This window comes from Pseudoalteromonas sp. A41-2 (assembly GCF_015767615.1).
Classification (GTDB): domain Bacteria; phylum Pseudomonadota; class Gammaproteobacteria; order Enterobacterales; family Alteromonadaceae; genus Pseudoalteromonas; species Pseudoalteromonas lipolytica.
This window is the reverse complement of record NZ_CP065231.1, coordinates 1,548,317-1,605,987: the sequence shown is the minus strand read 5'-3', so window position 1 is coordinate 1,605,987 and position 57,671 is coordinate 1,548,317. Positions and strand designations below refer to the sequence as shown.

The 57,671-nt window shown below is 41.2% G+C and carries 56 protein-coding genes and 2 tRNA genes (2 of these 58 running past the window's edge); 19 read left to right on the top strand and 39 right to left on the bottom strand.

The window, feature by feature from the left end; translation table 11 throughout:
• From IT970_RS07395 to IT970_RS07330, 14 genes are all read right to left on the bottom strand, one after another.
• On the bottom strand, window positions 1-1,294 hold the 5' portion of the coding sequence (locus tag IT970_RS07395; RefSeq protein ID WP_196857716.1) for an efflux RND transporter permease subunit. 1,031 nt of this gene lie to the left of the window's left edge; only the first 1,294 of its 2,325 coding nucleotides appear in the window; the start codon lies at window positions 1,292-1,294; its stop codon lies beyond the left edge, outside the window.
• Window positions 1,294-2,298, bottom strand: coding sequence for a YCF48-related protein (locus IT970_RS07390; RefSeq protein WP_065979871.1), 1,005 nt, complete (start codon window positions 2,296-2,298; stop codon window positions 1,294-1,296). The genes IT970_RS07395 and IT970_RS07390 overlap by 1 nt, the downstream gene beginning before the upstream one ends.
• 123 nt (window positions 2,299-2,421) lie before the next feature.
• The gene (locus IT970_RS07385; protein WP_196857784.1) at window positions 2,422-3,786 is read right to left on the bottom strand and encodes a DUF1329 domain-containing protein; all 1,365 of its coding nucleotides are present in this window, start codon (window positions 3,784-3,786) and stop codon (window positions 2,422-2,424) included.
• A gap of 12 nt (window positions 3,787-3,798) precedes the next feature.
• Window positions 3,799-5,883, bottom strand: coding sequence for a DUF1302 domain-containing protein (locus IT970_RS07380; protein WP_118844222.1), 2,085 nt, complete (start codon window positions 5,881-5,883; stop codon window positions 3,799-3,801).
• A 311-nt stretch (window positions 5,884-6,194) separates the two neighbouring features.
• On the bottom strand, window positions 6,195-6,416 hold the full coding sequence (locus tag IT970_RS07375) for a DUF2835 family protein (RefSeq protein WP_118844221.1): 222 nt from the start codon (window positions 6,414-6,416) through the stop codon (window positions 6,195-6,197).
• Window positions 6,416-9,010: an aminopeptidase N gene (pepN, locus tag IT970_RS07370; RefSeq protein ID WP_196857783.1), complete on the bottom strand. Its 2,595-nt coding sequence runs from the start codon at window positions 9,008-9,010 to the stop codon at window positions 6,416-6,418. Before pepN ends, IT970_RS07375 begins: the two co-directional genes overlap by 1 nt.
• 42 nt (window positions 9,011-9,052) lie before the next feature.
• Window positions 9,053-10,531: a Na+/H+ antiporter NhaC gene (gene nhaC / locus IT970_RS07365; RefSeq protein WP_065979868.1), complete on the bottom strand. Its 1,479-nt coding sequence runs from the start codon at window positions 10,529-10,531 to the stop codon at window positions 9,053-9,055.
• A gap of 196 nt (window positions 10,532-10,727) precedes the next feature.
• Window positions 10,728-12,752 (bottom strand): carboxy terminal-processing peptidase, encoded by a 2,025-nt coding sequence (gene prc, locus IT970_RS07360; protein WP_036968705.1) that lies wholly within the window; start codon window positions 12,750-12,752, stop codon window positions 10,728-10,730.
• Window positions 12,753-12,779: 27 nt separating this feature from the next.
• The gene (proQ, locus tag IT970_RS07355; protein WP_036968708.1) at window positions 12,780-13,433 is read right to left on the bottom strand and encodes an RNA chaperone ProQ; all 654 of its coding nucleotides are present in this window, start codon (window positions 13,431-13,433) and stop codon (window positions 12,780-12,782) included.
• A gap of 14 nt (window positions 13,434-13,447) precedes the next feature.
• Complete coding sequence (locus tag IT970_RS07350) at window positions 13,448-13,726, bottom strand: hypothetical protein (RefSeq protein ID WP_135924820.1); 279 nt, start codon at window positions 13,724-13,726, stop codon at window positions 13,448-13,450.
• A complete protein-coding gene (locus IT970_RS07345; RefSeq protein WP_036968713.1) occupies window positions 13,723-14,184 on the bottom strand; it encodes a GAF domain-containing protein in 462 nt (153 codons plus the stop codon). The genes IT970_RS07350 and IT970_RS07345 overlap by 4 nt, the downstream gene beginning before the upstream one ends.
• A 125-nt stretch (window positions 14,185-14,309) precedes the next feature.
• Window positions 14,310-14,705 (bottom strand): hypothetical protein, encoded by a 396-nt coding sequence (locus tag IT970_RS07340; RefSeq protein ID WP_036968716.1) that lies wholly within the window; start codon window positions 14,703-14,705, stop codon window positions 14,310-14,312.
• Between the two features lie 141 nt (window positions 14,706-14,846).
• Window positions 14,847-14,937: transfer RNA gene (locus IT970_RS07335), tRNA-Ser, on the bottom strand.
• 42 nt (window positions 14,938-14,979) lie between these two features.
• Window positions 14,980-15,070, bottom strand: a tRNA-Ser gene (locus IT970_RS07330).
• Window positions 15,071-15,327: 257 nt separating this feature from the next.
• Here IT970_RS07330 and IT970_RS07325 point away from each other — a divergent pair.
• From IT970_RS07325 to IT970_RS07270, 12 genes are all read left to right on the top strand, one after another.
• Window positions 15,328-15,993 carry a Bax inhibitor-1/YccA family protein gene (locus IT970_RS07325; protein WP_036968718.1) on the top strand — a complete coding sequence of 222 codons (666 nt, stop codon included), beginning with the start codon at window positions 15,328-15,330 and terminating at the stop codon, window positions 15,991-15,993.
• 55 nt (window positions 15,994-16,048) lie between these two features.
• Entirely contained in the window at window positions 16,049-16,402 is a 354-nt protein-coding gene (gene tusD, locus IT970_RS07320) for a sulfurtransferase complex subunit TusD (protein WP_196857715.1), read from the top strand.
• Window positions 16,399-16,755: a sulfurtransferase complex subunit TusC gene (gene tusC, locus IT970_RS07315; RefSeq protein WP_196857714.1), complete on the top strand. Its 357-nt coding sequence runs from the start codon at window positions 16,399-16,401 to the stop codon at window positions 16,753-16,755. Before tusD ends, tusC begins: the two co-directional genes overlap by 4 nt.
• Complete coding sequence (tusB, locus tag IT970_RS07310; RefSeq protein WP_036968727.1) at window positions 16,752-17,018, top strand: sulfurtransferase complex subunit TusB; 267 nt, start codon at window positions 16,752-16,754, stop codon at window positions 17,016-17,018. Before tusC ends, tusB begins: the two co-directional genes overlap by 4 nt.
• A 3-nt stretch (window positions 17,019-17,021) precedes the next feature.
• A complete protein-coding gene (gene tusE, locus IT970_RS07305) occupies window positions 17,022-17,351 on the top strand; it encodes a sulfurtransferase TusE (protein ID WP_036968729.1) in 330 nt (109 codons plus the stop codon).
• Window positions 17,351-17,998: an rRNA large subunit pseudouridine synthase E gene (locus IT970_RS07300; RefSeq protein ID WP_036968732.1), complete on the top strand. Its 648-nt coding sequence runs from the start codon at window positions 17,351-17,353 to the stop codon at window positions 17,996-17,998. Before tusE ends, IT970_RS07300 begins: the two co-directional genes overlap by 1 nt.
• Window positions 17,991-18,425 (top strand): NUDIX hydrolase, encoded by a 435-nt coding sequence (locus IT970_RS07295; RefSeq protein ID WP_075593626.1) that lies wholly within the window; start codon window positions 17,991-17,993, stop codon window positions 18,423-18,425. Before IT970_RS07300 ends, IT970_RS07295 begins: the two co-directional genes overlap by 8 nt.
• 209 nt (window positions 18,426-18,634) lie before the next feature.
• Complete coding sequence (gene mnmA / locus IT970_RS07290) at window positions 18,635-19,735, top strand: tRNA 2-thiouridine(34) synthase MnmA (RefSeq protein WP_065979989.1); 1,101 nt, start codon at window positions 18,635-18,637, stop codon at window positions 19,733-19,735.
• Entirely contained in the window at window positions 19,735-20,337 is a 603-nt protein-coding gene (gene hflD, locus IT970_RS07285; protein WP_036968737.1) for a high frequency lysogenization protein HflD, read from the top strand. The genes mnmA and hflD overlap by 1 nt, the downstream gene beginning before the upstream one ends.
• A 33-nt stretch (window positions 20,338-20,370) precedes the next feature.
• On the top strand, window positions 20,371-21,741 hold the full coding sequence (gene purB / locus IT970_RS07280) for an adenylosuccinate lyase (protein WP_036968740.1): 1,371 nt from the start codon (window positions 20,371-20,373) through the stop codon (window positions 21,739-21,741).
• A gap of 270 nt (window positions 21,742-22,011) precedes the next feature.
• On the top strand, window positions 22,012-23,157 hold the full coding sequence (locus IT970_RS07275; RefSeq protein WP_196857713.1) for a cupin domain-containing protein: 1,146 nt from the start codon (window positions 22,012-22,014) through the stop codon (window positions 23,155-23,157).
• 12 nt (window positions 23,158-23,169) lie between these two features.
• Complete coding sequence (locus IT970_RS07270) at window positions 23,170-23,628, top strand: GNAT family N-acetyltransferase (protein WP_036968745.1); 459 nt, start codon at window positions 23,170-23,172, stop codon at window positions 23,626-23,628.
• 68 nt (window positions 23,629-23,696) lie between these two features.
• Here IT970_RS07270 and IT970_RS07265 read toward each other — a convergent pair whose 3' ends face one another.
• The 6 genes from IT970_RS07265 to IT970_RS07240 all read right to left on the bottom strand — a co-directional run bounded on the left by IT970_RS07265 (window position 23,697) and on the right by IT970_RS07240 (window position 28,908).
• Window positions 23,697-24,143 carry a DUF4826 family protein gene (locus IT970_RS07265; RefSeq protein ID WP_065979860.1) on the bottom strand — a complete coding sequence of 149 codons (447 nt, stop codon included), beginning with the start codon at window positions 24,141-24,143 and terminating at the stop codon, window positions 23,697-23,699.
• 103 nt (window positions 24,144-24,246) lie between these two features.
• A complete protein-coding gene (locus tag IT970_RS07260; protein WP_074988267.1) occupies window positions 24,247-24,777 on the bottom strand; it encodes a DUF924 family protein in 531 nt (176 codons plus the stop codon).
• Between the two features lie 17 nt (window positions 24,778-24,794).
• The gene (locus IT970_RS07255; RefSeq protein WP_074988268.1) at window positions 24,795-26,039 is read right to left on the bottom strand and encodes a lipoprotein-releasing ABC transporter permease subunit; all 1,245 of its coding nucleotides are present in this window, start codon (window positions 26,037-26,039) and stop codon (window positions 24,795-24,797) included.
• The gene (gene lolD / locus IT970_RS07250) at window positions 26,029-26,727 is read right to left on the bottom strand and encodes a lipoprotein-releasing ABC transporter ATP-binding protein LolD (RefSeq protein WP_036968755.1); all 699 of its coding nucleotides are present in this window, start codon (window positions 26,725-26,727) and stop codon (window positions 26,029-26,031) included. The genes IT970_RS07255 and lolD overlap by 11 nt, the downstream gene beginning before the upstream one ends.
• Window positions 26,720-27,937 carry a lipoprotein-releasing ABC transporter permease subunit gene (locus IT970_RS07245; RefSeq protein WP_036968758.1) on the bottom strand — a complete coding sequence of 406 codons (1,218 nt, stop codon included), beginning with the start codon at window positions 27,935-27,937 and terminating at the stop codon, window positions 26,720-26,722. The genes lolD and IT970_RS07245 overlap by 8 nt, the downstream gene beginning before the upstream one ends.
• An 89-nt stretch (window positions 27,938-28,026) precedes the next feature.
• Window positions 28,027-28,908 (bottom strand): LysR family transcriptional regulator, encoded by an 882-nt coding sequence (locus tag IT970_RS07240; protein WP_036968761.1) that lies wholly within the window; start codon window positions 28,906-28,908, stop codon window positions 28,027-28,029.
• Window positions 28,909-29,016: 108 nt separating this feature from the next.
• Here IT970_RS07240 and IT970_RS07235 point away from each other — a divergent pair, with 108 nt between their 5' ends.
• The 3 genes from IT970_RS07235 to IT970_RS07225 all read left to right on the top strand — a co-directional run bounded on the left by IT970_RS07235 (window position 29,017) and on the right by IT970_RS07225 (window position 32,239).
• Window positions 29,017-30,138: an S-(hydroxymethyl)glutathione dehydrogenase/class III alcohol dehydrogenase gene (locus tag IT970_RS07235; RefSeq protein WP_036968764.1), complete on the top strand. Its 1,122-nt coding sequence runs from the start codon at window positions 29,017-29,019 to the stop codon at window positions 30,136-30,138.
• 53 nt (window positions 30,139-30,191) lie between these two features.
• The gene (fghA, locus tag IT970_RS07230) at window positions 30,192-31,028 is read left to right on the top strand and encodes an S-formylglutathione hydrolase (protein WP_074988271.1); all 837 of its coding nucleotides are present in this window, start codon (window positions 30,192-30,194) and stop codon (window positions 31,026-31,028) included.
• Between the two features lie 659 nt (window positions 31,029-31,687).
• Window positions 31,688-32,239, top strand: coding sequence for a sigma-70 family RNA polymerase sigma factor (locus IT970_RS07225; protein ID WP_075593630.1), 552 nt, complete (start codon window positions 31,688-31,690; stop codon window positions 32,237-32,239).
• Window positions 32,240-32,413: 174 nt separating this feature from the next.
• On the opposite strand, the gene IT970_RS07220 is transcribed toward IT970_RS07225, so the two are convergent.
• Window positions 32,414-33,907, bottom strand: coding sequence for a BCCT family transporter (locus IT970_RS07220; protein ID WP_231387323.1), 1,494 nt, complete (start codon window positions 33,905-33,907; stop codon window positions 32,414-32,416).
• 318 nt (window positions 33,908-34,225) lie between these two features.
• Window positions 34,226-36,124: a beta-ketoacyl synthase gene (locus IT970_RS07215; protein ID WP_036968770.1), complete on the bottom strand. Its 1,899-nt coding sequence runs from the start codon at window positions 36,122-36,124 to the stop codon at window positions 34,226-34,228.
• Window positions 36,125-36,249: 125 nt separating this feature from the next.
• Here IT970_RS07215 and IT970_RS07210 point away from each other — a divergent pair, with 125 nt between their 5' ends.
• Window positions 36,250-37,260, top strand: coding sequence for a GlxA family transcriptional regulator (locus tag IT970_RS07210; protein ID WP_036968773.1), 1,011 nt, complete (start codon window positions 36,250-36,252; stop codon window positions 37,258-37,260).
• Window positions 37,261-37,556: 296 nt separating this feature from the next.
• Here the strand turns inward: IT970_RS07210 and IT970_RS07205 are convergent, their stop codons facing one another.
• The 9 genes from IT970_RS07205 to IT970_RS07165 all read right to left on the bottom strand — a co-directional run bounded on the left by IT970_RS07205 (window position 37,557) and on the right by IT970_RS07165 (window position 46,460).
• Entirely contained in the window at window positions 37,557-38,006 is a 450-nt protein-coding gene (locus IT970_RS07205) for a GNAT family N-acetyltransferase (protein ID WP_075593632.1), read from the bottom strand.
• A gap of 109 nt (window positions 38,007-38,115) precedes the next feature.
• Window positions 38,116-38,610 (bottom strand): MgtC/SapB family protein, encoded by a 495-nt coding sequence (locus IT970_RS07200; RefSeq protein WP_036968779.1) that lies wholly within the window; start codon window positions 38,608-38,610, stop codon window positions 38,116-38,118.
• Window positions 38,611-38,637: 27 nt separating this feature from the next.
• Entirely contained in the window at window positions 38,638-39,741 is a 1,104-nt protein-coding gene (locus tag IT970_RS07195; protein WP_196857712.1) for a GNAT family N-acetyltransferase/peptidase C39 family protein, read from the bottom strand.
• On the bottom strand, window positions 39,742-41,136 hold the full coding sequence (locus tag IT970_RS07190) for a RimK family protein (protein WP_075593634.1): 1,395 nt from the start codon (window positions 41,134-41,136) through the stop codon (window positions 39,742-39,744).
• A gap of 251 nt (window positions 41,137-41,387) precedes the next feature.
• The gene (locus tag IT970_RS07185; RefSeq protein ID WP_036969237.1) at window positions 41,388-41,864 is read right to left on the bottom strand and encodes a GreA/GreB family elongation factor; all 477 of its coding nucleotides are present in this window, start codon (window positions 41,862-41,864) and stop codon (window positions 41,388-41,390) included.
• 181 nt (window positions 41,865-42,045) lie between these two features.
• Window positions 42,046-42,966, bottom strand: coding sequence for a protein translocase subunit SecF (gene secF, locus IT970_RS07180; protein ID WP_075593635.1), 921 nt, complete (start codon window positions 42,964-42,966; stop codon window positions 42,046-42,048).
• Window positions 42,963-44,774, bottom strand: coding sequence for a protein translocase subunit SecD (gene secD / locus IT970_RS07175; RefSeq protein ID WP_065979847.1), 1,812 nt, complete (start codon window positions 44,772-44,774; stop codon window positions 42,963-42,965). The genes secF and secD overlap by 4 nt, the downstream gene beginning before the upstream one ends.
• A 73-nt stretch (window positions 44,775-44,847) precedes the next feature.
• The gene (locus IT970_RS07170; protein ID WP_036968795.1) at window positions 44,848-45,285 is read right to left on the bottom strand and encodes a hypothetical protein; all 438 of its coding nucleotides are present in this window, start codon (window positions 45,283-45,285) and stop codon (window positions 44,848-44,850) included.
• Between the two features lie 128 nt (window positions 45,286-45,413).
• Window positions 45,414-46,460 carry an NAD(P)-dependent alcohol dehydrogenase gene (locus IT970_RS07165; RefSeq protein WP_036968798.1) on the bottom strand — a complete coding sequence of 349 codons (1,047 nt, stop codon included), beginning with the start codon at window positions 46,458-46,460 and terminating at the stop codon, window positions 45,414-45,416.
• 207 nt (window positions 46,461-46,667) lie between these two features.
• Between IT970_RS07165 and IT970_RS07160 the strand changes: the two genes are divergently transcribed.
• The 3 genes from IT970_RS07160 (at window position 46,668) to IT970_RS07150 (ending at window position 50,516) form a co-directional block, all read left to right on the top strand.
• Complete coding sequence (locus tag IT970_RS07160; RefSeq protein ID WP_075593684.1) at window positions 46,668-48,410, top strand: ABCB family ABC transporter ATP-binding protein/permease; 1,743 nt, start codon at window positions 46,668-46,670, stop codon at window positions 48,408-48,410.
• Between the two features lie 74 nt (window positions 48,411-48,484).
• Entirely contained in the window at window positions 48,485-49,198 is a 714-nt protein-coding gene (locus IT970_RS07155; RefSeq protein WP_036968801.1) for a YebC/PmpR family DNA-binding transcriptional regulator, read from the top strand.
• Window positions 49,199-49,229: 31 nt separating this feature from the next.
• Window positions 49,230-50,516 carry a leucine-rich repeat-containing protein kinase family protein gene (locus IT970_RS07150; protein ID WP_231387322.1) on the top strand — a complete coding sequence of 429 codons (1,287 nt, stop codon included), beginning with the start codon at window positions 49,230-49,232 and terminating at the stop codon, window positions 50,514-50,516.
• Window positions 50,517-50,537: 21 nt separating this feature from the next.
• Here IT970_RS07150 and IT970_RS07145 read toward each other — a convergent pair whose 3' ends face one another.
• The 8 genes from IT970_RS07145 to IT970_RS07110 form a co-directional block, all read right to left on the bottom strand.
• Complete coding sequence (locus IT970_RS07145) at window positions 50,538-51,662, bottom strand: sterol desaturase family protein (RefSeq protein WP_075593636.1); 1,125 nt, start codon at window positions 51,660-51,662, stop codon at window positions 50,538-50,540.
• Window positions 51,663-51,744: 82 nt separating this feature from the next.
• A complete protein-coding gene (locus IT970_RS07140; RefSeq protein ID WP_075593637.1) occupies window positions 51,745-52,113 on the bottom strand; it encodes a hypothetical protein in 369 nt (122 codons plus the stop codon).
• A 38-nt stretch (window positions 52,114-52,151) separates the two neighbouring features.
• Window positions 52,152-52,595: a hypothetical protein gene (locus IT970_RS07135; RefSeq protein ID WP_118844217.1), complete on the bottom strand. Its 444-nt coding sequence runs from the start codon at window positions 52,593-52,595 to the stop codon at window positions 52,152-52,154.
• Window positions 52,596-52,614: 19 nt separating this feature from the next.
• Window positions 52,615-52,959, bottom strand: a complete 345-nt coding sequence (locus tag IT970_RS07130; protein WP_075593638.1) for a hypothetical protein — start codon at window positions 52,957-52,959, stop codon at window positions 52,615-52,617.
• A 124-nt stretch (window positions 52,960-53,083) separates the two neighbouring features.
• A complete protein-coding gene (gap, locus tag IT970_RS07125) occupies window positions 53,084-54,088 on the bottom strand; it encodes a type I glyceraldehyde-3-phosphate dehydrogenase (protein ID WP_196857711.1) in 1,005 nt (334 codons plus the stop codon).
• 18 nt (window positions 54,089-54,106) lie between these two features.
• Window positions 54,107-54,727, bottom strand: coding sequence for a bifunctional 4-hydroxy-2-oxoglutarate aldolase/2-dehydro-3-deoxy-phosphogluconate aldolase (locus IT970_RS07120; protein WP_036968816.1), 621 nt, complete (start codon window positions 54,725-54,727; stop codon window positions 54,107-54,109).
• 34 nt (window positions 54,728-54,761) lie between these two features.
• Window positions 54,762-56,612, bottom strand: a complete 1,851-nt coding sequence (gene edd / locus IT970_RS07115; protein ID WP_065979841.1) for a phosphogluconate dehydratase — start codon at window positions 56,610-56,612, stop codon at window positions 54,762-54,764.
• Window positions 56,613-57,042: 430 nt separating this feature from the next.
• A protein-coding gene (locus tag IT970_RS07110) for a LacI family DNA-binding transcriptional regulator (protein WP_036968823.1) crosses the window boundary here: on the bottom strand, window positions 57,043-57,671 show its 3' portion. It continues 385 nt past the right edge of the window; 629 of the gene's 1,014 nt are visible here — the last part of the coding sequence; its start codon lies off the right edge, out of view — the gene reads right to left on this strand; it ends in the stop codon at window positions 57,043-57,045.

The following is a 57,671-nucleotide window of genomic DNA, read 5'->3' as shown; positions in this document are numbered from 1 at the left end:
GCCAGTAACCGACTGCAAAGAGGAGTGCCGTTAAAACAATGATGACTGCTGCGGTCTTACGTTCAGTTGTCTTAACCAAAATTTCACGCAAGGTATCCAGCATGTTTGGTTTGTCTGTGTGGTTACCAGATTGGATACGCACCGAGCCTTCAAAGTTCATGTAAGACGCCCAAACAGGCAGAAGGATCAAGTTAGTGAATATAATCACCGCCACACCCAAACTCGCTGTAATCGCTAACTCTCGGATAATACCGATATCAATGGTTAATAATGTTAGGAAACCAATCGTATCAGATAACAGCGCTATACCACCGGGGATTAACAAGGCTCTAAAACTTGCCTGACAACACACGCGTGTATTGCTGCCGGTGCACACTTTTTTACCAATGTCGTTGATCATTTGCACGCCATGGCTTACACCAATAGCAAACACCAAAAATGGCACTAAGATTGACATTGGATCAAGTCCAAAGCCAAGACTTGACAGTAAACCAAGCTGCCAGATGACCGCTATAATTGAACAAGCAATCGGCAAAATTGTTAGTTTTAAACTGTGGCAGAATAACCACACCATGATAAATGTAAATGCGATAGCAATAGCGAAAAACAGCACCACGCCTTTCGCACCTTCTGCAACATCACCCGCCATTTTCGCAAAGCCAATAATATGAATACTGACTTTGTCTGTACTGAGCGGTTCGCGTACTCGTGTTTCTAATTTTTCAGCAAATGCGAGGGTATCGAGTTTTTCTTGCGTTTGGGGATCAAATTCAAGTAGCTGTGCTGTCACCATCGCACATGAATAATCACTCGCAATCATGCGTCCCACAACTTTTGCTTTTTCAATATTCTCTTTTACAACTGCTAAACCTTGTTTATCAGCAGTAAAATTGGCTGGAATAATTGGGCCACCGGCAAAGCCGTCTTCAACCACTTCTACAAAACGTGCACTGGGAGCAAAAATTGAGTTTACTAGCGGACGATTTACCCCTGGAATAAAGTAAAGTTGGTCATGAACAGCTTTTAACTGCGTAAAAAACTCCTCATTAAATATATCGCCCTCAGCATCACACACTGAAATTAAAATGCTGTTTGCACCACCAAACTGCTTTTCATGTTTGGTATACACTTTCATGTATTCGTGGTTTAGTGGAATATTCTTATTAAACGACGCATCGAGTTGAATTTGTGTTGCTTTAAACAATAAAAAACAAGTGATTACTGCAAACGAAATAATCGCAAATAGACGATGACGAAACACCGCCTTTTCTAAAAAATCTAAAAAGCCACGCATTACTGATTCAACTCCTTCACTTTAATGCCATCTTCAGAAGCCATAACCAGTTTATTCTGAAATACAACGCCATCGAGTAATGATTTACCATCAGCCATCTGCTCTTCTGTTAGCTCACCATCTTTGATATGAAAAATAACCCCACTGTTTGCGAATAATAGCCATTCATTTTTGTAATTAATTGCGCTATTAACGGTAGCGTGATTATCAGAGTCAACTTGTAGCCACTCTTGAGATTGCGCTTGGCGTGTAAAAATATTTCCCCGTAGACCTGCAACAAGATCTTCGCCACCGCTTTGTGCAGTTGACGCAAACGTAAAGAAAGAACCCATATATATTTCTTCTAAACGCTGCCATGTTTGACCATTGTCTAGGCTTTGCGCCATTAAACCCATTTCACCCACGAGCATTAAACGGTCTGCAACGTTAACAATACGGTTAAAATGTGGCAGGATTGATGCTGTTTCAGCTTCGTATCCTTCAGGATCATTGTTTTTAAGATCGTTTAAATAATCACGGTCATCCTCAAATAATAAGCTGTCTAAAAACCGTTTATTCCAGTTTTTTCCGCCATCATTCGTTTCAAAAAACATCCCATAAGCACCCACTGCGTAGCCATGCTGCGCTGAGGTAAATAAAATGTCTAAGCACGGCTTATCCATATGGGGCAATGCCTGTTGCAATTGCCATGTTTTACCAGCATCCGTCGTATTAATAATGGTTGCATCATGGCCACAGGCCCATCCTAAATCCGTGTCATAAAAGTTAACTGCCGTTAATAACACTTGTGTAGGTACACTCGCCTGTTCCCATTGCTGTGCATCTGAGCTGGTAATGACAACACCATGTTTACCAACTGCGATCAGTTGATTGCCTGATATCTCAATATCAGTGAGAAGGGTTTTGTCTGCGTTAACAGCAGAAATTGCCTGCTGAGGCTGTGGCATGTCTTGAGCAAAACATGAAGCACTATAAGCAAGACAAGCATAAAGCAAATACTTCATAAAGATAAATCGCCTTCGATAGAATAAAAAAGCAAGCCAACAACATAATCGTGATTACACTTTTCATACGTTGACTTGCCTACATTGCAAGAGGCACCTGTTTTCAGGTGCCTAGTGTGTAGATTAACGACCTTCGCGGCGTAATGCGCTAGAGGTAAACTCATTGTCGTTTAATGTTTTTGAGAAGTCATACATTTTTTCTTGGTTATCTAAACCAATCGCTAAATAACGACGTGAATTTAAGTCGTGGTATACATCTAGCGTACTCCAATGCGTAGGTACTTCGTAGTAGTTCAAGCCATGCGACATTGCAACACGATACATTTGATCGCGATTATCATAAATATCGGCTACATGAACTTGCCAGCTATCCTCGTCAATATAAAACACACGCTTTTTATAAATATGACGCGTGCCTTCTTTAAGGTTCGCTTCTACAACCCATACTCTGTGCTTTTCATAGCGCACATGCTCAGGGTTAATATGACCCGCTTGTAAAATATCATCGTAGGTTAACTTGTCGCTATGAAGCTTATAACTATTGTACGGAATATAAAGCTCTTGCTTCCCTTTTAATGTCCAGTTATAGCGATTTGGTGAACCATTAAACATATCAAAATCATCGGTTGTACGTAAGCTATCTGCTGCAGTACCCGGTGCATCATAGGCTACGTTTGGCGCACGACGAACACGACGTTGACCTGAGTTGTAGGTCCATGCTTGACGTGGCGTTAAGATTTGGTCCATTGTTTCATGAACAAGCAATGCGGTACCAGCAAGACGAGCAGGTTCTGTTACCTTTTGCTTAAACTTAAACAGAATATTTGATTCTTGAAGTTGTTCAGGTGTCGATTTTGGATTTGAGTATTCAACTAACAACTGTTCATCAAAACCTACATAATTATACGAGCCTGATGCCGTCGGTGCTGCTTGTCCAGCATAACGCTCTACGGCTAAACCACGAAAACGTAATAGGTGATTCCAAATTGCTTCTAAGCCGTCTTTAGGAATTGGGAATGGCACGCCTACTGCCGTGTTCTTAATACCATTACCGCCTTCAACTAACTCAGCCGTAGTCGCGTATTTTTTAGTAGCATCGTATACAAACTGAGGATACGAAGCACTGCGACGGGTTGGATAAATGTTCATTTTAAATGTGTCAGGGTATGTATTGAATAACTCAATTTGACCAGGACTCAAGAGATCTTTGTATTTATCGACGTTCGACTTATCGATGGTGAATAATACCTTGTCATCTGCAAACGGATCAGGGTGATGCATACCCGGTTTGTAATCTGCAGGAGGCGTTGTAATACCGCCTGTCCATTCAGGGATAGATCCATCTTTGTTTGCCGATTTTTCTGCACCAATGGGTGTTAAATCTGTACCTAAACGTGCCGCTTCATCAGCGGTAATTTTTGCAAGCACACTGCTGCTTACAAAAACGCTACAAAACGCTGCAGCAATGAGGGTAGGTTTTCTAATAATCATAATTTACCCTTAAATTGAATATTTAATATTGAAAGAAACATAATCGCGGTCAGAGAAAGTATTCGTCGCACCACCACCCCAGAATGAGTTGTAGCTAAAGTCGAATGACCACGCATTTTGATAGTTAAAGTTCATCGTCACGCCCAGTGACTTACGATCTTCAACAAACAGGAACATCGGATCAGGTGTAATACCATTCACGTCGTGTGAAAACACGAAACGTGGTGAGAAATTCACCCCGTTAAAGACATTAAAGTAATCACCTTTTGCGATTAAGCGATAACCCCATGCAGACGCAGTTGGGAATGGGTTTGTCTCAGGGCCGTTTGAAATACCGAGGTGGAGTGTCGAATAATCATCACCTAATGGGCCTTGCATGATACCGCTTCGACCCGTACCCGCAACATTCAAGCGTAACTCATCGTATTCCGGCATATCATTAATACGAACACCGCCAATTTCACCCACAACAGCCCAACTATCAGCACCAAGAGACGGGCCAAATAAATGGGTAGCAGTAAACTGAAGCTGAGCTGTATTACGAAGAATATAGCCTTGTGCAACTTCACCAGGACCAACGACACTGGTCGCATCGCCTAAGCTCATTTGCGAAATACCTGCAAAATCAGGACGAATACCCGCAACAGCTAATTGCTCAGGCATACCAGCGTATAATAATTCAACATCATCTATTTGCAGTGGCTCATCTTGACGGAAGGCAAATTCGCCTGCAAGCGCGGTCTCACCCACGGTTGTATTAAAGCTTAAACCGTATAGCTTAATATCTTCAGGGTACTCTAATTGCCCTTTAGTGAATGCTTGAAGACTTGTAACATTATCTTCTGTTATTTCAGAAGTTAATAACATACCAATATCAGCAGTCAATGCTGGCGATGTAAAGTTAGATACTTGACCAGAAATAACAGGTCGGCGGCTGTGATAGTTAATGTGGTAAAGGGCGACTTCTGTATCGTTTAGTTCAGGTAAGTACATACCTAAACGTAAACCGTATTGTCCACCATCATCAGGCTCATTTTTACCCGCATCCCCCTTGCCTTTTAAAGCAACTTTGGTCGGGAATGCCAGGTACATTTGTGCCATCATTGCTCGCCCTTGCGGCGATGTAGGATCGATACCTTGCGAGCGCACAATATCATCTAAACTATTTAAGCTGTCTGTTAAGAAAGCTAAATCGATATCAGGGTTTGATGTAAAACCAAGCTGGATATTTTGTTGGTAGCCATTTTCAGACGCGAAATCATTCGTTGAAAAATAAGTACCTGCAGCAGGAAGGCGCGTTTCGTGCCATTCATACTGATAAAAACCTTCAAGGGTAATATTATCGGTAATACCTAATGAAGCCCATAGCATACCAACGGGTATGAATGCTTCTTTTAACTCCGCACCTGGCGCTTTCAAACGGTCAATATCAACCGGGTTTACGTTGATACCGTGAGAAATTAAGGTACTTTCACCCCAGTTAACGACCTGCTGACCTAAGCGAATAGACAGCGGGTTTCGACCTTCGTTAAGGTCAAAGTTCGCCCAGACGTACGCGTCAAGTAAGCGTAAATCGGCACATACTTGCTCTTTGGTGTCGTCATCATCACAGGGGTCAACTTTCTTACCTGATGTTGGGTTACTATACGCAAAGTCACCATCCATCAACGCGAAATCATAAAAGTACATGAAACGGGTAAAAAGACCGTAATTATCTTTACTAATCGATAACTCGTGGTTGCCTTTTAACAGCTTTGAAAAAGAATCACCACTGTCGAAGTTAAGGTTACCAGCATCGCCATTATTTGAATAAGCGCCTGGCTGCTTCCATACATCAGAAGAAGAGTAAATAGGATTTAAAGCAGGATGATAGCCCGACCAATCAAATGATGGGTTATTACTTTTACCTATAATTGCAAAGTCACGGTCTTCGACTCGAATACTCTGCCCATATGAAAAGCTAGAGTCAAAACGTACGTCAAAATCACCTAATTGAAAAGTGGCCGCGTGCAAAGCTGTGCTTGAGAGTCCCAGAGTCGCCGCCGCGAATCCCAAAGCTATTTTGTTTTTAACAAAAAGCGATCTTTTTATCATTGTGTTCATCCCCCTGTAACGGGTTGTTTTGTGATCAAATTGTTGTTTTTAGAATCTTTCTAACGATAGAAGCGAAATAGTAAAAATACAATATAGAACGCGTTCAATCGGTTAATATTTATTTAAAAATGTGACGTTTACGTATTGGTAAGACGTCATACCAGATAATTTATACACGTAAATTAACAATAGAACAAATTGAATTAACAAAAATATAATAAGATTATTTTATAGGAGGGAGAAAAATGTGGCTAATTTTTGGGTAAATTAGCACACTTTGTCGTATGACAGCTTTAAGGCTATTTGGCGTTTTAATTCACTTTTTCAAGCTTTAAAAACTGATTATCAGCGCCCAGCGTGAGTCTAAAACGCCCTCTTATCCCTAATGATGAAATAAAAGGACGTAAATGCTTGGCAGCAAAACGAATTGTTTTGCCACCATCTTCTGTTACCTGTATTGAAGTATATTTACCATGATAGTAATCAAGGCATTCTGCATAACTTAAATACAAAGAAAAAAAGTATTCAGTCATTAACCTACTAACGCTTTCTCAACTTTTTCAAATAAATCATCACTTAGGCTCTCTAATGATGCCAAACGTTGCAATTGTGCTTTGATTGCCTGCGAACGGTCGTGATCATAACGTTTCCATGCCATAAATGGTGTTAACATACGTGATGCATTTTGCGGGTTAATATCATTGAGCTTAATAAGCAAATCACCCAATAATTGATACCCTTTGCCGTCTGCACGATGAAATTGTGTAGTATTAAAATGACTAAAGCTGCCGACCAATGCTCTGACACGGTTTGGATTACCAAAATCAAAACTTGGGTGATCATACAACTGCTTAATGTCTTCAATGCAGGTTGCTGACTCTTTCATTGCCTGCAATGCAAACCATTTGTCCATTACAAGTACATCATGTCGCCATTTAGCATCAAATTCATTGAGCAAATCATCACAGCGAGGGTGATTCGCTTTTACAACCGCACTTAGCGCAGCTAACACATTTGTCATGTTAGAGCTGGCCACGGCTTCGTCAATAAAGTCATTCACGTCTTGCTGTTCAGTTTTTGCTAAATAGTGCAAACAGACCTGTTTAAGTGCCCTAACGGCAACAGCCTCGGCAGATGTTGTGCCATCATTGTGTAATGCCTTATAACACGCAATCAATGAGTCCGATAAGTCAGTCGCAATGTGTAGTTCAAATGCATTCATTACTGAAACAATGTCATCAACGGGGATCACTGCATATTCAGCCGCAATCGTGTCATAGCTTGGTAATTTTAATAGCTCTGCAATCAGTGCCAAATCCCCTGCTCGTTCTGTAATTAATACGTTAAGAGCAGAAATGATGTCGGGTGATAAACATGCATTACCCGATGATAGTGCGGCTTTAATTTCGTTGGTAAATAATCGTTGCTGTGCATCCCATCGCGAAAAATCACTTCGTGCAAAACGCATAATATGGAGCAAATCAGCGGTGCTGCTAGTTTGGTCAACAATACAAGGAGCAGAAAAATCTTCCAGAAGCACTGCAACAGGCGGCTCTATAACATTTTCAAACACAAAGGTGTGTTGTTTTTCAGTTATATTAAGCACAGAATCTTGCATCTGATTATTAATCGTTAACGGCACTGATTGACCAGCAGGGTCAAGTAGTTCAATCGCAAACGGAATATGTAACAACGCATTATTAGGTTGATTATCTGGCGCAAATTGCTCAATGGTCAGTGTAAAGGTTTGATTAGCATGATCAAAATATTGATCTACTTTTAATCTTGGAGTACCCGCTTGATTGTACCAACGCTTAAACTGCTGCAAGTCAATTTCAGAAGCATCACTCATGGCTGCAACAAAGTCATCACAGGTAACGGCTTGACCATCGTGCCGTTGGAAGTAAAGCGCCATACCTTGCTGAAACTTTTCTTCGCCTAATATCGTGTGCATCATACGAATAACTTCTGCGCCCTTGTCATACACTGTCACAGTGTAAAAGTTATTCATTTCAATAACTTTTTCTGGGCGAATTGGGTGCGCCATAGGCCCTGCATCTTCGCTAAACTGATGAGTTCGCATTACTTTTACAGCATCAATACGGTTTAGGGCACGAGATCCCAAATCACTACTAAACTCTTGGTCTCTAAATACGGTTAAACCTTCTTTCAAAGACAACTGAAACCAGTCTCGACAAGTAACGCGATTGCCCGTCCAGTTATGAAAATATTCATGCCCAACAATAGACTCAATCGTGTGGTAATCTTTATCGGTGGCGGTTTCTTGATTCGCTAACACACATTTAGAGTTGAAGATGTTTAATCCTTTATTTTCCATCGCCCCCATATTGAAGAAATCGACGGCAACAATCATGTATATATCTAAGTCGTATTCAAGATTGAAACGTTCTTCATCCCACTGCATTGATTTTTTTAACGATGTCATTGCATGCGGGGTTTTTGGTAAATTACCTTTATCAACAAATAAGGCCAACTCAACATTACGGCCTGATTTCGTTGTGTACTGGTCACGTAACACATCAAAATCACCTGCAACTAATGCAAACAAGTAACTTGGTTTTTTAAATGGATCCTGCCATTTGACAAAGTGGCGACCATCATCGAGTGTGCCTGCATCAATCTGATTACCGTTAGACAATAAATGCGTGTATTTTTGCTCAGCAATGATCGTAACATCAAAACTTGCCAATACATCTGGGCGGTCCAAGTAATAAGTGATTTTTCTAAAACCTTCAGCTTCACATTGCGTGCAATACGCGCCCCCTGATAAATACAGGCCTTCGAGGGAAGTGTTTGTTTGAGGATCGATATGGTTGACAATTTTTAAAATAAAATTAGCAGGTAAATTGTGGATGATGAGTGCCTCATCCTCAAGCGTATAGTCACTGTACTCTTGCTCATCTACATGCAGTGAGATAAGTGTTAAATCAACACCATCAAGCACTAAATCAGCCCCCGTTTCGTCCACACGGTTAATCGTCATTGTTGAGTGTACGACGGTTTTTAAGGGCGCTAATTCAAAGCGTAAATCGATATGTTGTATTGAAAAATGAGGGGCTTGGTAATCTTTTAAATATTGAGCTTGAGGTTTACTCGTTGCAGACATCATTGACTCCAAATGGCCCTGTTTAACAGGGCCTAACATGAATTATTCAGCGCTGGTTTGTTTAACGTGCTTTGGTTCGATACGTAAAATTTTAATACCTAAATATGCGTAAACAACAGCGAGTACTGGATTAATTAAATTAAAGAAAGCGTAAAGTGCATAATCAAATGGGTTAATTAATAAAACGCTTTGCATGTATGCACCACACGTATTCCATGGGATCAGCGGGCTTGTAATGGTGCCACCGTCTTCTAAAGTACGTGATAAATTCACCGGTTTTAAACCGCGTTTTTCATATTCATCTTTAAACATACGTCCTGGTACAACAATAGCAATGTATTGATCTGCCGCCACTGCATTGGTACCGATACAAGTCGCAATTGTCGCTGTTATAAGTGAGCCGGTGCTTTTCGCTATTTTCAATATGCTTTTTACAAACATATCTAGCAAGCCAGTTTTCTCCATAATGGCGCCAAACATCAATGCGGTCATAATTAGCCAAGTTGTGTTTAACATTCCGGCCATACCGCCGCCACTGAGCAATGAATCCATTTTTTCGTCGCCCGTATCGATGCTAAAGCCATCAAAAAATGTTGTCCATACTAGCTTGAAATAGCCAATTAACTGCCCTTGTGACGTATCGATTTGACTATTAATTAAATCTGATTGAAACAACATAGCCCAAATAGCACCCAGTACTGCACCAATTGAAATAGCTGGAAATGCCGGCATTTTTCTTATTGCAAGAATAAGCAACACGACTAATGGCACGAGCATTTCAAGCCCGATATTAAAGTTGCTTTCTAACAGGTTAATGATTTCATCAATTCGGCCTGCTTCTGCTGAACCACCTGCATTAAAGCCCATAAAAATAAAAATAATTAAGGCAATAATAAAGCTAGGCACCGTGGTCCAAAGCATATGATGAATATGCTCAAACAGATCGGCTCCGGCAACCGCAGGGGCTAAGTTTGTTGTTTCCGACAGTGGGCTTAACTTATCACCAAAGTACGCGCCTGAAATAACAGCACCGGCAGTCACTACCTGCTCAAGTCCTAACCCCGTTGCAACACCTAATAATGCCACACCGATGGTAGCAGCTGTCGTCCATGAGCTACCAATACTCATCGCAACAATGCCACAAATTAAACAACTAGCCGCATAGAACCAACTTGGATTGATAATTTGTAAACCATAGTAAATTAAGGTGGGTACTGTTCCAGATAGCAGCCATGTGCCAATCAATGCGCCTACCATTAACAGTATAATAATGGCACCTAATGATAAGGTGATCCCTTCAATCATCGCTTGTTCGAGCTTTTTCCAGGTATAGCCGTTTTTTAGACCGATTAAGGCAGCAGTAAAAGTAGCAAAGAGTAAGGCTATTTGATTTGGCCCCGATGATGAGTTATCACCGAATAAATAAACAGCTGCACCCAATAGGCACACGAGAACAGTAATGGGGATCAAGGCATCTAAAAAACTGGCCTGTTTGATCGGCTTCTCTTCAATTGAATTCAAAAGATAGTCTCCTACACGTCTTATGTGGCGTGTTTAATTATTATTGTTTGATTGTCTAAAGAACGCCTTGGATTAATGTTTATTAATTAGACCACGAACATTTTAGACAGCCAGATTAATCAATTATAACAAGATGCCCCGTTTTGGGCAGTAAAAAAGGCGCCTAAGCGCCTTTTAATTAACCAATTATAGGTATTTATTTTTTCGCGAGCCGACCATACTTAATATAGTCTTGCGTAATTAACGCGGCTTCTTCTAAGAAAGGGTCGAGATCATCAAGCGTATCAGGTAAATCATCTAGGCTTTCCACTGGTTTGTGACCTAATCGAACTAATCGTTCATTAGCACGCTCAAGCGCACGCTCTTCGCCTTCGTCTTTCTCTTTGATACGTGTTGCTTCAACAAGTGAAATTGTTTTTCGATCTTTCTCTTCTTGATAACGTTTAATATCATCGAACACATAACCAAATTCAGGCTCATTGGCAATGCGCGCATCATGTAATTTATTGACATAAGCAATCGCAGGCTTCAAATCGTCAACTGAATTATATTTAGCGCGAATGATGCTGTCCCAAGGTAATGCATTGTCTTGCTGACTTTCGCCCCAGTCTGCTGGGTCAATCGCTGAGGGGAATGACACATCGGGAATCACCCCTTTATGCTGCGTGCTTCCGCCATTAATACGATAAAATTTTGCAATTGTGTATTGTACGCTGCCAAGTGGGTGATCATATAAATCATACGCACGGCCCAGCGGTTTGTGCTGTTGTACTGTACCTTTACCAAACGTTTGCTCACCAATCACAATAGCACGGCCATAGTCTTGCATCGCTGCTGCAAATATTTCAGAGGCTGATGCACTGTAACGGTCAACTAAAACGGTTAATGGGCCATCATAAAAAGTGACACCATCGCGGTCTTTTTGCTCTTCGATACGGTTGTTTAACGTATGAATTTGTACGACTGGACCTTGATCAATAAACAGGCCTGACAATTGCGTCGCTTCATACAATGAACCGCCGCCGTTTTGGCGTAAATCGATTATGATGCCATCTACTTTCGCTTCTTTTAATTTCGCAATTTCAACTTTTACGTCTTGCGATAAATTATTGTAGAAACCTGGGATTTCTATCACACCGATTTTACTTGTTAAATCTGAGTATTTCGCTTCAAATACTTCTGATTTAGCAGCACGGTCTTCTAAACGAATTTTATCACGGGTTATCTCAACAACTTTCGGAGTACCATGAGCATCCGCCCCTTTTAGATACTGTAAGCGAACTTTAGTACCTTTAGGGCCTTTGATTAAGTCAACCACGTCATCAAGACGCCAGCCAATAACATCAACAAAGTCTTCGCCCTCTTGAGCAACACCTATAATGCGGTCATCGGCTTTAATTTGTTCAGATTTGTCAGCGGGACCACCCGGAACTAGGCTTCGGATCACGGTATAATCTTCATCATAACTTAATACTGCGCCAATACCTTCAAGTTCAAGGTCCATGTCCATTTTGAACTGTTCAGCACGACGGGGTGATAAGTAAGATGTGTGTGCTTCAATACTACGTGCAAACGAATTCATTACAATTTGAAATGCATCTTCACTGTTTGTCTGCACTAAGCGTTTTTGCGCATTGTGGTAACGCTTGGTTAAGACCTCTTTTATGCCTTGCCAATCTTTACCGGTCATTTTTAAACGCAACGCATCGTATTTAACGCGCTGACGCCACAATTCATCAAGCTCAGCTTGAGTCGTTGCCCACTTAGCGTCTTCGCGGTCAAACATATATTCATCTGCTTTATCGAACTTCATTTCATTTTCAAGTAACGATAAAGAATAATCATAACGCTCAAAACGACGCTTTAAGCTCAGATTAAAAATATCAAAGGCAAACCCAAGTTTCCCTGAAGAGAGCGCATTATCGAACTGGTCTTTATATTGTTCGAAAGAAGCAATATCAGACGCTAAAAACACACTTTTATTAAAATCGAGGGATTCGATATAACGATCAAATATCTGTTCAGATAATTCATCGTTAAAGCGAATGGGTTTGTAGTGTGCACGAGTAAATAAGTTTGTCACCCGTTTGCTTGCTGTACTATGTTGGCTTTCTTGCTTGAGTACTGGTAAATCTTCTGCAGTTAAATTATCTGTAGAAGCCAATAATGAACCTGAAAACAGGGCAGCGACTAACGGAATGAGCGTAAACTTTTTACTCATACACAACTCCTTTATTTTTTACAGCTATTAAATGATATACAGGCTGTCTGCTTTGGTCTTAACTTGCATTCCTGTTACTAACTCAACGTGAACTTCATCTTTATTCACTTCAGTAATAACTGCGTTTACAAGTGCTTGGCCAAGTTTAACTTTAACCTTGCTATTAACCTTGACCTCTGAGGCAGGTAATGGTTCAACTTTTCCTGAACGTTTTGCAGGAGCAGCTTTAGCTGGTTTAGTGTTAACTCTAGCGCCTTTATCGCCTGTTTTGGCATGCGAACCCGCATTCTTTTTGTAAGATTTTGTGTCTGCATCTTTACGTGGTGGACGCTGGGCTTTTTTGCGTTTAGCCATTTTTGCGCGGCTTTCTTCTAACGCTTTTTGAGCGTGCTCAATGTGCTCTTGTTCCACTTTTTCATCTTGATTACCATCAAGGTCAATACGGAACTCAGACTTTGTCACGGCTTCTAAATAGCGCCAGTTTGAGGTGTACTTTCTTAACGCTTGACGAACCTGAGTTTTACTTACTTTCTCAGAGCCTTCAATGCGCTCAGCGATATCTTTAAAGATACCCACTTTAAGCGGCTGAATGCCGTCTTTTTGTTTAAAACATTGTGGAAATTCTTGGTATAAGAAATCCAATACTTCATTAATATCTTTTAGCTTGTTTGTGGTTTCCATGTTAGAACCTTTTATTACATCTTTTCATCGAGCGATGAATCGACATAGTGTGTTACCCAGTCGGTTAACTCTTCGAAGTCCGCTTCAATAAGCGCTAAATCACCGCGAAGGTGTTCCCAAATACCATTTATAATTTCATCAATTGATTCACAGTCTAAGTCATCTGGAAGACGATCCCAAGCCATATGAATCAAGTCGTTGAGCCTTTCAGCTACAACTTCTTCTTCCCCTTCCCAATCACCAACATCGTGAATGGCAAAAAGGTAATCTTGCACATTTAGCAGATCTTTCATTTCAGATTTGCCTCAAAGCATTTTACCAATGCTTCTAAACCAGCTTGATCATCAGTATCGAATCGACCAATGCTCGGACTATCGATATCAAGCACTGCAAACACGTGACCATCTTTGAAGATTGGTACAACAATTTCAGAGTTTGATGCTGCATCACAAGCAATATGACCTGCAAAAGCGTGAACATCTTCAACTAATTGTGTTTCTTGTGTTTGTGCCGCAGTCCCACATACCCCTTTTCCAACTGGAATACGGATACACGCAGGATTACCTTGAAACGGCCCTAGCACTAATTCTTCTGGCGAATCCAGTAAATAAAAGCCCGCCCAATTTATATCCTCTAATGAGGTAAATAACAACGCACTAATATTCGCCATATTAGCTATGACATTGGGTTCACCAGCGATCAGCGATTCAGTTTGTTTAACTAATGACTGGTAAAAATCTTGCTTTTGCATACCAAACTACTTCTTATTAAACATACAGTAGCTAAAGGTACTCTTTGTAGGCGATAAATGAAACCTTTTAAGGGCAAAAAAAAACATTTTGCCCTTAATTTCAGTCAGCTTGATTAAATATTCTGCTATTGATGAGATGTTTGAGATGGTAGACCCTGTCGCAAGCCAAATAAAAATAATCCTGCGGCCAATGCAGACATAATTGCATTTACAATAAACGCCATACCTGATGTCGCACTTAGCAAGTAACTAAAAATAGCCCCCCCGAGTAAACCCAAAGTAAGAACGCCTGAATAGTTTACTTTTGCGTACTTGTACATAAGCAGATAACCAGGCACAACAAATGCTGCCATTGTAAGGCCAACAATATGTGCATTTGCAATCGCGTTCATAAATAAATTGAAAAAGATACGCCAGCCATTTCCTTCTAGCGTCAATGCGTAATACACACCGAGTACACAGCCAATAATGACGGGTGATAATAATGAAAGTCCTACACTCTTTGCTAAACGATGTTTCATAAATTCCCTAATTTCACAAAGATAATACGAGAAGTATTAAGCATGGACTAACTCGGTAGAATACGAAATATCGACCATAGTCGTAATTTAAAAACAGCAGAAACAAAAAAGCCGCTGAATTAGATTCAGCGGCTTTTATAATGGTGGAGAGATAGGGATTTGAACCCTAGAGGGGCTACAAACCCCTGCCGGTTTTCAAGACCGGTGCATTCGACCACTCTGCCATCTCTCCGAGTGCGGAAAAACTACTCGCTTTCGCCAGTAGTAAAAATAATGGTGGAGAGATAGGGATTTGAACCCTAGAGGGGCTACAAACCCCTGCCGGTTTTCAAGACCGGTGCATTCGACCACTCTGCCATCTCTCCGACGGCGTGCATAATAGATAAGGCAGCTTAGTTTGTGAAGCTTTTTTTTCAAAAAACTGTTTAAGTGATTAAAAAACAACTAAATCGTTCAGCAAAAACACAATGCGAGCCAAATTGTGAACAATCTGAACTTTTTTATTATTTATCGTGTCTATTGATCTACAAAGGTTTGCCCAAATATATAACTCTTGATAGGCTTAGTTCAGTTTAACTATTGGAACTAACGAACATATCAGTTCATTTAAGGAGCTCTAACAATGGCGTTTAATCAATCGTACAATACCGCTAGACCGGTTATGTCGACCATTGAAACAAATAAAGTACTAAAAAACACGTATTTTTTACTTGCTATGACACTGGCTTTCAGTGCCATCACTGCAGGTATTTCAATGGCAATGAACCTACCTTACTTTATGGGTATAGTATTTAGCTTAGTTGCGTTTGGTGTGCTTTTTGTGGTGCATAAAAAGGCAGACAGCGCATCGGGTGTTGCATGGGTATTTGTTTTTACGGGGTTGATGGGAGCAGGCTTAGGTCCGATCCTTAACTACTACGCAGCAATGCCAAATGGTCCAATGCTTATTATGCAAGCACTGGGTTCAACCGCACTTATTTTCTTTGGTTTATCGGCGTATGCGCTAACGACCAAAAAAGATTTCTCATTTATGGGCGGCTTTTTAACCGTAGGCTTAATCGTTGTTATCATTGCAAGCTTAGTCAATTTATTCATCGGCAGCTCAATCACGTTTATGGTGATAAATGCAGCAGTTGTGTTAATTATGTCGGGTTTAATCTTGTTCGACACAAGCCGCATTATTAACGGCGGTGAAACAAACTACATTCGTGCCACCGTTGCACTGTACTTAAACGTGTATAACCTATTCACTTCGCTTCTACATCTACTTGGCGCAAGTGATGACTAATTAAATAGTTCTGTTAAAATAGCCCCTTTCTAGGGGCTTTTTTATTGGATGCGTTTTGGCACAATTTGTACTTTCACTTCACACCGCACCGACCGATCATGACTGTACGCAACGTCTGATTAAATTTACACAGGCTTGCCTTGATTCAGGGCACACAATTTCAGCTGTTTTTTTGTATCAAGCAGGTGTGTATCACGCCAGTCAACATTTAGAACTCGCCAGTGACGAGCTACCTGTTAGTCGTTTATGGCAAGACCTCAATGCTAAAAGTATCCCACTTTTACTGTGTGTTACCGCGGCAGAAAAGCGTGGTTTAGACATCGAAAATACAGGGGTATTCACCGTCGCAGGTCTGGCCGAGTTTGCTATGCTCGCTGCGGATGCTGATAAATGGGTGCAATTTAAATGAAGAACATTTTAGTAATTAGCCAACATAGCCCGTTTGACGATCAGCATATGCGTGAATCACTCGACACCACACTGATATTTGCTGCCATTGAGCAAAATATTAGTTGGTTACTCAGTGGCGATGCTGTACTGGCACTCAAAAAACACCAACAACCTGAAGTATTGGGAATTAAAAACTATTTTAAAACCATTAAAACGCTTGAGTTATATGATGTTGAAAACATTTACGTTTGCGAAAAATCACTGATGGATTTTAATTTAACCAAAGATAATTTAATTATTGATGTAAAAGTCGCTAATTTTGAACAGCAGCGCCTCTTAATAAGTCAGCAGCACCAGGTGGTGACTCTATGAGTACCTTGCATGTTTTTTCAAAACCTTTGTCGCACTACTGCACCAATGCACTTGAAAATTTAATCAGCAGTGATGACACTGTGCTGCTTGTCGGTGATGCTTGCTACAACATTAAACAGTACAGACAATTTTCTGCTGCTTTGCATTTATTAAAAGAAGATGCCACAGCGCGTGCCATTACGCTTAGCGAATATGATGTCGATATTGACTACAACCAGTTTGTTGAACTGACTTTAACTAGCCAAAACACTATCACGTGGTAAACCATGCTCGAATTTAATAACAAACAAATAGACACTGATAAACAAGGTTATTTACTCAACAGCGCAGATTGGAGTGAAGCACTGGCTCCTATAATTGCTGAGCAAGAAAACATAACCCTGACTGCACAGCATTGGGAAGTCGTGCATTTTGTTCGTGACTTTTATTTAGAATACAACACCAGTCCAGCTATTCGTATGCTAGTAAAAGCAATGGCACAAAAACTCGGCGAAGAAAAAGGCAACAGCATGTATCTATATAAGCTGTTTCCAAAAGGCCCTGCGAAGCAAGCTACAAAAATTGCAGGTTTACCAAAGCCAGCAAGGTGTATTTAATGGCACACAAACCTACGAGTAAACCGCGTCGCAGTAATGGGCGACGTTATTCAAGACCCACACTAAAACGTGAAGTAAAAGAACCCTTAAACCCAGAGCAACGCAAAGTTGTGCTGTTCAATAAGCCATTTGATGTATTGTGCCAATTTACGGATGATCAAAATCGTAAAACTCTGGCTGATTTTATAAACATCAAAGACGTTTATGCTGCAGGTCGCCTCGACAGAGACAGCGAGGGCCTATTGCTACTCACCAATTGTGGAAAATTACAGCACACATTGACTGAACCACATAAAAAGACCGCTAAAACTTACTGGGTGCAAGTCGAAGGCGATGTTACCGACGAAGCCATTTATGCGCTCAATAAAGGTATAGAGCTTAAAGATGGCATGACCAAACCAGCCAAAGTTAAACGCATTGACGAACCGACCTTATGGCCTCGAACACCACCGGTAAGAGAACGTAAAAACATTCCGACTAGTTGGCTTGAAATCTCAATAACTGAAGGACGAAATCGTCAAGTAAGGCGCATGACAGCCCATGTTGGTTTCCCGACCTTAAGACTTATCCGTTACAGCATTGGCAAGTATACCCTTGCAGGATTAGCAAGTGGCGAATATAAAGTAGTCGATAACCCAGATGCATAAACCTCATGTCACTGTTGCCGCTATCGTTACCAGTAAAAACAAGTTTTTACTGGTAAAAGAGCGTGATAAACACACAGGCGAAATTTGTTACAATCAACCTGCAGGGCATTTAGAAGCACACGAGACCGTGAGCGAAGCAGCAAGTCGTGAACTATACGAAGAAACGGGTTTAACGCTCTCCCCTTCACATCTTGTGGGTATTTATAATCTGCATGCCACAAATGGTGTACACTACATGCGATTTAGTTTTGCGTTTAGTTGCGCAGAGCAGCTCCCCCCTTCACCTATTGATAGCGATATTATAAGCGCTCACTGGTTCAGCTTAGACGCCATAAAAGAGCTGCCACTCAGAAGCCCTCTGGTTTTAAAGTGTATTGAAGATCATCTCGCAGGACATGCCTATCCACTGAGCCTGATTTACCAATAACGACGCGTGTTATTTACCAATAATGACGATTATTTTGATTAACGCTGTTAAATAAAAGCGATTTATTACAGTAACAAGCAAATAACCACTATTTGCAATCAGTAGCGCGCCTAAATTACGTTTAATCCTAACTGAAACTCGCATCTTGAAGTGGTTTGGGTATATAATATCGGCCTTTCCACAGCAGTTAAAAAATGACAGCGAATATTATGAGCGAAAATAGTCACATTAAAGTCATCGTTGGTATGTCCGGCGGTGTTGATTCTTCTGTATCAGCGTATTTATTAAAGCAACAAGGCTATCAAGTAGAAGGCCTGTTCATGAAAAACTGGGAAGAAGACGATAATGATGAATATTGCGCTGCTGCAGAAGATCTTAAAGACGCACAAGCCGTGTGCGATAAACTAGGTATTGAACTACATACTGTTAACTTTGCAGCAGAATACTGGGATAACGTGTTTGAGTACTTTTTAGCAGAGTACAAAGCAGGTCGCACACCTAATCCAGACATCATGTGTAACAAAGAAATTAAATTCAAAGCCTTTCTAGAATTTGCAGCTGAAGCGCTAGGTGCCGATTATATCGCCACGGGTCATTATGTGCGCCGTGAAAAGCGAGACGACAAATATGTTATGTGCCGTGGCCTTGATGACAACAAAGATCAAAGCTACTTTTTATACACACTAAGTCATGAGCATATTGCACAAACACTTTTCCCTGTTGGTGATATTGCCAAGCCAGACGTTCGTCGCATTGCCGAAGAACAAGATTTAATAACGCACGATAAAAAAGATAGCACCGGTATTTGCTTTATTGGTGAGCGTAAATTTAAAGACTTTTTACAAAAATTCTTACCGGCACAACCGGGCAAAATTGAAGACACTGATGGTAACGAAGTCGGTGAGCACGAAGGTCTTATGTACCATACCCTTGGCCAACGAAAAGGCCTGTTAATTGGCGGTATGAAAGAAGGTTCAGGCGAGCCTTGGTATGTTGTAGACAAAGACATTGCACGCAATGTTTTAGTGGTTGGTCAAGGTAAAGATCACCCTCGCTTATACAGTAATGGCTTAAATGCTAACCAACTTCACTGGGTTGACCGTGTTGGGCCAAAGGGCACGACGCGTTGTACAGTGAAAACACGCTATCGCCAAGAAGACATCAGCTGTACATTGCTGGTTGGTGAAGATGGTATGGCACGCGTATTATTCGATGAGCCACAAAAAGCAGTGACACCAGGCCAATCAGCCGTTTTTTATGCTGACGAAGTATGCCTCGGTGGCGGTATTATCGATTCGGTGATCAAATAATGACAGAGCACCAAGTCATGGCATTAGCCGCCATGTGTCAAGTTGCTAAACAGGTTCAAAAAGTAGCGCAATATGGCAGTGGTAGCGATCACGAATTAGAAAAATTACTCAACTGTATTGTAGAAACGTCACCGAATACCCCTGAAGATGTATACCAGGGAAAACATAATTTACGTGAGGGTTATCGCGTGTTGACTGCCCAGCTTTCAGCAGGCGCCGACAAAGACGTTGAAATCGTAAAGTATGTAGGTGGCTTAATGCAGTTAGAACGTGCATTAAGTGCAAAACAAAACAGTTTAAATGAATTAGGTCGACGTATCGATGATGTAAAACGACGCCTCGACCATTTTGCAATCACAGATGATACCGTGGTCGCAGCGCTTGCCGATATTTACTCATCGGTGCTAAGCCCCCTTGGGCATCGTATTCAAGTGTACGGCAAGCCAGAGTTATTAAAGCAGCAACTCACGCAAAACAAAATCCGCGCTCTCCTTTTAGCCGGAATTCGTAGTGCCGTGTTATGGCGACAAATGGGCGGTAAACGCCGTCACTTTTTCTTTGCGAAAAGAAAAATTCTCGCTATTGCTAAACAGTATATTTAATTATCGTTCAAACTAGACAATTTAGGAGTCATTATGGAGCTTTCAGCGTTAACCGCTATCTCTCCGGTAGATGGTCGCTATGGCAGCAAGACCACGGAACTACGCAGCATTTTCAGCGAATTTGGTTTAATCAAATACCGTGTAACTGTTGAGGTTCGTTGGTTACAAGCCTTGTCTGCAGCAAGCGCAATCACAGAAGTACCGGCATTTAGCGACGAGGCTAATGCTTTACTTAATGCCATTGTTGATAACTTTAGCGAAGCTGACGCAGCACGCGTTAAAGAAATCGAGCGCACAACTAACCACGACGTTAAAGCCGTTGAATATCTACTGAAAGAAAAAGTAGCTGACAACGCAGAGCTTAACGCAGTGAATGAGTTTATTCATTTCGCATGTACATCAGAAGACATTAACAACCTATCTCACGGTTTAATGTTAACTGAAGCGCGTGACAAAGTGTTACTTCCTTACTGTGATCAACTCCTAAATGCTTTAAAAGAAAAAGCAGTTGAATATAAATCTGTTGCTATGATGACTCGTACACACGGTCAGCCTGCAACACCTTCAACAATGGGTAAAGAGTTTGCAAACGTCTACATGCGCTTAAAGCGTCAACGTGACCAAATTGCTCAAGTTGAAATGCTAGGTAAAATCAACGGTGCAGTAGGTAACTACAATGCCCACCTAAGTGCATACCCAGATTACGATTGGCACAACCATGCTGAACAATTCGTTACGAGTCTTGGTTTAACATTTAACCCATTCACAACACAAATCGAGCCACACGATTATATTGCAGAGCTTTTTGATGCAATTGCACGTTTCAATACTGTGCTACTTGATTTTGACCGTGACGTTTGGGGTTACATTGCTCTTAATCACTTTAAACAAAAAACGATTGCGGGTGAAATTGGTTCATCAACAATGCCACATAAAGTAAACCCAATCGATTTTGAAAATTCTGAAGGTAACTTAGGTATTGCAAATGCAATCTTTGCTCACCTTGCGCAAAAACTGCCTGTATCTCGCTGGCAACGTGACCTAACTGATTCAACCGTTTTACGTAACCTTGGTGTGGGCATGGGCTATACCCTAATTGCTTATCAAGCAACGTTAAAAGGTGTTAGCAAACTTGAAGTTAACGAACCGCGCCTTTTAGAAGAACTTGATCAAAACTGGGAATTACTTGCTGAGCCTATTCAAACAGTCATGCGTAAATACGGTATCGAAAAGCCGTACGAAAAGCTTAAAGACTTAACACGTGGTAAACGTGTTAACAAAGAAATCATGGCTGATTTCATTGATGGTCTTGATTTACCAGAAGAAGCAAAAGTTGAAATGAAAAAATTGACACCGGCAAACTATATTGGCCGTGCTGTTGAGTTCATTGATAACTTAGCATAAATTGCGTATATGACTTTAAAAAGCGAAAGGCCTTCCTTTCGCTTTTTTATTACTTTTAATTATGCCAACTTGCTCAATTAATACCATCTTGCTTACTTAAGTGGTCTATTTTGAGGCAATAAAACCGCGTTGATAACAGGCAAAAATTTAGTTATTTAGTTGTTCTAAATCAGAAATTTTTAACGCAGGTAGCGACTGGTTTAATCACTCAAAATGATTAAGTATTTTTGCACATTGGTATAACTCAACAGCTTGGTATTAGGTGCCTATATGTATCAACTAACTATTAATTCGCTTACTCCGCAGCAATTCCTAAGCGAGTATTGGCAGAAAAAACCGCTACTTATTAAACAAGGTTTTAGTGATTTTCAAGATCCTATTGAGCCAGAGGAGTTAGCTGGACTTGCAATGGAAGACAGCATTGAGTCACGTATCATCACCAATCATGCTGATGACTGGCAGGCATACCACGGCCCATTCGAAGACTTTAGCTTACTAACAGAAAAGAATGCCACATTGCTAGTACAAGCCGTTGATCATTGGCATGCAGATGCAGCTCAATTACTTGAACCATTTCGTTTTATTCCAAACTGGCGAATTGATGATCTGATGATAAGTTACTCAACACCAGGGGGTGGCGTGGGTCCGCATCTAGACCAATATGATGTATTTATCATTCAAGGTCTTGGCAAACGTCATTGGCGTGTTGGTTTACCTGATGCAAACTTAAAACAATTCGCTCAAAATAAAAGTCTACTTCAAGTAGAACAATTCCCTGCTGTAATTGATTGTGTATTAGAGCCTGGCGATATTTTGTATATTCCTCCTGGTTGCCCACATGAAGGCTATGCAGTTGAAAATGCTCTTAACTACTCAGTGGGTTTTAGAGCACCTAATCAACGAGACTTACTCTCACAATTTGCCGATCACTTAATTGATACTGAACTTGGCAATACACGCTATGGCGATAGCAAGCTGACACTGCGCGATTCTAAAGGTGAGCTAAACAACCTAGAAGCCGAGCAAATTAAACAGCTCATGATCGCAGCCATCGATGATAATACAGTATTTAAAACCTGGCTTGGTAATAGTTTAAGTCAACCAAAACACGACATGGACTTAGCACCTTTAGAAGAGCCCTACACGGTTGATCAAGTACGTGAGCTGCTCACTGATGAAACGCTGGTTTTTGAACGTTTAGGTGGTACACGCGCTATTTATCAAATTATTGATGATAAAGTTCTTTTAAGTGTTAACGGTATAAACTACCTGCATGAAATGAGTGCACTTGCTGATATCAAAAGGCTTACAGACCAAAGCTGGGTGACAGCAGACGATATAAATAGTTCAAAAAATAACCACGACTTTTTAAAAACATTTACTACACTTTTAAATGAGGGTATTTGGTTTTGTTAGGAGCGTGTGCTTATGGGGTATCATATTGACGAAGTTGAATGGAGTATCGACAAGGAACTCTTACAACGGATCAGAGAACGTGTATTTGTATATGAGCTTCATATACCAAAACACGTTGAATTTGATCATTTAGATAAAACAGCCCATCACGTGCTCGTTACAGACGATGGAAAATGCCCAGTTGCCACTGGGCGTTTGTGTAATGATGGTTTGATTGGGCGTATTGCCGTCTTACCAGAGCATCGCAACCGTTCGGTTTATAAATCACTGCTAACCTACTTAGTTAATATGGCTGAAAAGCAAGGCTGTGATTGCGTCAGTATTAATTGTATTTTAAATGAAGTTGAACGATTTAAACGAAATGGTTTTGCTGCTGATGGCTTAGTATTTATGGAAGCGGGTATTCCTAGACAGCGAATGCTTTGCCCTATAAAACAGTTTGATACGCGACCATTCACGATGGTTCATTAGTGACTTTTGTCATTTTCATAAAAAAGCTGAATAAAATTATTCAGCTTTTTTTTATAATTAAAATGCGATTACGCGGGCTCATTCTGCCACATTTCATCTTTTTCGAATAACTCATACAAACCATGAGCGCGATTAATCAGTAGGTTAGCAAAATCAACTTTCGTTTTATCTGTTGCACCAGATTCCATCAACTGATCTGCTTTTAATTGCCACTGCATTGAGAAATAACGTAAGACTTCGCGTGGGTTTGCAGCCGCGCCCGCTTCAGCATGATCGGTAGGCAATCGACCCGTAATCACCCAATAACTTTTACCATTTTGCGCTTTGAACTTCCAAATTGCGACTAGCGGTGCAATAAAACGGCTTTCTTTTTCAACAACAGTTTGCGGTATAACACCTTTTTCAGCTAAGTGCTTTTGTGCATTTTGGAAACATTCTCTTTGCCAAATAACACTTTGCTTTTGTGCTTCTGCTTGTTCTTCAGGTGTTAATGGTCTCGCTTGTTTTTGTTCCATGATGGTTACTCTTTTACAACATTTCAGACACTTTAAGGCTTAATATTGAGCTGTGCAAGTGTTTAGGGGTAAACGAAGTGCATTTGGATATTATTCACCCAAGTTAAAAGGAAGAGCCCGGTTCCGTTAAAAATTGCAGCTCTTCTTGCGTTGATTCTCGCCCTAAAATGGCATTTCGGTGGGGATAACGACCAAATCTATCAATGATCAACTTGTGTTTTAGTTCAAATTCATAATTAGGCAGGCCCCTAAATAATTGTAAGGCCTGCTGATGAATCGCTTTTGATTCACTGTGCATAAAAGGCATATAAATAAAGGCTGCTTGTTCAGTCGGTAGTGCCTTGTCAAAGCCTAATTCGATTGCACGCTGAGCAAGAGTTAGCGCTTGGGCATCTTGGCTAAAAGCACGCGGTGAATTGCGATAAATATTACGAGAGAACTGATCTAAAACAATGATTTCTGCTAAAGAGCCTATCGCATCGACTCGCCAATTAGCGCACTCTCCTGCTATTACCTGCAAAAGTAACGGTGCGTATTTATCAGTAATTAACCTATCTAATTCATCGGACTGCTGATACCAAGCCGAAGGCCCTAAATCATTAAACCAAAAATCAATAACTGATTGCTTATCCATACACTCGTCTCCTACATTTAATTGCCTAGCACTTTTGCTGGGTCTACACGGGTGGCTTGCCATGCAGGATATAAAGTGGCCAGTATCGCTAACACAAAGGTCACAATAACGGTGATCACAATATCTTGCCAGACTAATTTACTGGGTAAAAACTCAATAAAATAAACACCTTGTAAAGGGTTGTCGCCCAAAAGGTTACTCAGCCAAGTAAATAATTCGCTGATATTTAACGCCACCATCACACCGATAATAGTGCCAAGTACAACCCCTATTAGCGCCTGTGTAAATCCCTGCATCACAAACGTTGCTAAAATAGTACTGTCTTGTGCGCCCATGGTTTTTAGAATGGCAATATTTGCTTGTTTTTCGCGTACCTCCATCACCAAAGATGACACGATATTAAAGCTCGCCACAGCAATGATTAAAAACACCACAATATAAACAATGGTGCGCACCATTTGAATGTCTTGATACAAGCTGCCCTGCGTTCTAAACCAACTCGAGACATACACATAATCAGGGATAACTTGGCCAACACGCATCGCGATTTGATGAGCATTAAAAACATCATCCACTTTTAAACGTAAACCTGTAACCTGATCTTCACTAAAACCCAATACTGATTGTGCTTTATCTAAACGAATAAAAGCAGCCGTTTCATCAATAGGTCCACCCATGTTAATAATGCCAGCCAAGTTTAAACTAACCCGTTTTGGCGCAAGCAAGGTGTTACTTTGCTGGTTAATTTGCGGGATTAACAAAGTAACAGGATCCCCTATTTTCAGCCCTAGTTTATTAACAACTTGCTGACCTAAGAGAATATCTTCTTGTTGCAGCTGGCTAACCAGTCGGCCTTGAGTAAATTGATTAATCGCTGATACTTGGTTTTCAAATTCGCTAGCAACTCCACGTACCTCAACAGCTTTTAAATCACTTTTAAATTGCGCCATGCCATTCACGCTAATAAAAGGCGCCGCTCCCACTACACCAGATTGCGAGTTAAGTAGGCTTACTTTTGACTGCCAATTATTAATCGGTTTATTCGGCGCAACATATTCAACCTGAGGCACGACAGACAGTAAACGATGAACAAGCTGTTGCTCAAAACCATTAATAACCGAAAGGGCAACGATTAAAACCGCCACGCCCAATAAAATACCAATTGTCGATGCTTTAGCTATAAAGCTAACAAAACCGTTTTGCCCATCTTTGTGTCCTGAGTGCGCTCTAAAACGCTTCGAAATAAACGCACTAAGCAACATGCTGAGACTCTTTAATCGCTAATTTTCCATCGTCAAGATAAGCAATCTTGCCAAGCTTATCAGCAAGTTCTAAATCGTGTGTTACCACCACAAAGCTGGTTTTTAAGCTGCTGTTTAACTCTTTAATGAGGTCGTATATTTTAATCGCATTTTGCTTATCTAAGTTGCCGGTAGGCTCATCGGCAAGCACTAAAGCGGGCTCTGTCACCAATGCACGCGCAATTGCGACACGCTGACGCTCACCACCAGACAAAGCCGATGGTTTATGTTCACTACGATGAGACAACCCTACTTTATCAAGCATAACCCGTGCTTTTTCAGTCGCGTCCTTGGCACTTAATCCCTTTATGAGTAACGGCATTGCAACGTTTTCAACTGCCGTAAACTCCATTAATAAATGATGAAATTGATAAATAAACCCTAAATTCTCATTACGGAAATTAGCTTGTTGCTTACGATTTAGTTTACCGACTTGTTTACCTTTAATTTCAACTTTACCGTCTGTGGCACCATCAAGCGTACCTAAAATATGTAGTAACGTGCTTTTTCCTGAACCCGAGCTGCCAACAACAGCGAGCATTTCACCTTGCTCTAAGCTCAAGTTAACCCCTTTTAATACTGCAACTTGGTTTTCGCCATCTTGATACACTTTATTAAGCTGCTGACACTTGATTACTAACTCACTCATAACGTAATACCTCTGCTGGGTTCACTTTTGCAGCTTTACGGGCAGGATACAACGTTGCTAAAAAGCTCATTGCAATACTACCGGCGGCAATTAGGCTTAAACTGACTACATCAAATTTAACAGGTAAACGCATGCCTGCGAGTAAATTGATGCCAAACATATTCAATAATTCATTAATGTACTGACTAAACAACACACCCAGTAATGCACCAATGCTGGTGCCAATTAAACCGTTATACAGACCTTGGATCATAAATACATTTTGTACTTGTGCTGGTGTTAGCCCTAAGGTTTGCAAAATAGCGACTTCACTTTGCTTTTCACTCACCATCATGGTTAAAGCCGAGACGATATTAAACACCGCAACTAATACTATTAATCCCAGTAACATAGACATGATGCGCTTTTCCATGGCCACTGCTGCGAATAAGGTGCCTTGGCTATCGCGCCAGTCTGTGTGTTCAACGTCTTTAAATATAGACGCATGACTTTTAAGCACCTGCTCAACGGCAAATGGTTCATGCAAAGAAACACTCAAATTAGGGGCAACTGATTGTGAGAGCTTTAAAACACGCTGCAATGAATAGCCGCTAGTAAATGCAAGTGACATATCGATTTCAGATTGTGTTTCGTACAGCGCTGCAACCGTAAATAAACGCTGGCTAGGTACTCGACCAAGCGGAGTATAGGTGCTTGCATTTGGCATGATCACCCGTACTTTGTCACCCAACGAAATACCCAGTTTACGACTTAAATAACGGCTTATTGCTATGTGATAATTTTCATCCATGACTAGTGACCAATTACCTGCCACTATTTTTTCTTTAATGTTATATAACGAGCTCCCATCGTCATATAAGCCTTGTAAGAGCACACCATGAAGGTCTTGATTAGTTTGTAAAATAGCCTCTCCATGACGATACAAATTGACTTGTTTTACAGCAGGAGACTCCGACAGCTGTGACTTAATACGCGACATGGCTTCTTTAGACTGTGACTTAGCGTCCACTTCAATATGCGGGATCAAACCTAACATATTAGTCTTGAGGTTATTTTCAAAACCATTCATCACAGAGCTTACGGTAAATAGAGCCATTAAACCGATAGCAATGCCCGCAATAGAAAAAAACGAAATAAAAGAGATAAAGGCGTTGCCCTTTGAGGAGCGGCTATATCTCAGCCCTATAAAAAGGCTAACAGGTTGAAACATAAGTAATTATAGGTTTTACAAGGGCTAAATATGCGCTCATGTTAGCATATATTTAGCCATGATGGGATTATCGAATTTGTAAAAAATAATTATAAATCTGATACTTGAACAGTTTCTATTAAGTGGTCTAATAATGCTTTTACATTCGTTGCAATAAATTGCCTTGGCGGATATACCCCCCAAACGCCTTCAGGTGCGGGGGCAACATTGGAAAGCACCGCGACTAATTGACCTGACTGCAAATATTTATCCACGTAATAATCTGGTAGCTGCACAATGCCTAAACCTTTAATAGCAGCATCAACCAAAGCCCAGCCACTATTACACTGTAATCGACCCGCCACTTTAATATGTTTATCTTGAAGTTGATCTTTCACACGCCAGTAACTGTTATTTCCAATTAAACAGTGGTGCTGATGAAGTTCACTCACACTATGAGGCTGACCATAGTTATTGATATAGTCTGGGCTACAACAAATCACTAAACGTCGCTGACTTATTCGTCTGGCCTTTAATGATGAATCCTTTAAATGCCCTAACCGAATCGCCAGATCAAATCCCTCATCTAATAAATTGACTTGTTCATTGCTCAAGTGACTAATAACTTCAATATCAGGATGTTTCTGCATAAATGTATGGACAGCAGGCATAATGTAGCTTTCGCCATACATCACTGGTGCAGTTAATTTAATTGTCCCTTTTGGTGTCAGTTGCTGCTCAGCCAAAAGTGCCGTGGCGTCGTCCATCGCATTTTGCAATTGTTTAGTTTGATGAGCAAACACTTCACCTTCTTGGGTAAGTACCACCTTGCGTGTTGTCCGAGTAAGCAATTGCGTATTTAAACGCTCTTCTAATTGGCTCACATAGCGACTGACATGCGCCACTGACATCCCTAATAATCGACTTGCTTTAGTAAAGCTGCCTGTTTCAGCGACGGCTAAAAACTCATCAATTCCATGCCAACGATTCATTATTACCATACTGTAAAAGTGTTTTAATAAATCGAAGATTATCATCCATTGAGAAATAAATAAAATAGTCTATGTTAATTATCTACTACCTACAAATAAGGGAACGTTATGACTGATTTTATTAAATCAAAAGCAGCAATTGCTTGGGGACCAAACCAACCTCTATCGATTGAAGAAGTCGATGTGATGATGCCTAAAAAAGGCGAAGTGCTTGTAAAAATTGTAGCAACCGGTGTTTGTCACACAGACGCATTCACTTTATCTGGTGAAGATCCTGAAGGTATTTTCCCTGCTATTCTCGGCCATGAAGGCGGCGGTATTGTAGAGGCTGTAGGTGAAGGTGTAACTCACGTTGAAGTCGGCGACCACGTCATTCCTCTTTACACCGCTGAATGTGGCGAGTGTAAAATGTGTAAATCGGGTAAAACAAACCTGTGTTCAGCTGTTCGTGAAACACAAGGTAAAGGTTTAATGCCAGATGGCACCACTCGTTTTTATAAAGACGGTCAACCGATTTATCATTATATGGGTTGCTCAACGTTTTCTGAATACACTGTACTTCCTGAAATTTCACTCGCAAAAGTAAGTAAAGAAGCCCCGCTTGAAGAAATTTGCCTACTTGGCTGTGGCGTAACAACAGGTATGGGTGCAGTTACTAAAACTGCTAAAGTACAACAAGGTGACACGGTTGCTATATTTGGTCTTGGCGGCATTGGTTTATCTGCCATTATCGGTGCAAAAATGGCAGGCGCTAGTCGTATTATCGGTATTGATATTAATACCAGCAAATTTGAACTGGCTACTAAGCTTGGCGCCACAGATTTGATCAATCCAAATGATTTCGATAAACCAATTCAAGAAGTGATTGTTGAAATGACTGACGGCGGTGTCGATTTCTCATTTGAGTGTATTGGTAACGTAAACGTAATGCGCTCTGCACTTGAGTGTTGTCATAAAGGCTGGGGTGAATCAGTTATTATTGGTGTTGCAGGCGCAGGCCAAGAAATTTCAACACGCCCATTCCAACTTGTAACAGGCCGCGTATGGCGTGGTAGCGCATTTGGTGGAGTAAAAGGCCGTTCTGAGTTACCTGAAATCGTAGAACGATATATGAAGGGTGAGTTTGCACTTAATGACTTCATCACACACACCATGAAACTTGAAGATATTAATGAAGCCTTTGACTTAATGCACGAAGGTAAGAGTATCCGCTCTGTTATTCATTACTAATCATTAATAAGCGCCTTGATTTAAAAGGCGCTTTCATTTTCAAGGATGCTGATATGCTCGAAAATATAAGCTCAACAAAAGTCAGCGGTGGTTGGCATAAGCAATACACGCATCAAGCGAGCAGTACACACTGCACAATGCGTTTTGCTATATTTTTACCACCGGGTGCAAGTGAAACCAATAAAGTACCTGTGATGTATTGGTTGTCAGGCCTTACTTGTACTGATGAAAACTTTATGCAAAAAGCCGGTGCCTTTAAAAAAGCCGCAGAACTGGGTATTGCTATTGTCGCACCTGATACAAGCCCACGTGGTGACACCGTACCTGACGACGAAAGCTACGATTTTGGTCAAGGTGCTGGCTTTTATGTTAACGCAACACAAGCCCCCTACAATGTACATTACAATATGTATGATTATGTTGTGACTGAGTTGCCAGCGTTAATTGAAGCGCACTTCCCTGTTACTGATAAAAAAGCGATTGCAGGTCACTCAATGGGAGGGCACGGCGCCCTAATGATTGCGCTTAAAAATCCAAAACAGTTTGTTAGCGCAAGCGCATTTAGCCCTATCGTCAACCCTATAAATTGTCCATGGGGTGAAAAAGCATTTAGTCATTACTTAGGGACTGACAAAGCGGCGTGGCGCAATTACGATAGCTGCGAGCTCATGAAACAAGCAAGCCCAGAAGATTATTTACCGCTGCGTATTGATCAAGGCGAAGCTGACAACTTTTTAGTTGAACAACTAAAAACAGAAAACTTGTTTTTGGTCGTCAATGAAAAAGATTACCCCGCTGAAATAAATATGCATGCTGGCTATGATCACAGTTACTATTTTATTAGTAGCTTTATTGATGAACATTTAGAGTTTCATCACCGTCACCTGTAGTGTACTTAGTGTGAGGACATAACTTCCTCACACGCTTTCAACAAAGCAAACAGATAGGCGCTAACGGTTGGAGCCTTGCTTTTGTCACTAACTTACTTACCTGAGAATCAAAGTAGCTGAAAATACTCACCCACAACTATTAAAGTATATCCTCAAAAATTATAAGTCGATTTAATTGCAACATGGCAGTTATATTTTTAAGACTTATTCAACAACAAACCATTGTAAATAAAGCTATTTTCACCTCATCCCCTCACGAAATCACCTAATTTAAAGCGCAAGCAAACTCTAATGTGAGCGCTCTTGCGATAAATACGTGCATCCTTTTTCTCTCGCTTGCGTCTCTAGTAGTGAAGTGAATGTTTAATCACAAAATAAGGAAGCAAGGTAATGAGTACAACTAACAACACCAGTAACCCCGATACTAGCAGTAACTGCGACGAGGCCTGTGTCTGTAACAATGAAAGTAACTGTAACAATGACTGTGACAGTAGCTGTAATTGTAACTGCAACTGTGCTAACAATGAGTGCCAAACCTTACAGCCCTGCCATTGTAAGAGCTGTAACCCAAATACAAAAAACAGCTGCTGTTAAGCTGTCATAAATATCAAGGCAACAGCACTTAGGTGCTGATGCCTTAGTATGGACGAAGCCTAATTATGATTGAAAATATCTGGAAGCAATTCCACCAGCAACTGCTGGGATTTATCGCCAGCAAAGTGAACGACCAAGCGATGGCTGAAGACATACTGCAAGATGTCTTTATTAAAGTGCTTAACAATATCGACAGCCTTAGTGCCGCCGACAAGCTACAGCCCTGGCTTTATCAAATCTGCCGTCACGCCATAATTGATTACTACCGCAGTAAACGTCCCAATAGTAGTAGCGACAAACTAGAGCAACTGCATGCGCCTGAGGTAGACTGGGCAGCTGCTTACAGTGAGCAGCAACTCAACCGCTGTATTAACACGTTAATTCAAGATTTACCCGCCCATGTTAGCAACATACTTATCGACAGCGAGTTGCAGCAACTCAAACAACAACAAATTGCCGACAAATATAAATTGAGCCTGCCAGCGGTTAAATCACGCATCAAACGCGGTCGCGAACAACTAAAAACTAAATTACAAGCGTGCTGTAACTTTACCTTCGCGGCACAGGGCATGGATGCAGAGTGTAAGAATCAATGCGGTTGCAGCGCAGATAGCTAGCCTATTAGAAAGCCGGCACTCACTATTTACTTTAAAGAGTCAGCCAGCAAGACGAGATTTCCTCACACGCTTTCACCGTGACAAAATTTTGCGGCACACTCACTGCGACTCTTCTTTAACCACCTCTTACAAATAACTAACAATCAATGACGACTGTAAAAAATGTTGAATAGCTTACTTACATAAGTCACGAACAAATTCTTTTAAAAACCCAACAAGTTGTAAAATAAAAATTATCAAAAAAGGCAGTGCCCCAAGAATCGCTACACTTCTATTTAGTAGCTCATCGTGTTGAAGCAACAATACATAACTACATAAAAACAAAGCTAAGCACCAAGCATATAAAGTAATCCCCTGCGAGTTTTCACGCCCCACTAGCTGCTTAATGACTAAAATTGCAGAGTCTGCTGATGTCGCAACAAACACAAGTAACAGCAGCAAACTAGCCCAAATAAATACCGTACCTTGCCAACCTAATTGATGAAAAAAAACAAACAGCCCTTGGCTATAATCATCTTTTATAGCCAATAAAATACCCGATTGATTCAGTTTATCCCATTCAATTGCTGCACCAGAAAATGCAGAAAACCAAATAATTGTTACAACCGTGGGAATGCAGACAACAGCTAAAACAAACTGCCAAACAGCTCGTCCTTGGCTAATTTTCGCTAAAAAAACACCCACGAATGGCCCCCATGCTAACCACCAAAAGTAGTAATTATAAGTCCATCGATTCGCCCAATCTGAGTTATTTAACTGGCTATCAAACTGCCAAGTACCCGTTACAAGTAGTTGTATGTAATAACCTGTACCATCTAAGGCTATCTGTATAATTGGCGCTATAGGAACGACACACAAAAGCCAAATTAATAGAGTAAACGCCAAAATTACATTAAATATACTTAACGATTGCACACCGCGCCTAATACCAAACTTTGCCGATACGGTATAAATAATGAAGAGCACCCCCACTATTAGAGAGCCAATTAAAGCTGGCGAAGTTATGTTTAACTCAAGCTCAACTCCTTTGCTGATCAGTAATGTAGAATTAGCAATGGTACCAACCACACCAAAAAAAATAGCAAATACGGCAATCAACTTAACCACAAAACAGAGAGTAAGTTGCCCCTGTTTATCTACCTTATTGCCTATTGCACTCATTACAGGCGCGCACATGTCACCGGATTTACCGCTGTATTGAGTTAAACCACCTAACACGATGGCAAACACAGCATATAATGCCCACGCATGTGCGCCCCAATTAACCAGCGTTAATGCAAGACTACTTGCTAATCTATCGGGGTATAAACTTTGCTTTAAGGGTGGGTTCAATGAATGCAGCGCAGGCTCAGCGACTCCCCAAAAAACCAATCCAGAACCCATTCCCGCAGCAAAAAGCATGGCAAACCAACCAAAGTTTGAATATTCAATGCGTGCATTCTCACCTCCTATTTTACGAGTTCCCAATGGACTAAACGCAAGTATTATTACTGCAAATAATAAAAAGTTAATTAACAAAAAGAAGCCGCTGCCTATGTGTGCCAATGCTGTAGAAATCATCGGCTGAACTTGTTCTGTCATTAAATTAGGTAAAACAACAGCGATCAGTGCAACAGTCAAGCAAATAGCCAGTGCCGTTTTTTCAAGTGAAGAGGTAGAGTGTTTCAAGATTAAGCCTATAGAGTGAGCGCATTAAGAATACTGTCAGCACGGCGTTGATACAAACAGGCAAAAGTGTGAATTATTACCTTTAACGCGTAAATTATACCAATACTGAATCACTACAACGCGGCTACATGTCCCTTAAAAATGTATTTATAAGTAGAGTTATAGAGTTATAGAGTTATAGAGTTATATACGCTCTTTTAAACTAAATTTTCTTACACGATTTAGGAGCTAAAAATAAGGTGTATTTTTTGGGGAAAACGAAAAAAGGCGCTTTAAAAGCGCCTTGCTGTCAAGAATGTGCTTAAACATGTCTTGATCTTAATACATATCCTTATAAGGATTCGATTTGTTGAACGCTATCGCTTTGTCAAAACCTGGGATAGTCATCGATTCTTCATTAATAACAATGTCGTTTTCATCAATTAAACCATCACCAAAACGATAAATAAGCTCATAATGGCCTAAATCAGCTTGTTGCTTATATTCATTTTGTGCTTGTGCAACATGGGTATTGCGGTCTTGGTACTGAGCCATTTTTGCATCGCCATGACGCTTTGTCAGCATTTGCATTGTCACGTTTGGCGACAGCACTGTGGCGGTTGCATTATTACCACCAAACCCTTTTGAGTTTATAAAAGCGATATCCATTGCATCACATTGATAGTGCGCTGTGCGAATATCTAAATGCTGGCTGTAAACATCATCGGCCACTTTATCAATAGTGGTAATACCCGGCATAATATTATGACTAAACACGCCTAACGCCATGGCAAGTTGATCACCACTTGCCGGTGCAATTGTGTGGCCAACATACGCTTTTGGCGCAGCCACTTTCCAACTATCAATCGCAAATGTTTCAGCTACTTTATGATAAATAAGAGACTCTGTTACACGATTTTGAGGTGTGCTAGAACCATGCGCTAAAATAAAGCTGCGTTTTTGTACGGCTTCTTGACCAACAATACTGCTGGCAAGCGCGACCGATTTAGCCATTGTAATATAGTTACCTGGGCCCGGTGCTGTAATTGACTTTTTAATACCGTCGGCATTTACAAATACATCGGCAACAGAGCCTTGAATATCAGCACCGAGTTCGAGTGCAAGCGCATCATCCATTAAAATTGCCACCTGTGCGCCTTCACCAATAGTAAAACCGCAGTTTTCACCAAATGGACGACTGGTACGTCGATGATCTACCACATCGGTATTATCAAGACGTTTTAGGCCTTCTTCGTTAGCAAGTGCGCTCATATTACCAAAGCCTTCGACAATTTCAGGCGTAATGGCGCATTCAACAGATGCAACAATCGCAACGCGGGTGCGACCAGCTTGAATATCGTTAACAGCAGCGCGTAGGTTGTATAAAAAGGTGGCACATGCGCCCGATGTGGTGAACGTTGTTCCAACATTACCGGTCACATACGCATTAATGAAATCAGTCGACATGGTATTTAAGCCAAGTGCTAATTGTTTGGTGCTTACGCGGTCGCCCTGTTGTCTCGCACGAATTAAGCCACCAAACCCTTCGTCATCCACTTGCCCTGCTACCGAGGCCGAATATGTACCAATTTGATCAGGCTCAACACTATTCATAACATGCTGCCATGCAAGCCCTGTAGAGCGAATGGCATCGGTTGCCGCAAAAATGGTCGCTTGTAGGCCTCGTGGTTGGTAACGACTGTTATACATGGTCGCTGGATCAAAACCTGTAGGTAATTGACCCGCGGCTTTAATCGGGTTGTCACGGGTGCTGTCGTGCTTAATAGCAAGGTCGGCACTAATGGTTACTTTTACTTTTTTATCGCTGAGATCTTCAACCTGCCAACTTGCAGGTACTGGCGTTGGTAAATCACGACGACGAGTTTCAAACACAATTTGCTGCTCGTCAGACGCTGTCAGCGTCATTTTTTGTTGCCACGGAGTTGCATCAACGTCAAAGTGATTTTTTTCAATTTTACGGATTAGCGTACCTGCTAATACTTGTTCGCCGAATTGTGCTTCAATATCAGCTTCGTTAATAACGTTGCCTTCAGCATCTTTTAAAACGCCGTCGGTCAGTGTTACTAAATTCATTAACGTCGCTAAGCCTAAAAATGTCTCCTGACGGGCTGTTGCATCTAAGCTGTCTAACACGATACGACGATAACCTTGATGAAAAGAAGTGCGGCCAGCGGCATTAATACCACCCATACCAACAATAACGGGTAATGCTGTCATAAATAACCTTGAGAAACGTGTTACGAGAATTACTTAAGTTTAAATGGATTAACTAGGTAGCCTTGTGCTTTAATAGCCAAATAACATGCATAATAGGCCAAAACCAACTGGTCGGAGCAATAAAAGTGACACACGGTAAACATGCAAACGCCATCGAAATTAGTATTTTAGTGTACCCTCACCTACTCATTACAAGTCTTACTCTACCTATAGAAATGCTTAGGGCGGGTGAAGCTTTTGCGAAAAGTCATCACCGGTACGATGAATTTACCCCGCTTAATATCAATTTAGTTGCCAGCACAGTAAAACCGATTGCAAACAGAACGGGGCTTGCCATTATGCCCGACAGCGACCCCGACACAGCGCCATATAGCGATTTAATTATTGTTCCAGGTATTTGGCGTAACCCTCGACCTGTGGTGAGTAAACATCCTCGCCTTGTTAATTGGCTCGCTGATTCGTGGCTGCAAGGGAGCCATATAGTGGGCGTAGGCACAGGTAATTGCTTAGTAGCAGAAGCAGGTTTATTAAACGGTCACCCAGCCACAACGCATTGGCATTATGCTGAACAATTTAAACGAGATTACCCTAATGTACAGTTAAAGCCTGACTTCTTTATTACCCAGTCTGAGCGTATGTATACCGTTGCCAGTTTGAATGCCTTAGCCGATGTCATTGTGCATATAATTAGCCAGTATTATGGCCGAGAAGCCGCACAACATGTAGAGCGTAACTTCTCCCATGAAATTCGAAAACCTTACGAAGATCAGCGTTATTTAGAAGGTGCTGTTGATAAACACCCAGACGAATTAATTGCACAGATCCAGTTTTGGCTTAAAAACAATCTAACATCTGAGCTCACCTTACAGGAAATTGCAGCCCAATTTAGTTTAAGCTATCGAACGTTTACCCGACGTTTTCGCCAAGCCACCAGCCAAACTCCGATTGAATATTGGCAGCAGTTACGTGTACAAAGCGCGAAAGAATTACTCGCCTCTTCTAATTTATCAATCCAAGAGGTGGCACTTGAAGTTGGCTATAATGACCAAGGACATTTAACCCGTGTATTTAAGAAAGTACTGTCGCAAACACCCAGTGAATATAGAACAGTGGTAAGACGTAAGCTATTTGGTTAACGCTATTCGATACCATAAAACAACGCTTCAAAAGCCAACTCATACCATTTTGCTTAATTAAGTGAATAATTTTTGAGCGAATAAAACTTCGTTTGATAACAAGGCAAAAATTTAGTTATTTAGTTATTCTCGGCAATTGCTCCTGCATTGCTCTACCACCTGCATCCACGCAGTCGTAAATCAGACATTTTTAACGTAGGTAACGACCAGTTTAATCACTCGAAAGGATTTAATATTAATGAAAATGGGAATAGGTAGTGTAGGCGACGCATTTTTAATTATTGAGACAAACTAACTTAATTGGAAGCAAGCTCTTTGCTGAATATAATTTTGCTCTTGTGCGGGTTACCCCTGTCTTCATAACCCGCTATGGTATAGCCATTTTTTATCAACAGACTTAGCATCGCAGGAAAACGATTCATTGATTTCACATTAATTGCATCGTAATTATGCTCTTTCACCCACATTTCTTGTGCTGCTAATAAAGCTTGAGCAATTCCCATCCCTCGGCACTTTGGCAACACGGCACCAAGCCAACTATAAAAGGTATTATTATCTAACCCATAACCGAGCTTATACGCGACAGGCTCATTATCAATATACGCGACTAAAACAAGATGCTCACGACCAGCCAACTTTGCGTGTAATTTACTTAGCGTATTTCTGCCATCAAACTCAGGAATTTGGCTATCTACAAGTAATAAATCTTGTAAAGTAGCTGATTTTATTGAGTAACAAGTTGTCATTACATTTTTCCTACTCAAAATCTAAATTCAAATTGATCTGACTCCAAAAAGGATCCTACTTTATCGGGGTCAGATCAAATATCTAATGTTTGATTTCTAATTTCTAAAACTATTTTTCTTTCCGATAATACAATTTTGAATAGCGTTTTACTTGTGCGTGAACACCCCGGCCTAAACTTTTAAACTTCGCTTCCAGTACATCAACACCGTATAAAATAACCACAACCAATACCGAAAGCTTAATTGCGGCCATAAGGTTATCAGTGGCAATTACGACACCGATAGACGCTAATACCCAAATGGTTGCAGCTGAAGTAACACCGACCACTGCGCCATCTTTTGCCAGCATGACGCCGGCACCTAAAAAGCCAATACCTGTAATTATTTGCCCAACTACACGGGAGTGGTCAATTACATCACCATGTAACATAAATGCGGTGGCTAAGAATAAATAGGTCCCTAGAACAATAAGCGCCGAGGTGCGAATACCCACTGGCTTTCCGCGCAATTGGCGCTCCATACCAATGATCGCACCACAAAATGCGGCACTACCAATTGCAGACCAAGAGTAAGGGGCAATATCAAATAGACTATTCAGTGTCACTGTACTTCCAAATATTTGAATTAATAATTATAAAGAAAACGCCATCGCGGTGCTTAACCGCAATGATCCAAAGCTAGCCATTTTACTAAAATCGGCTTTTGCTATTGGCACATGTTGGCAATCAATGGCGAGTTGCTTTTTGTCTTCACAAAATGGGTCATGAACATATAAGCAATGCTCATCCACATGCGTTACGCACACCCAATGTGGTGATTTTTTACCATCAAAGCGATATGTACTAATGAGTAAAACCACCGCTTTACCCGCCGCCAGCCATGTTTCAATATCGTTAAGGGTTAGTTCTTGATAGCGTACAGGCATTTTCGCAACGATAGCTTCAGCAACAAATTGGTTATGCACTGTGTGTAAAATTGCTTTTTTCTTTTCACTTCTTACACCATCAATAAACAATGATTCACGGGTATTTAAAACAACATCAGCCTTAAATCCACGTTTCATCGCTGCAAGTGCTAAACCCAGCGGATGGCAGCCACCGTGACCCGAGGTCATAAAAATGGTGGTTGCCTCACGCCAAATATCAAGTTCTTTTAATTGGCTCATTGGCGTATTATTAAGCGACGACATAGCCATTAGTAATGCCGCGGGACCACAGGTAAATTCAGTGGTTTGTTGATACCACGGTGTGTGTTTATCAGCATTAAAGGCAGTATTACGACGAATCGTTTTTTGCATTCGTAGCGCATCACTGTGATCATCATAATAATCACTGTAATGACCAAACACATGATAGCCATGCTTTTCGTATAAACGAATTGCGGCCTGATTATTGACTGCAACCTCTAGTCGCATAAAACTACGACCTCGTTTTACAGTCTCGTTTTCAAGAGCAATTAGCAGCTGCGAAGCCACCCCTTTACCTTGTTGGCTCGCAAGGACGGCCAATGAGTACAACCGCGCTAACCGCGTGCCCTTATGACACCACACAAGGCCATAACCGACCAATTCACTGTTAACTTCAGCAACCATTAACAAACCATGGTTTGCTGAAAGCCAGCGCTTTAAGCTGCGACTGCTTAATCTATCTTGACTAAAGCTTTGCTCTTCAATGGCAACAAGTGCCGCCAAATCCGATACTTTCGCAAACCGGATTTGGCAATGTAATGTCTTCATTTAACCTCGGCCTCGTGCTTCAAGGCGTTGCTTAAATTCGTCCATAATGATCATATAAAGCTCATCGCCAAGGTAGGCATCTTCTACTTTGTGATCAATGCTCGGGTTATCGTTTACTTCAAGTACGTACGCGCGCCCTTGATGTTCTTTTACATCAACGCCATACAAACCTTTACCCACTGTTTTACAGGCTTTTAATGCCGCATCTAATACCACTTTCGGTAACTCAAAAGTCGGGAGAGTTTCAAATCCACCTGAAAAAAAGCGTTTTGCATCATGGTTGTAAATTTGCCAATGATTACGCGCCATTAAATAACGACACGCATAAATCGCGCGACCATTTAACACCCCTACACGCCAGTCATACTCTGTGTACATATACTCTTGTGCTAGCACTAGCGCACTGAACTCAAAAAGCTCCGAGAGTTTTGCAATCAGCTCTTCACGGTTCTGAACTTTAAACACCCCTTTAGAGAATGACCCCTCTGGCATCTTTAGTACTAATGGGTACGTAAAGTTTGTTTCTAAGTTTTCAATGGTGTCTGTTGATGTATCAGCTACCACATGTGTTTTTAAGCTTGGCACTTTTTGATAATTAAAGGCATCGTGTAAGTACACTTTATTACAGCAGCGTAAAATTGACTCTGCGTCATCAATTACCACAAGCCCTAAGCTTTGTGCTTTACTTGCTAATCGATAAGTTGGGTGGTCAATCGCCGTTGTTTGACGAATAAATAGTGCGTCGTATTGCGCAATACTGGTAATTTCATCAAAAGTCAGTGCTTGTGCATAAATGCCATGCTTAGCTGCCGCTTTAATAAATTTTGCAATGGCGTCTTTATCACTGGGTGGTACTTTTTCTTGGTGATCAACCAAAATCGCCATATCCCAGCGGTAACGGCGTTTTTTATCGTGAATACGCCAGACAGATTCTGTGAAGCTGCTTAACTGTTTTACAAATTCGGCAAACGCGTCGTCATCAAGCGCCGCAATAGCACCTTGTTTCACTACACCTTGCTCGTCACACACCAGTATTGGCGCAGGGTATTGTGAAAACAATGCTTTAGTTGCTTTAATATCGTCTTCGCAATGTGTTTGCCCAAAAAATACGGTGCGACCTTGTAATTGCATGTGGCGAGAGCTGTGCTCATCTGAACGTAATGCATTAATGGTTTTTACGCTGGGTAATACTTGGTGCTGTCTTGCTTCTGCAAGTAAAGAACAATAGTAACCCTTACTTAAATACTGTCCTGTATCGCACAGATTTAAAATACGTGTTTTGGGTTCGTTATGTTTTGGGTAATCACGTAGGTAAGTATCAAAAGTGATCACATTTTCAAAGTTTTGAGCAATACGCTGCTCGTTGTTATCAACCACAATCAAGGTTTTAAACACGACTTTTCCTATAATAAGTCTTTAATAATGAAAAAACACCCAACCAATTAAGTGAATGCATGAGGCTAAAATTCACTCAACTAGATGGGTGCTTATGATACCAACCCGCAATAATGCAAAATCATTTAGATTGATTAAGCGTGTGGGTATAAGCGCTAAGCTTGATGTGATTTATAGAGTGTTTTGCGAGGAGTTACCAACGAGATATTTTTCACTTAAAGATGAAATTTACTAATTAAAAATCAGTGTGTTTAAATTAACTTATCAATGGTATAAAACTGCTTTTTGTCGCCTATGACAAGTTCGACTTCGTCATCCACTTTTTTACCAAGCAATTTTTTACCTAAAGGTGCTTCGCGAGTCACAACATAAATCGTGTGCTCTTTAACTGTCACTGATAAGCCACCAGAACTTGGACCAATAAAGAACCATTTTTGCTGGTCTTGATCATCAATAAGAGAGACCAATGCCCCTTCGCGAACTTTCGGAAATTCTGTTTCTTTGAATACCGTATTAAACGCTTGAATATCACGGTAACATTCATTCACTCGTTCAGCTTGACCTTGAGCTAAATAGGCCGCCTCTAATCCTAGGGTGTCGTATTGAGTTTCGGCCACACTTTCTTCATGGGTGGCAGCATCATGAGCCGCTTTTGCCGCTTCTTTAGCACGGTGTAATTGCGATTCTAAGGCGAAACGAAGGTGTTCTATAACGTGTGTTTTATTCATATCAAAGCAGCTAAAACGTAAAATGCGCATTCTACCCTGTTTTACGATTTTTGTAACTGAACTGATATGGTTTGAATATGTTAGCAATAGCTCATTAGCTTATCTGATTGGTGCTTTATATTGCGCGTGCTAAGTTTAAAAAAGCGCAGGGTTAATCATGATTAACCCTGCGCAAGTGTGGTTAAGGCATATCAATGTAAGCTTGGGTTTTATCATCTAAAGTTTGCGTGTAATTATCGCTACTCAGACCCAATAACTGCGGTAACGTGGCAGCAATACAAATTGATGAAAATGTTCCCACCACAATGCCGACAAATAAGGCAATCGCGAACCCGGTTAATGCAGCACCGGCTAACAGCCATATACATGCGATGGTCGCAAGTGTTGTACCTGAGGTAATTAATGTGCGAGTGAGTGTAGAGCGTATTGCATCGTTGATCACCACATGAGTATCAATGCGCTGACTACCTGATTGAATACGTAAAAGCTCCCTGACTCTGTCGCCAACAATGATTGAGTCATTTAATGAGTAACCAATAATTGCTAATAAACTCGCCAGCACGGTTAAATTAAACTCAAGCCCTAATAACGAAAACAAACCTAGCACCAAAATTAAGTCATGTAATAGTGCGACCACTGAGCCCACAGCCAGTCGCCATTCAAAACGCACGGCTAAATACACCATAATTGCGATAAGTGCGGCAAAAAGTGCTAAACAACCTTGCTCAAATAACTCATCACCCACTTGAGACCCTAAAAATGAAGTTGAAAGCACTTTAAAGTCAATGCCTTGCTGGCTAAGCTCTGCCTGCCAATTAGCCGTTGTATTAAGGTCTGGGGCTTGTCTTAAAACAAAGTGATGATCGCCTGCTTTGCTTATTATTAGTTTATCGACGACCTCAGGGCTTAACTTTGCTGTTAAGTCTGCAATCGAGGTAACCGATTCGGTGCTAATATCTGTGATATAGCCCCCTGTAAAATCAAGTCCAAAGTTTAACCCTTTAGCCGATAACACCCCAAGGCTACTTATCACTAGCGCACAGCTTAGAAGTAATCCTAAAACGCGCGCTTTACTTGCTGCTGTTAATGTAGACCAGCTCATGCTTTTGCCCCCGCTAAATTCGTTAATTTAATATACAGTGTTTGGCTAAGTGCTTTTGAAATATACACACCGGTGAACACACTGGTGAGTAAGCCAAGTGCTAACGTAATGGCAAATCCTTTGACGGGGCCATACCCGACTGCATACAAAATAATCGCCGTAATCATGGTTGTTACGTTTGCGTCAAAAATGGTGGAAAATGCTTGATTATAACCCTGCTCAATGGCTTGATAGGTGGGTCTACCTTTGCGTTTTTCTTCTTTAATACGCTCGAAAATAATCACATTAGTATCAACGGCCATACCTATGGTCAACACTAAGCCCGCAATGCCAGGTAGCGTGAGTACAACGCCCGGTAATAATGACATTAACCCCACTAGTGCCGTTAAATTAAGTAATAAAGCAATATTGGCAATAAGCCCTAAGCGGCGATACCACAGCGCCATAAAAGCAAGAGTAATGCCTATACCCAGCATTAATGCAGCAAGGCCATGCTCAATATTCTCAGCACCTAAGCTTGGCCCTATCGTTTGCTCTTGAACTATTGTAACGGGTGCTGTGAGCGAACCTGCACGCAATAACAATGCTAAATCGTAGGCCGCTTGTGGGCTTTTCATATTGGTGATACTAAAACGTGAACTTAAATGTTGAGCAATATTGGCGATATTAATCACTTCACTTTTTTTAATCACTTCGCCGTTGGCGTTTCGCGAATACTCTGAGTAAACAGTGGCCATGGGTTTACCAATGTTGCGTTTTGAAAAAGCAGACATTGCATCGCCACCTTGCGAATCTAAACTCAACTGAACAAGCGGTTTCCCCCACTCATCTTTGCCCACATTAGCGTTATTAATATGGTCCCCCGAAAAAATAGCGACAGGGTTAAGGTTAACAACTCCGCCACCTTGTACATTAAAGGCTTTGCCACCTACTTCAACAACCTGATAAAAATCAAGGGTTGCTGTCGCACCAATGATCCGCTTTGCCTCTGCGGGGTCTTGCACACCGGGTAACTCTATGCGGATACGCTGCTTGCCTTGTCTCTGTGTTACCGCTTCAGTAATACCGAGCTCTTCAATACGTCCTCGTAATGTTGTTAAGCTCTGCGCCATCACTTGTTTATCAAACTCACTGCGGCTTTGCTCATCAAAATGCAAAAACGCCGTGGTTAAATTATTACTGGTTGATTTAGTTTGCACGAGGCCTTTAAATTGCGCTTGTAACGTGGCGACTAAGCCAGCCAGGTTATTTTCAGCACTGGGTAAAACGTGCAGTTCAATGCCGCCTTTCACTTCACTGGCACGAATGCCGCGTACTTTCTCTTTGCGAAGTACTAACTTAGTTTGTTGATAGACACTACTTAGGTGCTCTTGCATCGCTTTATCTAAATCAACATCAAGCACGAATAGCACGCCACCGTTTAAATCTAGCCCGAGCTTTATTGGCGATAAGCCTAACTGCTGTAACCATTGAGGGCTTGTGGCATGCTCAACAATTTTGCTATTTAAGGTGGGGTACGCTGTTTTAATAAAGCTCAGCGCATTGGCACTTTGTGTTGGCTCATTTAATAAAATAGCCAACTGATTAGCTGAATCATTCGCTTTGTCTACCTTAAAACCCTGTTGATTTAGCGAATTAGTCACCATTTGCAGTGATACAACCTGTTCAGGTTGCTCGATGTGTAACCACGATTTATTTGGGTATAAATTAGGTAACGCACTGATAGCTAATAAAATACAGGCAGCTATCATAGCGGCATAGCTCATTTTTAGTCGACGCCAAAACGTCGGCTTTTGTTTCTTTGACATACAAGACTTCCTTCCGACTCTATTAAGCCGGTAAAATTAATTCCTAAAATAAAAAAATGACGAAGGAAGTCGTTTAGCTGTGGTATGTAGCGCGGGCTTTATAAATAAGATTAGCGTCTTTCCAGCCACTAATACGTGATTTTCGCGCACTCGTAATAGCAAACCAAGGAACAGTCTGTGCTCTTTTAGGAGGTGCTAAGAAATGTGCTTTACCCCAGTTTTCAGCGAAAAACTCAATCAATAACTCATAATCAGGATCTACCTGACTATGGTAAAGAAATAAGGATGAATTACTGGCTGTAAGTCGGGGTAATAAAGTATCAAAACCCGACTTTTCTAAAGGCTTTGGATGAACAATAACCTGTTTATGGGCAATGATAGGGGGTTTAGTTAACTCAAGCTGATAAAATTTAGTGGCAACCAGTGGCGAATCAGTCGAAGGCGCAGCTAAGCTCTGTGCACTAAAAAGCACAGTAAATAGCAATATAATGACTGAAAAAAACCGTAACAAAGAGAAACCAATAAATTAAGCGGATAACCCCTCTATAATGAGGGTTAAAAAATAAAAAACAAGTCATTAAACACATAAAAGCGAGCCTAAAGAGGCTCGCGTTTTAGTGTCAACTTACTGCGTTGTTATCACACGTCTAATGATGACATATCAATGACAAAACGTGAGGCCATATCACCTTGTTTTAATTTATCGAAGGCATCATTAATTTCGTCCATTTTGATCATTTCAACTTCCGGAAGAATATTATGTAAGGCACAGAAATCTAAGATCTCTTGTGTTTGCGCTATCCCTCCAATCAATGAACCGGCAACACGACGGCGCCCCAATAACATTGGAACTGAGTTTGACTCAGCAAGCTCACCCACTTGACCAACCAAGACTTGCGTACCATCAATATCAAGTAATGGCATGTAAGGTGTAAAGTCATGCTTTACAGGTATGGTATTTATAATGAGATCAAATTGATTAGCATGTGCTTGCATCGCCGCTTCGTCGCTTGAGACTAATAACTCTTTTGCGCCATACGATAGCACCTGCTGTTTTTTCTTATCGCTACGGCTAATAGCCGTCACATGTGCGCCCATTGCCGCTGCAATTTTAATTGCCATGTGGCCTAAACCACCTAAGCCGATTACAGCCACACGACTGCCCGGACCCACATTCCAAGTACGAAGTGGTGAATAGGTTGTGATACCTGCACATAAAATAGGTGCGCATTTAGCTAAATCTAAACCTTTTGGTACACGTAATACAAACTCTTCACGCACCACGATGTGTTTTGAATAGCCGCCTTGGGTTAATTCACCGCTAATTCGGTCTTGACCAGAATAAGTGCCAACCATGCCTTCACGGCAAAACTGCTCTTCACCCTGATGACATTGGTCACAACTCAGGCAACTATCAACCATGCAACCTACCGCAACATGATCGCCTACTTTGTACTTAGTAACGCCGCTGCCTACTTCAAGAACACGGCCTACAATTTCATGACCTGGCACAACGGGGTACTGAGTCCATCCCCAATCATTTTCTGCAGTGTGTAAATCTGAATGACACACACCACAATAAAGGATTTCAATCGAGACATCTTCGTCACGAAGTGCACGACGTTCAAAATGATACGGCTCTAAAGGTTTTTCTGAGGCATGTGCTGCATAACCAATGGTTTTCATGATTACTCCTTTACTTTCTTCGTGTTTACGTTTGTATTTAACTACATGTTAATGCTCTCATGTATACTGTCACCAGTATAGAGGTAAAGCTGCATTTTCACTTTCCTAAAATACCGATATGTTTGCCTATTTTTATTAAATTAATTCTAAGAGACCCCCATGCGTGGAATGAGCCGTCGAGAACAGGTTACAAAATCCCCTGATGCTATGAATTTGTCACAAAGCATTAAAACACTGTGGCCCTATTTAATGACGTTTAAAGGAAGAGTTACTTTAGCAGTATTAGCACTGATTGCTGCTAAAGGCGCGACATTATTGATGCCTTGGGCTCTAAAAGAAATTATCGACGCCGTTGATGCCAATATTCACCCTATTTTAAGTGTGCCTGTTGCCCTATTAGTGGCCTATGGTTTACTTCGTTTTGCGAGTGTGTTTTTTGGCGAAATACGTGATGCCCTTTTTGGACGCGTAACAGAACACGCAATGCGTCATATCGGTCTAAAAGTGTTTAAACATTTACATAACCTCGAATTGGCTTTTCATTTAGACAGACAAACCGGCGGTATTAGTCGCGACATTGAGCGAGGCACCAATGGACTTAGCTTTTTAATGCGCTTTTTAATGTTTAATATTGTGCCCACTTTATTTGAAATTATGACTGTGGCGATTATTTTTGCCACCCTATTCTCTGCGTGGTTTGCTTTAGTGACCCTCGTGGCCGTTGCAACTTATATTGTCTTTACTGTTGTTGTCACTCAGTGGCGCAACCGATTTATTCGTGAAGCAAATGCTGCTGATAATAATTCGAATACCCGTGCAATCGACAGTTTACTTAATTACGAAACAGTAAAATATTTTAATAATGAACAGTTTGAAGCAAACACCTACGACAGTTTTCTCGCTAAATGGGAACAAGCGCGACTTAAAAACCGCATGTCGTTGCTTGCGCTTAATTCAGGACAAGCACTTATTATTGCTGCGGCCATAACGGCACTAATGTGGCTGGGCGCCAGCGATGTTGTCAATAAAAAGTTGAGTATTGGTGAGCTGGTCATGATTAATGCCTACATGATTCAGTTATTTTTACCGCTCAACTTTTTAGGCTTTGTGTACCGAGAAATCCGCCGTGCACTCACCGACCTCGAAAACATGCTCGGGCTTTTAAATAGAAAAGCAGCAATAAGCGATGATACACATGCCACACCGCTGAAATTACACAACGCAGCTATTCGCTTCGACAATGTGTCATTTAGTTACGACAAGCAACGCCCTATCTTAAAGCAATTAAGCTTTGAGGTAGCAGCTGGCAGTAAAGTCGCCATTGTGGGTGCCAGTGGAGCTGGTAAAAGTACCTTAAGCCGCCTGCTTTATCGGTTTTATGATGTCGATGCAGGAAACATTTATATTGATGACCAAGCAATTAATACGGTTACTCTAGAAAGTTTACGACAAGCAATTGCTATTGTGCCGCAAGACACCGTGTTATTTAACACCACAATTCGCGATAACATAGCTTACGGTAACCCCCAAGCAAGCGAGGCTGAGATTGATCACGCGATCTCACTTGCGCACCTTGATAGTTTTATTGCAAGTCTTGATAAGGGCGATCAAACACTCGTTGGTGAGCGTGGTTTAAAAGTATCGGGGGGCGAAAAACAACGCATAGCTATTGCTCGCGCAATTTTGAAAGGCTCACCGATTTTAGTGTTTGATGAAGCAACCTCGGCTCTCGATTCACATTCAGAACAAGCTATTCTGAGCGCCATGCGTGAAGTGGCTAAAAAACACACCAGTCTTGTTATTGCGCACCGCTTATCAACCATTACAGATGCCGATAAAATCATTGTAATGCAAAATGGTAAAGTGGTTGAGCAGGGTCAACATCAGCAGCTCCTCGCAGCGAATGGCGAGTATGCCCGAATGTGGCAATTACAACAGAGTGAAGAATAAAAACTGTTAACTAGCGCGCTAAATGATTAGAATAGCCGCTTTAATTTTCACTAAAACAAAAAGGCAACACGCAGATGGGAAGAGCTTACCAAAATAAAAAAGATTCAATGGCTAAAACTGCGGGTGCTAAAACCAAAGTTTATTCTAAGTACGGTAAAGAAATTTATATCTGCGCTAAGAATGGCGGTGTAGACCCTGATGGCAACTTAGCGCTGCGCCGTTTAATCGAGCGCGCAAAGAAAGACCAAGTTCCTACGCATGTAATCGAGCGTGCAATCGATAAAGCCAAAGGGGGTGGCGGCGAAGATTATGTTGCGACCCGCTATGAAGGGTATGGCCCAGGCAACTGCATGATCATAGTTGACTGTTTAACAGACAATAACAAACGTACTTTTGCCGACGTACGTGTGTGCTTTACCAAAGCAAACGCCAAAATTGGCGCACAAAACTCGGTATCGCATATGTTTGACCACCTCGCTATTTTTGTATTCGATGGCGACGATGATGAAGCCGTATTAGAAGCATTGATGATGGCCGATGTCGATGTGACGGATGTTGAACTTGAAAACGGTAAAATCACTGTATTTGCACCGCACACAGAATACAACAATACGCGCACTGCACTTGAAGAAATGGGCATTAGCGACTTCGATGAAGATCTCATTGCTTTCGTACCACAAGTTGAAGCACCAATTGAAGGCGAAGACGTTGAAGTAATGGAACGTTTTTTATCAATGCTAGAAGAGTGCGACGACGTACAAAACGTTTACCACAACGCACAGTTTTAATTAACAAGGCCAACTATGTTGGCCTGAACACATGGACTTAATTTTGAATACCCTCGAAGAGTTAAAATCAGGCGCTTTACAAGGCTGTACTCGCCTGCAACTCGTAGAAGCACTGACTGATTTTCCAAAAGAAATTTACACCCTCGCCAACACATTAGAAATTCTCGATTTATCGAATAATCAATTAAGCGACCTACCTGATGATTTCCACACGCTAAAAAACTTAAAGCGTTTGTTTTTATCATTTAATCAGTTTAAGCACATTCCGAAAGTACTAAAGCAATGCCCAAATTTAATCATGGTGGCGTTTAAAGGGAATCAAATTTGCGAGTTTGCCGAGCACAGCTTACCACGCAATATCGAATGGCTAATTTTAACCGATAACCAAATCAAAGCGTTGCCTGAATCATTTGGTGAGTACCGTAAACTAAAAAAATTAGCGTTAGCCGGTAATCAGTTAACGGCCCTACCAGAGTCAATGAGTGCTTGCCACGAGCTTGAATTGGTTCGCTTAAGTGCCAATAGGCTTTCTAACATTGATAACTGGTTGCTTGAACTGCCCAAACTTGCGTGGCTTGCATTTTCGGGCAATGATTTTAATCGTTCAGATTCTCTAAAGTCTGAGCAATTTTCTGAAATTGGCTTAGATGAACTAGATGTAAAACAGCAAATTGGCCAAGGTGCCTCGGGGTTTATTCATTTAGCACAATGGCAGCAGCGCCCTATTGCCCTTAAGTTATTTAAAGGCAATATAACCAGCGATGGCTACCCACTAGATGAGTTAAATTGTTGCTTACAAGCAAACGAGCACCCGAACCTAATCAAAGCACTTGGCTATATAAATGAGCCATCACAATTAGGTTTAGTCATGGAGCTGATTGGTGAAGGTTTCAGGAATCTCGGTTTACCACCGTCGTTTGACACTTGTACTCGCGATACCTTTGAAAATGGCTGCCAATATAGCCCTGAGTTTGTGCTAAAGGTTGTGAAACAAATGAGCAGCACACTGGCGCATTTGCACAAAAACCATGTCAGCCATGGTGACATCTATGCGCATAACAGCATGATAAACGACAACGCTGACTTACTTTTTGGCGACTTTGGCGCAGCAACCGACTTGTCACAGTTAGTGCCGTATCAGCAGCAATGCATACACGGCATAGAAATACGTGCGCTTGGTTATTTTATTGAAGACTTACTCACAGTCGTCAGCAACGAGAACGCCATTACCGAACAACTTGCCGCCATCGCTACAGATTGCTTACGCGTAGCAGCTATACAGCGACCCAGCTTTAGCGAAGTATTAAACCGGTTATAAAAATAAGGCCTCGTTGAGGCTTTATTTTTGCTTTTTAAACGGAAACAACTGCTGTTTGAGCATACCTTCTGGCATGTAATCACCCACCACACCGTATTTATCAGGCCACTCGGCTTGCCCTTTTACCGCCGTGCCAAGTACGTAATCTAAAAACGAGAAGTGCGCGGCATAGTTTCTATCAATTGCGGCTTTATCTGATGAATGATGCCAATGGTGAAATTGTGGTGTCACAATGATATATTTCAACCACCCAAATTTAACCCTCACATTGGCGTGGTTAAATACCGCCTGAAAACCAACAATGATCACGTAAAGACTAATGACATCAGAAGGAAAACCAAGCACGAAAATAGGCGTAAGCACTAAGCTGCGAGTCACTAAAATTTCTAAAATATGCTGACGAGATCCCGCTAACCAATCCATTTCTTTTGCACTGTGATGCACAGCATGAAAACGCCAAAGCAATGGCACTTCATGATAAGCTTTATGAACAAAATACTGCATTAAATCAGCCACTAAAATAATCAAAAACAGTTGTAGAACAAACGGCATTTGCACAATAAAGCCTTGTACAGTCTCAGACACTGCCCACCCAAACGCATGGTGAACAAACTGGTTCGTTGCAAGCAGTACAAAGCCAATAATTAAATGATTAATAAAGAAATGATTTAAATCCCCTTGCCACTCAGAACGTAAAATCTTTTGCTCTTTGCGATGCGGTAATAATTTTTCAATAAGGATAAAAATAAGCGTAGAGCCGAGTAAATCAAGAATAAACCAATCAAGCCCTAAATACGGCGTGTTATCCCTAAAGTCGCCCACTTCAACGTTAGGACCACCAAACGCAATCGCCACCGTTATCAATACCCAAGCAGTTGCCCCCAGTCGTTTATTGGTATTACGGACAAAGTTCAACAGTCCTAAACTGCCTGAAATAATCAGTGCCACAAACATTAACTGACGTAAAAATTCGACACTGTAACTTTGTCGTAATTCTGGGGTTGTAAGGTATTCAGGGAAGTGAAAAGCCAATACACCTAAACACGATAACATCGCTAAAAAACAGGCAATATAGCCACTAATATTACCCTCGCCGATGTGAAACTGCTCAGCACGGAAGAGTCGCTTACAAATACGAGACATCATCTAAAATCCATTTAATAATTTGTCGCAGCATAGCACAGACAATTATGCGTAAAAATGGGTAATTGAATTAGCCAACGCGACATTAAAACACGAAAGCGGAATATGTTATTTGAGCGCAGCCTACTGCAACACTAAGTAAAAAACTCGCGATGAAAGTGCGCTCTGGTAGTATGTGATACAGCAAAGTTGGCATTGTTTTAAGCTGCTTAAATGTTGGCAAAAACAAGGCACTATGCGACTCAAAGCGTAAAAAAAGCTGTTTAAATTTATAAAAATAAAGCTTGATACCAACTAAATGTATAAGCACAAATGTGGTTGGGCCTAAAATTTCAACTAACGCCATTAACTCGTAACCTATCATTAACTCTGGGCCAGCCAGAAGTATAACGAGAACAAGCGCGATTGATTTATAAACGCTGTTGCCTAATAACGATTTAAATTTTTGATACATTAACTTCCCTATTTAGGTATCGACTTCCCGATAGAAATCTATTGAAATGCTTTATCAAACTTTTCTTGATCAAGGTATTTATCAAATGCGCCCAAAGCATTACCAACACTGGGCTCTGTCATTAATTCTTGCATTGCAACTTCACCAACAAGACGAAATGCATTTTCCATTGCCCCTTGCCCACCGACATCAATAGCGGCTTTTGCTTGCTTTGGGCAGTCTTCGGTTAATAAGCGCGTAACTAATGCGCCAACATAGCGATTGGTATCATCGATATCTTGTTCTGTCACGTTTGAGAAAGGTTTGATAATACTGTGAGTCGACATACCCAGATAAATCCACTTGGCAAGGTTCTTACGTTCCTTACCGTTGAGTGAATCAGTTAGGCAAACAGCGAGTTGCTGCGCCTCTTGAGAAGCGAATGTATAACTAGGAAGCATTGCAAGTGCACTAAGTAGAAGCGGTAGCAGGATATTTTTCATTGTTCGTCCCTCGATGTATTTAACCATAGAATTCGACTTCAGTTTTTACACCGAATGGTAAAACAAACTCCCTGAATTCAGGATCACTTTTATCTGCTTTTGGGTATTTAAGGTTGTACATATTCTTCTTGAACATATTCAAAAATTGCTTATTTTGTAATTTATTATCCAATACCCTTACCTTAACTAAATCACCCGTTTGATTGACCATCAACAAAAATAAAATTTTATCATCAGAACGTCTAAAGTCGTCTTTTGCTTGTAACAAAACGTCTTTGGGGAGAGTAAAGTCAGGATAGTTATTAGTTGTGGTTGAGCCACAGGATGCTATGAGTAAACATAGTATTGGCAATACTTTATTCATTATTTTTCCCTGAAATATTGGTAAACAACACGATACTGCGAATAAAATGTTTTTTCTAGCAAAAACCAAAAAAGCCACGATAAACGTGACTTTGTTGGATAAAGCTTAAACTTTTACGGTTCTATTATAAGAACTTACCTAGCGCTTTAACTTGGTCTAGCATGCGGTTTGAGAAACCCCACTCATTGTCGTACCAAGCCATCACTTTAACAAGCTTACCATCTACTTTAGTTTGCGTAGAATCGAATATTGAAGACGCTGGATTGTGGTTAAAGTCGATAGAAACAAGCGGTAATTCGTTGTACTCAAGAATACCTTGCATTGCACCTTCTGATGCGGCTTTAACTACTTCGTTGATTTCAGCGGCTGTTGTTTCACGCTTAGCAACAAATGTTAAGTCTACTAAAGACACGTTAATTGTCGGTACACGCACTGCCATACCGTCAAGTTTACCCGCAAGTTCAGGAAGTACTAAACCAACGGCTTTAGCAGCCCCTGTTTTCGTTGGGATCATTGACTGTGTCGCACTACGCGCACGGTATAAGTCTGGGTGATAAACGTCAGATAGATTTTGATCATTTGTATAAGCATGAATGGTTGTCATGCTACCTTGCTCAATACCCACTGTGTCGTTGATTGCTTTTGCAATTGGCGCTAGACAGTTTGTTGTACACGATGCGTTTGAAATGATGCTGCTGTCAGCGTTTAATACGTCGCTGTTCACACCATGAACAACCGTCGCATCCATATCAGTACCGGGTGCAGATACGATCACTTTTTTAGCGCCCGCTTCAATGTGCTTTGCAGCAGCTTCGCGCGATGTGAATAAGCCAGTACATTCTAAAACGATATCTACATTTAGTGCTTTCCACGGTAAGTTGGCAGGATCACGCTCTTGTGTTAGGGTAATTTCGTCGTTACCAATTAACATGGTGTTTTCAGCAAGTGTTACTTTTTGAGAAAATTGACCATGTACTGAGTCAAATTGCGTTAAATGCGCGTTAACATTTGCTGGTGCTAAATCGTTGATGGCAACGATTTTGATTTCGTTGTTTTGAGCTGACTCATAAAGGGCACGTAATACGTTACGACCGATACGTCCATAGCCATTAATTGCAACATTAATCATTCTAATATCTCCCGTTAATTATTTTACTTCACTTGCTTGGCGAGCAAGCGCTTCAATGGCTTGCCAGTCTTTGTTTTCAATAAGTTGTTTATCTAACATCCACGTACCACCCACACAAATAACATTGCTTAATGCAAGGTAGTTAGGTGCGGTTTCAAGGCTAATGCCACCTGTAGGGCAAAAAGTCACTTGCGGTAAAGGACCGCCAATTGATTTGAGCATCGCGGTGCCGCCCGCTGCTTCTGCAGGGAAAAACTTTAAGAACTTAAAGCCATGGCTTACTAACTTCATTACTTCACTGGGGGTTGCGGCACCGGGTAAAAATGGAATGTCAGACTCTTTAGCCAGTGCTAATAATTCGTCGTTTACACCTGGGCTCACCATAAAGTCAGCACCGGCTTCAACAGATGCATTAAATGTCGCTTTATCAACCACAGTACCTGTGCCTACGTATGCTTCTGGTACGGCTTCTTTCATTAGCTTTACTGCCTCTGCCGCAATCGGTGTGCGCAAGGTGATTTCTAATGCTTTTAAGCCGCCGTTATAAAGCGCGCGTGCTAGCGGTGCTGCATCTTCAAGTTTTTCGATTACAACAACCGGTACCACAGGTGCCGATGATAAAATTTTCTCAATGCTCATTGTATGTTCCTCATAGCCCAGTAACGGCGTATTATTATTCTAAACCGAAGGCGCTTGCGCCAAGGTCTGCACTACTTACTATATTTCTGAAACCTGCGAATAACTCTCGGCCTGTACCGTATGTTTGGCTCGGTTGGCTAAGTTGTAATTCACGTTTTGCTAATTCTTCATCACTTACATGCACCTTTAATACACCCGCTGGTGCATCAAGCGTTATCAAATCACCTTCGTGAATTTTAGCAATCACACCACCTTCAACCGCTTCTGGTGCTAAGTGAATGGCTGCAGGCACTTTACCTGACGCACCCGACATACGGCCGTCTGTTACGATAGCCACTTTGTAACCTTGGTCTTGTAGCGTTGCCATCACAGGTGTGAGCTTATGAAGCTCAGGCATCCCTTTTGCTTTTGGCCCTTGCTCTTTTAAAACAGCAATAAAGTCGGTGTTAAGTTCACCACGGCTGTACGCTTCTTGTAGCTCACCTTGCGAGCTGAATACTTTAGCTGGTGCAGATACAACTTGGTGCGACTCTGCAACCGCTGATACTTTAATAACCGCTTTACCCAGATTACCCGTTAATAGTTGTAAGCCACCTTGTTTGCTAAATGGATTATCAATTGGGCGTAATACTTCTTCGTCGTGTGATTTTTCTGGACATGCAACCCATTTCACTTTGCTTGGCCCTGAGCTATCCGTCATGATCACTGAAGTATCTTTATCTAGCATTGGCTCAGTTGTATAGGCCTCTAAGCCATCACCTACTATGGTTTTTACATCGTTATGTAAGTAGCCTTTGCTTAATAGCTGCTTCATTAAGAAGCCCATGCCGCCAGCGGCTTGGAAATGGTTCACATCGGCTGAACCGTTCGGGTAGATACGTGTAAGCAGAGGCACAACCTCTGACAAGTCAGACATGTCTTTCCACGTCAGGATCACACCTGCCGCTTTAGCAATAGCCACTAAGTGAATCGCGTGGTTTGTAGAGCCACCTGTAGAAAGCAAGCCTACAAGACCATTAATGATCGTTTTTTCACTGACGACGTCGGCTAGACAGTTTGCATCTTTCGTTTCAATTAACTGTTTCAACATTGTTTCAACAGCATGGCCTGTTAAACCATCACGAAGCTCTGTGTAAGGGTTAATGAATGAGCTACCTGGAAGGTGAAGACCCATAATTTCCATTAACATTTGGTTAGAGTTTGCCGTGCCGTAGAATGTGCAAGTACCTGCACTGTGGTATGACGCGCTTTCAGCTTCTAAAAGCTCTTCACGACTAACCAAACCTTGAGCAAACTTTTGACGAACACGGGCTTTTTCTTTGTTAGGGATGCCAGACTGCATTGGCCCTGCTGGCAAGAAATACGTAGGTAAGTGACCAAAAGATAACGCACCAATTAATAGCCCTGGGACAATCTTGTCACACACACCTAAACAGAAAACACCGTCGAACACATCATGTGATAAAGAAACCGCAGTAGACATTGCAATCACATCGCGTGAAAACAATGACAATTCCATACCATCACGACCTTGCGTAACACCGTCACACATGGCTGGTACGCCACCAGCAACTTGAGCGGTTGCATCATACTTGGTAGCAAGGTTTTTGATGATTTCAGGATAATCTTTGTAAGGCACATGCGCTGAAAGCATGTCGTTATAAGAATTGATAATCGCTAAATTAGGTTGCTCATCTGCTTTTAAACGAGCTTTGTCATCACTGCTACAGGCAGCCATAACATGGGCGATATTACCACAACCTAAACCGGCACGGACTCTTGTTTGTTTTTTTGCGTGCGCGATTCGCTCTAAATAAGCTTGGCGGGTCTCTTTACTGCGTTCGATAACGCGTTCGGTGACTTCTTGAATACGAGGATGCAACATATAAATTCGACTCATCTCTATAGTTAGAGGATAAAGGCTCAGTGACAATTAAAGACTCCACGAAAATAATTGCACTGAGCATCTTTGATTTACCCGTTCAAAGGTACGCTGGCAGGCTGTCTCTCACAACCAACCTGACACCGGTGTCACTGTATTAACTCATGACTGTGACACCGGTGTCAACCCTATCTGTTAAATTTAGTTTAATTTTTTAAAATGACCAAATAATGAACAGTACTATTTTAGCTTAGTATGAATAGAATTCATGCAAAATCATGAGAAAGAGATTTATTGAATGATGACACTAATAAGAGTTAACTTATTAATAAACAATATATTAGATGTTTTATATGAACGGTTTATAGATCAAATAAAAAAGCCCGAAAAAGCGTCACTCAATTTCGGGCTACTGTGAAAAACAAGATGAAATTTATTTAATTGCTGCCGTTGACTCACGAGTAATCAATTTTGCTTCCAAAGTCACTTGATATGGTGACTCCTGTGGCTCACTAATATGGCTAATTAATTGTGTTACTGCTTGGTGTGTCATTTCTTCGACTGGTTGAGCAATGGTGGTTAAACCAGGCCAAATATGACGCGCAATGGGGGCATTATCAAACCCTGCTATCGAGATATCATCGGGTACTTTTAGCTGCATTTGTGTTGCTAATTTAAGGACCGCAGCAGCCATGTAATCATTTGATGCAAAAACAGCAGTCGGACGTGGGCTTAAATCTAAAATAGTGCGCGCACTATCAACACCTGAATGGTAACTAAAGTTACCCTCTTCGACTAAACGCTCGTTAAACTCAATGCCATTAGTAGCAAGTGCGCGACGATAACCTTTAAAGCGCTGCTCTGTCGCACTGTGATCCGGGTGACCTTTAATAAACGCAATTTCTTTGTGGCCGAGCTTAATTAAATGTTCTGTTATTTCAAAAGCGCCTTGCTCATCATTACTGCGTACAGAAATAGAATCATCCTCTAGCACGGCTGATGCAACACGGGCATACGGAATTTTTTTCGATTTTAAAAATGTAACAAGTTCAGCAAAATCTG

What these genes read in the sequence shown, in the direction of transcription:
- IT970_RS07390 (WP_065979871.1), bottom strand. Translation starts at nt 2,298, where the DNA reads ATGAAGTATTTGCTTTATGCTTGTCTTGCTTATAGTGCTTCATGTTTT.
- IT970_RS07380 (WP_118844222.1), bottom strand. Translation starts at nt 5,883, where the DNA reads ATGATAAAAAGATCGCTTTTTGTTAAAAACAAAATAGCTTTGGGATTC.
- IT970_RS07375 (WP_118844221.1), bottom strand. Translation starts at nt 6,416, where the DNA reads ATGACTGAATACTTTTTTTCTTTGTATTTAAGTTATGCAGAATGCCTT.
- pepN (WP_196857783.1), bottom strand. Translation starts at nt 9,010, where the DNA reads ATGTCTGCAACGAGTAAACCTCAAGCTCAATATTTAAAAGATTACCAA.
- prc (WP_036968705.1), bottom strand. Translation starts at nt 12,752, where the DNA reads ATGAGTAAAAAGTTTACGCTCATTCCGTTAGTCGCTGCCCTGTTTTCA.
- proQ (WP_036968708.1), bottom strand. Translation starts at nt 13,433, where the DNA reads ATGGAAACCACAAACAAGCTAAAAGATATTAATGAAGTATTGGATTTC.
- IT970_RS07350 (WP_135924820.1), bottom strand. Translation starts at nt 13,726, where the DNA reads ATGAAAGATCTGCTAAATGTGCAAGATTACCTTTTTGCCATTCACGAT.
- IT970_RS07345 (WP_036968713.1), bottom strand. Translation starts at nt 14,184, where the DNA reads ATGCAAAAGCAAGATTTTTACCAGTCATTAGTTAAACAAACTGAATCG.
- IT970_RS07340 (WP_036968716.1), bottom strand. Translation starts at nt 14,705, where the DNA reads ATGAAACATCGTTTAGCAAAGAGTGTAGGACTTTCATTATTATCACCC.
- IT970_RS07325 (WP_036968718.1), top strand. Translation starts at nt 15,328, where the DNA reads ATGGCGTTTAATCAATCGTACAATACCGCTAGACCGGTTATGTCGACC.
- tusC (WP_196857714.1), top strand. Translation starts at nt 16,399, where the DNA reads ATGAAGAACATTTTAGTAATTAGCCAACATAGCCCGTTTGACGATCAG.
- tusB (WP_036968727.1), top strand. Translation starts at nt 16,752, where the DNA reads ATGAGTACCTTGCATGTTTTTTCAAAACCTTTGTCGCACTACTGCACC.
- tusE (WP_036968729.1), top strand. Translation starts at nt 17,022, where the DNA reads ATGCTCGAATTTAATAACAAACAAATAGACACTGATAAACAAGGTTAT.
- IT970_RS07300 (WP_036968732.1), top strand. Translation starts at nt 17,351, where the DNA reads ATGGCACACAAACCTACGAGTAAACCGCGTCGCAGTAATGGGCGACGT.
- IT970_RS07295 (WP_075593626.1), top strand. Translation starts at nt 17,991, where the DNA reads ATGCATAAACCTCATGTCACTGTTGCCGCTATCGTTACCAGTAAAAAC.
- mnmA (WP_065979989.1), top strand. Translation starts at nt 18,635, where the DNA reads ATGAGCGAAAATAGTCACATTAAAGTCATCGTTGGTATGTCCGGCGGT.
- hflD (WP_036968737.1), top strand. Translation starts at nt 19,735, where the DNA reads ATGACAGAGCACCAAGTCATGGCATTAGCCGCCATGTGTCAAGTTGCT.
- purB (WP_036968740.1), top strand. Translation starts at nt 20,371, where the DNA reads ATGGAGCTTTCAGCGTTAACCGCTATCTCTCCGGTAGATGGTCGCTAT.
- IT970_RS07275 (WP_196857713.1), top strand. Translation starts at nt 22,012, where the DNA reads ATGTATCAACTAACTATTAATTCGCTTACTCCGCAGCAATTCCTAAGC.
- IT970_RS07270 (WP_036968745.1), top strand. Translation starts at nt 23,170, where the DNA reads ATGGGGTATCATATTGACGAAGTTGAATGGAGTATCGACAAGGAACTC.
- IT970_RS07265 (WP_065979860.1), bottom strand. Translation starts at nt 24,143, where the DNA reads ATGGAACAAAAACAAGCGAGACCATTAACACCTGAAGAACAAGCAGAA.
- IT970_RS07260 (WP_074988267.1), bottom strand. Translation starts at nt 24,777, where the DNA reads ATGGATAAGCAATCAGTTATTGATTTTTGGTTTAATGATTTAGGGCCT.
- IT970_RS07255 (WP_074988268.1), bottom strand. Translation starts at nt 26,039, where the DNA reads ATGTTGCTTAGTGCGTTTATTTCGAAGCGTTTTAGAGCGCACTCAGGA.
- lolD (WP_036968755.1), bottom strand. Translation starts at nt 26,727, where the DNA reads ATGAGTGAGTTAGTAATCAAGTGTCAGCAGCTTAATAAAGTGTATCAA.
- IT970_RS07245 (WP_036968758.1), bottom strand. Translation starts at nt 27,937, where the DNA reads ATGTTTCAACCTGTTAGCCTTTTTATAGGGCTGAGATATAGCCGCTCC.
- IT970_RS07240 (WP_036968761.1), bottom strand. Translation starts at nt 28,908, where the DNA reads ATGAATCGTTGGCATGGAATTGATGAGTTTTTAGCCGTCGCTGAAACA.
- IT970_RS07235 (WP_036968764.1), top strand. Translation starts at nt 29,017, where the DNA reads ATGACTGATTTTATTAAATCAAAAGCAGCAATTGCTTGGGGACCAAAC.
- fghA (WP_074988271.1), top strand. Translation starts at nt 30,192, where the DNA reads ATGCTCGAAAATATAAGCTCAACAAAAGTCAGCGGTGGTTGGCATAAG.
- IT970_RS07225 (WP_075593630.1), top strand. Translation starts at nt 31,688, where the DNA reads ATGATTGAAAATATCTGGAAGCAATTCCACCAGCAACTGCTGGGATTT.
- IT970_RS07215 (WP_036968770.1), bottom strand. Translation starts at nt 36,124, where the DNA reads ATGACAGCATTACCCGTTATTGTTGGTATGGGTGGTATTAATGCCGCT.
- IT970_RS07205 (WP_075593632.1), bottom strand. Translation starts at nt 38,006, where the DNA reads ATGACAACTTGTTACTCAATAAAATCAGCTACTTTACAAGATTTATTA.
- IT970_RS07195 (WP_196857712.1), bottom strand. Translation starts at nt 39,741, where the DNA reads ATGAAGACATTACATTGCCAAATCCGGTTTGCGAAAGTATCGGATTTG.
- IT970_RS07185 (WP_036969237.1), bottom strand. Translation starts at nt 41,864, where the DNA reads ATGAATAAAACACACGTTATAGAACACCTTCGTTTCGCCTTAGAATCG.
- secF (WP_075593635.1), bottom strand. Translation starts at nt 42,966, where the DNA reads ATGAGCTGGTCTACATTAACAGCAGCAAGTAAAGCGCGCGTTTTAGGA.
- secD (WP_065979847.1), bottom strand. Translation starts at nt 44,774, where the DNA reads ATGTCAAAGAAACAAAAGCCGACGTTTTGGCGTCGACTAAAAATGAGC.
- IT970_RS07165 (WP_036968798.1), bottom strand. Translation starts at nt 46,460, where the DNA reads ATGAAAACCATTGGTTATGCAGCACATGCCTCAGAAAAACCTTTAGAG.
- IT970_RS07160 (WP_075593684.1), top strand. Translation starts at nt 46,668, where the DNA reads ATGAATTTGTCACAAAGCATTAAAACACTGTGGCCCTATTTAATGACG.
- IT970_RS07155 (WP_036968801.1), top strand. Translation starts at nt 48,485, where the DNA reads ATGGGAAGAGCTTACCAAAATAAAAAAGATTCAATGGCTAAAACTGCG.
- IT970_RS07150 (WP_231387322.1), top strand. Translation starts at nt 49,230, where the DNA reads ATGGACTTAATTTTGAATACCCTCGAAGAGTTAAAATCAGGCGCTTTA.
- IT970_RS07145 (WP_075593636.1), bottom strand. Translation starts at nt 51,662, where the DNA reads ATGATGTCTCGTATTTGTAAGCGACTCTTCCGTGCTGAGCAGTTTCAC.
- IT970_RS07140 (WP_075593637.1), bottom strand. Translation starts at nt 52,113, where the DNA reads ATGTATCAAAAATTTAAATCGTTATTAGGCAACAGCGTTTATAAATCA.
- IT970_RS07135 (WP_118844217.1), bottom strand. Translation starts at nt 52,595, where the DNA reads ATGAAAAATATCCTGCTACCGCTTCTACTTAGTGCACTTGCAATGCTT.
- IT970_RS07130 (WP_075593638.1), bottom strand. Translation starts at nt 52,959, where the DNA reads ATGAATAAAGTATTGCCAATACTATGTTTACTCATAGCATCCTGTGGC.
- gap (WP_196857711.1), bottom strand. Translation starts at nt 54,088, where the DNA reads ATGATTAATGTTGCAATTAATGGCTATGGACGTATCGGTCGTAACGTA.
- IT970_RS07120 (WP_036968816.1), bottom strand. Translation starts at nt 54,727, where the DNA reads ATGAGCATTGAGAAAATTTTATCATCGGCACCTGTGGTACCGGTTGTT.
- edd (WP_065979841.1), bottom strand. Translation starts at nt 56,612, where the DNA reads ATGTTGCATCCTCGTATTCAAGAAGTCACCGAACGCGTTATCGAACGC.